Origin of the sequence: Marichromatium sp. PS1 (assembly GCF_041155115.1) — a bacterium.
GTDB classification, from domain to species: domain Bacteria; phylum Pseudomonadota; class Gammaproteobacteria; order Chromatiales; family Chromatiaceae; genus Marichromatium; species Marichromatium gracile.
The window spans coordinates 1189416-1247086 of sequence record NZ_BAAFHB010000002.1 but is presented as its reverse complement, the minus strand read 5'-3'; the positions used below and the strand labels follow the sequence as shown (position 1 = coordinate 1247086).

General features: G+C 69.4%; 44 protein-coding genes and 3 tRNA genes (2 of these 47 cut by a window edge). 13 read left to right on the top strand and 34 right to left on the bottom strand.

Features of this window, described 5'->3' with window-relative positions:
* The 7 genes from hemN to htpG all read right to left on the bottom strand — a co-directional run.
* A protein-coding gene (hemN, locus tag ACAM26_RS06960; RefSeq protein ID WP_123141091.1) for an oxygen-independent coproporphyrinogen III oxidase crosses the window boundary here: on the bottom strand, positions 1-1368 show its 5' portion. Its footprint begins 18 nt before the window's first position; the window shows 1368 of its 1386 coding nt (coding positions 1-1368); the start codon lies at positions 1366-1368; its stop codon lies beyond the left edge, outside the window.
* A 228-nt stretch (positions 1369-1596) separates the two neighbouring features.
* Positions 1597-2520 (bottom strand): 50S ribosomal protein L3 N(5)-glutamine methyltransferase, encoded by a 924-nt coding sequence (gene prmB, locus ACAM26_RS06955; RefSeq protein WP_123141090.1) that lies wholly within the window; start codon positions 2518-2520, stop codon positions 1597-1599.
* A gap of 171 nt (positions 2521-2691) precedes the next feature.
* Positions 2692-3135 carry an Rrf2 family transcriptional regulator gene (locus ACAM26_RS06950; RefSeq protein WP_123141089.1) on the bottom strand — a complete coding sequence of 148 codons (444 nt, stop codon included), beginning with the start codon at positions 3133-3135 and terminating at the stop codon, positions 2692-2694.
* A gap of 156 nt (positions 3136-3291) precedes the next feature.
* Positions 3292-3798, bottom strand: coding sequence for a DUF1249 domain-containing protein (locus ACAM26_RS06945; protein ID WP_123141133.1), 507 nt, complete (start codon positions 3796-3798; stop codon positions 3292-3294).
* 76 nt (positions 3799-3874) lie between these two features.
* Positions 3875-4249: a thioredoxin gene (gene trxA / locus ACAM26_RS06940; RefSeq protein WP_123141088.1), complete on the bottom strand. Its 375-nt coding sequence runs from the start codon at positions 4247-4249 to the stop codon at positions 3875-3877.
* A gap of 127 nt (positions 4250-4376) precedes the next feature.
* The gene (gene adk / locus ACAM26_RS06935) at positions 4377-5036 is read right to left on the bottom strand and encodes an adenylate kinase (protein ID WP_062275367.1); all 660 of its coding nucleotides are present in this window, start codon (positions 5034-5036) and stop codon (positions 4377-4379) included.
* Positions 5037-5241: 205 nt separating this feature from the next.
* Positions 5242-7158, bottom strand: coding sequence for a molecular chaperone HtpG (gene htpG, locus ACAM26_RS06930; RefSeq protein WP_123142464.1), 1917 nt, complete (start codon positions 7156-7158; stop codon positions 5242-5244).
* 323 nt (positions 7159-7481) lie between these two features.
* Here htpG and ACAM26_RS06925 point away from each other — a divergent pair, with 323 nt between their 5' ends.
* Together ACAM26_RS06925 and ACAM26_RS06920 are read left to right on the top strand one after the other, a co-directional pair.
* The gene (locus ACAM26_RS06925) at positions 7482-9116 is read left to right on the top strand and encodes an alpha-D-glucose phosphate-specific phosphoglucomutase (protein ID WP_369613343.1); all 1635 of its coding nucleotides are present in this window, start codon (positions 7482-7484) and stop codon (positions 9114-9116) included.
* A gap of 669 nt (positions 9117-9785) precedes the next feature.
* On the top strand, positions 9786-10268 hold the full coding sequence (locus ACAM26_RS06920; RefSeq protein WP_123141085.1) for a Crp/Fnr family transcriptional regulator: 483 nt from the start codon (positions 9786-9788) through the stop codon (positions 10266-10268).
* A gap of 174 nt (positions 10269-10442) precedes the next feature.
* On the opposite strand, the gene ACAM26_RS06915 is transcribed toward ACAM26_RS06920, so the two are convergent.
* From ACAM26_RS06915 to ACAM26_RS06895, 5 genes are all read right to left on the bottom strand, one after another.
* Positions 10443-11045, bottom strand: a complete 603-nt coding sequence (locus ACAM26_RS06915; RefSeq protein WP_369613342.1) for a DoxX family protein — start codon at positions 11043-11045, stop codon at positions 10443-10445.
* A 3-nt stretch (positions 11046-11048) separates the two neighbouring features.
* Positions 11049-12077: a GGDEF domain-containing protein gene (locus ACAM26_RS06910; RefSeq protein ID WP_123141083.1), complete on the bottom strand. Its 1029-nt coding sequence runs from the start codon at positions 12075-12077 to the stop codon at positions 11049-11051.
* 3 nt (positions 12078-12080) lie between these two features.
* Entirely contained in the window at positions 12081-12860 is a 780-nt protein-coding gene (locus ACAM26_RS06905) for a PstS family phosphate ABC transporter substrate-binding protein (protein WP_165913527.1), read from the bottom strand.
* A 98-nt stretch (positions 12861-12958) separates the two neighbouring features.
* Positions 12959-14962: a penicillin-binding protein 1C gene (gene pbpC, locus ACAM26_RS06900; RefSeq protein WP_369613341.1), complete on the bottom strand. Its 2004-nt coding sequence runs from the start codon at positions 14960-14962 to the stop codon at positions 12959-12961.
* An 8-nt stretch (positions 14963-14970) separates the two neighbouring features.
* Positions 14971-20349 (bottom strand): alpha-2-macroglobulin family protein, encoded by a 5379-nt coding sequence (locus tag ACAM26_RS06895; RefSeq protein ID WP_369613340.1) that lies wholly within the window; start codon positions 20347-20349, stop codon positions 14971-14973.
* 254 nt (positions 20350-20603) lie between these two features.
* Between ACAM26_RS06895 and ACAM26_RS06890 the strand changes: the two genes are divergently transcribed.
* Complete coding sequence (locus tag ACAM26_RS06890; protein ID WP_123140168.1) at positions 20604-21236, top strand: hypothetical protein; 633 nt, start codon at positions 20604-20606, stop codon at positions 21234-21236.
* A gap of 140 nt (positions 21237-21376) precedes the next feature.
* Here the strand turns inward: ACAM26_RS06890 and ACAM26_RS06885 are convergent.
* From ACAM26_RS06885 to rplU, 6 genes are all read right to left on the bottom strand, one after another.
* Positions 21377-21461: transfer RNA gene (locus ACAM26_RS06885), tRNA-Leu, on the bottom strand.
* A 57-nt stretch (positions 21462-21518) separates the two neighbouring features.
* A tRNA-Cys gene (locus ACAM26_RS06880) sits at positions 21519-21592 on the bottom strand.
* Between the two features lie 85 nt (positions 21593-21677).
* The gene (proB, locus tag ACAM26_RS06875) at positions 21678-22802 is read right to left on the bottom strand and encodes a glutamate 5-kinase (RefSeq protein ID WP_062275344.1); all 1125 of its coding nucleotides are present in this window, start codon (positions 22800-22802) and stop codon (positions 21678-21680) included.
* Between the two features lie 6 nt (positions 22803-22808).
* Positions 22809-23900 (bottom strand): Obg family GTPase CgtA, encoded by a 1092-nt coding sequence (gene cgtA, locus ACAM26_RS06870; protein ID WP_123140167.1) that lies wholly within the window; start codon positions 23898-23900, stop codon positions 22809-22811.
* Positions 23901-24046: 146 nt separating this feature from the next.
* Positions 24047-24304: a 50S ribosomal protein L27 gene (gene rpmA, locus ACAM26_RS06865; RefSeq protein WP_005224844.1), complete on the bottom strand. Its 258-nt coding sequence runs from the start codon at positions 24302-24304 to the stop codon at positions 24047-24049.
* A gap of 13 nt (positions 24305-24317) precedes the next feature.
* On the bottom strand, positions 24318-24629 hold the full coding sequence (gene rplU, locus ACAM26_RS06860; protein ID WP_062275340.1) for a 50S ribosomal protein L21: 312 nt from the start codon (positions 24627-24629) through the stop codon (positions 24318-24320).
* Between the two features lie 413 nt (positions 24630-25042).
* Here rplU and ACAM26_RS06855 point away from each other — a divergent pair, with 413 nt between their 5' ends.
* Together ACAM26_RS06855 and ACAM26_RS06850 are read left to right on the top strand one after the other, a co-directional pair.
* Positions 25043-26011 (top strand): polyprenyl synthetase family protein, encoded by a 969-nt coding sequence (locus ACAM26_RS06855; protein ID WP_123140166.1) that lies wholly within the window; start codon positions 25043-25045, stop codon positions 26009-26011.
* Positions 26012-26024: 13 nt separating this feature from the next.
* Positions 26025-26101 (top strand) — tRNA-Pro (locus ACAM26_RS06850).
* A gap of 138 nt (positions 26102-26239) precedes the next feature.
* Here the strand turns inward: ACAM26_RS06850 and ACAM26_RS06845 are convergent.
* Positions 26240-27547 (bottom strand): MFS transporter, encoded by a 1308-nt coding sequence (locus ACAM26_RS06845; RefSeq protein ID WP_132230290.1) that lies wholly within the window; start codon positions 27545-27547, stop codon positions 26240-26242.
* A 393-nt stretch (positions 27548-27940) separates the two neighbouring features.
* Positions 27941-28582: a pyridoxamine 5'-phosphate oxidase gene (pdxH, locus tag ACAM26_RS06840; protein WP_123140164.1), complete on the bottom strand. Its 642-nt coding sequence runs from the start codon at positions 28580-28582 to the stop codon at positions 27941-27943.
* 290 nt (positions 28583-28872) lie between these two features.
* Here pdxH and aceA point away from each other — a divergent pair, with 290 nt between their 5' ends.
* The 4 genes from aceA to ACAM26_RS06820 all read left to right on the top strand — a co-directional run bounded on the left by aceA (position 28873) and on the right by ACAM26_RS06820 (position 33588).
* Positions 28873-30177: an isocitrate lyase gene (gene aceA, locus ACAM26_RS06835; protein WP_123140180.1), complete on the top strand. Its 1305-nt coding sequence runs from the start codon at positions 28873-28875 to the stop codon at positions 30175-30177.
* An 80-nt stretch (positions 30178-30257) separates the two neighbouring features.
* Positions 30258-30743 (top strand): ribonuclease E activity regulator RraA, encoded by a 486-nt coding sequence (rraA, locus tag ACAM26_RS06830; RefSeq protein WP_123143183.1) that lies wholly within the window; start codon positions 30258-30260, stop codon positions 30741-30743.
* 9 nt (positions 30744-30752) lie between these two features.
* Positions 30753-32513 (top strand): bifunctional isocitrate dehydrogenase kinase/phosphatase, encoded by a 1761-nt coding sequence (aceK, locus tag ACAM26_RS06825; protein ID WP_369613339.1) that lies wholly within the window; start codon positions 30753-30755, stop codon positions 32511-32513.
* A gap of 61 nt (positions 32514-32574) precedes the next feature.
* Complete coding sequence (locus ACAM26_RS06820; RefSeq protein ID WP_369613338.1) at positions 32575-33588, top strand: thioredoxin family protein; 1014 nt, start codon at positions 32575-32577, stop codon at positions 33586-33588.
* Positions 33589-33618: 30 nt separating this feature from the next.
* Here ACAM26_RS06820 and serB read toward each other — a convergent pair whose 3' ends face one another.
* The 12 genes from serB to rlmH form a co-directional block, all read right to left on the bottom strand.
* Positions 33619-34848 carry a phosphoserine phosphatase SerB gene (gene serB, locus ACAM26_RS06815; RefSeq protein ID WP_123140160.1) on the bottom strand — a complete coding sequence of 410 codons (1230 nt, stop codon included), beginning with the start codon at positions 34846-34848 and terminating at the stop codon, positions 33619-33621.
* A gap of 180 nt (positions 34849-35028) precedes the next feature.
* Complete coding sequence (locus tag ACAM26_RS06810) at positions 35029-36258, bottom strand: cyclopropane-fatty-acyl-phospholipid synthase family protein (protein ID WP_123140159.1); 1230 nt, start codon at positions 36256-36258, stop codon at positions 35029-35031.
* A complete protein-coding gene (locus ACAM26_RS06805) occupies positions 36258-37025 on the bottom strand; it encodes a DUF1365 domain-containing protein (protein WP_123140158.1) in 768 nt (255 codons plus the stop codon). The genes ACAM26_RS06810 and ACAM26_RS06805 overlap by 1 nt, the downstream gene beginning before the upstream one ends.
* A complete protein-coding gene (locus ACAM26_RS06800) occupies positions 37022-38356 on the bottom strand; it encodes an NAD(P)/FAD-dependent oxidoreductase (RefSeq protein ID WP_132230297.1) in 1335 nt (444 codons plus the stop codon). Before ACAM26_RS06800 ends, ACAM26_RS06805 begins: the two co-directional genes overlap by 4 nt.
* Before the next feature lie 161 nt (positions 38357-38517).
* Complete coding sequence (locus ACAM26_RS06795; RefSeq protein WP_123142872.1) at positions 38518-38790, bottom strand: hypothetical protein; 273 nt, start codon at positions 38788-38790, stop codon at positions 38518-38520.
* Positions 38787-40136 carry a metalloprotease PmbA gene (pmbA, locus tag ACAM26_RS06790; RefSeq protein WP_369613337.1) on the bottom strand — a complete coding sequence of 450 codons (1350 nt, stop codon included), beginning with the start codon at positions 40134-40136 and terminating at the stop codon, positions 38787-38789. Before pmbA ends, ACAM26_RS06795 begins: the two co-directional genes overlap by 4 nt.
* A gap of 71 nt (positions 40137-40207) precedes the next feature.
* A complete protein-coding gene (gene tldD, locus ACAM26_RS06785; protein WP_132230301.1) occupies positions 40208-41650 on the bottom strand; it encodes a metalloprotease TldD in 1443 nt (480 codons plus the stop codon).
* 221 nt (positions 41651-41871) lie between these two features.
* A complete protein-coding gene (locus tag ACAM26_RS06780) occupies positions 41872-42702 on the bottom strand; it encodes a carbon-nitrogen hydrolase family protein (protein WP_062275306.1) in 831 nt (276 codons plus the stop codon).
* Between the two features lie 148 nt (positions 42703-42850).
* Positions 42851-46696, bottom strand: coding sequence for a YhdP family protein (locus tag ACAM26_RS06775; RefSeq protein WP_369613336.1), 3846 nt, complete (start codon positions 46694-46696; stop codon positions 42851-42853).
* A 93-nt stretch (positions 46697-46789) separates the two neighbouring features.
* On the bottom strand, positions 46790-48244 hold the full coding sequence (gene rng / locus ACAM26_RS06770; RefSeq protein ID WP_123140152.1) for a ribonuclease G: 1455 nt from the start codon (positions 48242-48244) through the stop codon (positions 46790-46792).
* A gap of 136 nt (positions 48245-48380) precedes the next feature.
* A complete protein-coding gene (locus tag ACAM26_RS06765) occupies positions 48381-48995 on the bottom strand; it encodes a nucleoside triphosphate pyrophosphatase (RefSeq protein WP_123140151.1) in 615 nt (204 codons plus the stop codon).
* Position 48996: 1 nt separating this feature from the next.
* Positions 48997-49470: a 23S rRNA (pseudouridine(1915)-N(3))-methyltransferase RlmH gene (rlmH, locus tag ACAM26_RS06760; protein WP_369613335.1), complete on the bottom strand. Its 474-nt coding sequence runs from the start codon at positions 49468-49470 to the stop codon at positions 48997-48999.
* A 425-nt stretch (positions 49471-49895) separates the two neighbouring features.
* On the opposite strand from rlmH, the gene ACAM26_RS06755 reads away from it, so the two are divergent.
* Complete coding sequence (locus ACAM26_RS06755; protein WP_123140149.1) at positions 49896-52157, top strand: NADP-dependent malic enzyme; 2262 nt, start codon at positions 49896-49898, stop codon at positions 52155-52157.
* 493 nt (positions 52158-52650) lie between these two features.
* Here the strand turns inward: ACAM26_RS06755 and ACAM26_RS06750 are convergent, their stop codons facing one another.
* Complete coding sequence (locus ACAM26_RS06750; RefSeq protein ID WP_123140148.1) at positions 52651-53199, bottom strand: hypothetical protein; 549 nt, start codon at positions 53197-53199, stop codon at positions 52651-52653.
* A gap of 172 nt (positions 53200-53371) precedes the next feature.
* On the opposite strand from ACAM26_RS06750, the gene ACAM26_RS06745 reads away from it, so the two are divergent.
* Positions 53372-54907, top strand: coding sequence for an MFS transporter (locus tag ACAM26_RS06745; RefSeq protein ID WP_369613334.1), 1536 nt, complete (start codon positions 53372-53374; stop codon positions 54905-54907).
* 21 nt (positions 54908-54928) lie between these two features.
* On the opposite strand, the gene ACAM26_RS06740 is transcribed toward ACAM26_RS06745, so the two are convergent.
* A complete protein-coding gene (locus tag ACAM26_RS06740; RefSeq protein WP_369613333.1) occupies positions 54929-55492 on the bottom strand; it encodes a hypothetical protein in 564 nt (187 codons plus the stop codon).
* 304 nt (positions 55493-55796) lie between these two features.
* On the opposite strand from ACAM26_RS06740, the gene ACAM26_RS06735 reads away from it, so the two are divergent.
* Positions 55797-56582, top strand: a complete 786-nt coding sequence (locus ACAM26_RS06735) for a hypothetical protein (protein WP_132230309.1) — start codon at positions 55797-55799, stop codon at positions 56580-56582.
* A 28-nt stretch (positions 56583-56610) separates the two neighbouring features.
* Positions 56611-57671 carry the 5' portion of a sodium-translocating pyrophosphatase gene (locus ACAM26_RS06730; protein ID WP_369613332.1) on the top strand. 1135 nt of this gene lie beyond the right edge of the window, so the window shows 1061 of its 2196 coding nt (coding positions 1-1061); it begins with the start codon at positions 56611-56613; its stop codon lies off the right edge, out of view.

Genomic DNA, 57671 nt, shown 5'->3' with positions numbered 1-57671 from the left:
GCCGACCGGGCCGCTCTTGGCCGCGAGATAGGCGTCGAAGGTCATGCAGATGTTGCGCACCAGCAGGCGACCGCGCGGCAGGATGCGGATCCGCTCGGCGTCGAGTTCGACCAGACCGTCCTCGACCATCACCTGCAGCTTGTCGAGCGCGTCGGCGAAGTAGGTCTTGAAGTCGATCCCCCAGGCGGCCTCGACGGCGGGGATGTCGAGCACGAAGTTGCAGATCAAGCGGGTGATGACGTCGCGACGGATGATGTCGTCACGAGTCAGCTCGATACCACGGAACACCGGCAGGCGGCCGGCATCGATGGCGGCATAGTACTCGTCGAGCTCGCGCTGGTTCTGGCCGTAGGTGTTGTCGACCTTGCCGATCGAGGTCACGCCGATACCGATCAGGTCGCAGTCGGCGTGGGTCGAGTAGCCCTGGAAGTTGCGATACAGGGTACCGGCCTGCTGGGCGATGGCCAACTCGTCGTCGGGACGGGCGAAGTGGTCCATGCCGATGTAGACATAGCCGGCGTCGGTCAGACGCTGGATGGTCGCCTGGAGGATGTCGAGCTTGACCTCGGCGGTCGGCAGGTCCTCGTCGCGGATGCGCCGCTGCGGCTTGAAGCGGGTGGGCAGGTGCGCGTAGTTGAAGATCGACAGACGCTGCGGGTTGACCGCGATCACCCGCTCGAGGGTGTTCATGAAGGTCTCGACCGACTGGAACGGCAGGCCGTAGATCAGGTCCAGGCTGATCGAGCGGAAGCCCTCGGCGCGCGCCGCCTCGAGCACCGCCATGGTCTCGGCCTCGCTCTGCACGCGGTTGACCGCCTTCTGCACCCGCTCGTCGAAGTCCTGCACGCCGAGACTCATGCGGTTGAAGCCGATGCGACGCAGCAACGCGATGGTGTTGGCGTCGGCCTCGCGCGGGTCGATCTCGATCGAGTACTCACCGACCTCGTCGTCGGCGAGCTTGAAGTGACGACGGGTGGTCTCCATCAACTCGACCATCTGCTGGTCGTTGAGGAAGGTCGGGGTGCCGCCGCCCCAGTGCAGCTGCTCGACCACGCGGGAGTCGTCGAACAGCGCCCCCTGCATCTCCAGTTCGCGATAGACACGGTCGAGATAGGGCGCGACCCGCGAGCGGTCCTTGGTCACGACCTTGTTGCAGGCACAGTAGAAGCAGACCGTGTCGCAGAACGGGATGTGGAAATAGATCGACAGCGGGCGGCCACTCTCGTTGCTGCGCGCGCAAGTGGCGCGGTAGGCCGCCTCATCGAAGGACGTATCGAACTCGACCGCGGTCGGATACGAGGTGTAGCGCGGACCGCTCTGGTCGTAGCGACGGATCAGCTCAATATCGAAGGAAACGCCTTGTTCCACCTAATCAACCCTCCAGCCGCACGGCGCCATGCATCCGGCCCGGTACGGCATTCTTCGTAACGCCCGTTCAGGCATCATCCCCGCCCACCGAGGCCCACCGGGGCGCGTCGATCTGCACGAGCAGGGTATGGAATGGAATCTCTTCCAGGAATCGGCCCGACGCCTCACTGCGCGACCACGAGCACCCGGCATCGCGCCGGCGCCGGGTTCGCGCGAGCGGCGTCGGTCTCATGCGGCGGCCGCCGCCGCGATCTCGGCGCGATGCGCCAGCAGTTGCTCGCGCGTCAACACTAGCACGCCCTCTCCACCGCGCTCGAACTCCAGCCAGGTGAAGGGCACCTCGGGGAGGCGCTGCTCGAGCGCGAAGGCCGAGTTGCCGACCTCGAGGACCAGCACACCCTCGGGCTCGAGGTGGTGCGGGGCGCGCTCGAGGATGCGCAGCGCCAGCGCCAACCCCTCGTCGGCGGCGACCAGCCCGAGCTCGGGTTCACGCAGGAACTCCTCGGGCAGGGTGTCGTACTCGTCGCGCGGCACATAGGGGGGGTTGGAGACGATGACGTCGTAGCGGATGTCGTCGAGCGCGGCGAAGAGATCGGATTCGATCGCCCGCACCCGTTCATCGAGTCCGTAGCGCTCGATGTTCGCGCGCGCCACGGTCAGCGCCGCCGGCGAGAGATCGACCAGATCGACCTCGGCATCGGGCAGATGCAGCGCGGCGGCGATACCGATACAGCCACTGCCGGTACAGAGATCGAGCACCCGCTCGACCCGCGCCGGGTCGACCCAGGGATCGAAACCGACCTCGAGCAGCTCGGCGATCGGCGAGCGCGGCACCAACACGTTGCTGTCGACGATGAACTCGAACCCGGAGAACCAGGCGCGACCGGTGAGATAGGCCACCGGCACCCGCTCGCGGACGCGGCGCTCGATCAGTGCGGCAACGCGCTCGCGCTCGGCGAGGGTGAGTCGGCAGGAATGGAAGGCGGCGGGCAGGGAGTGATCCAGGTCGAGCGCGCCGAGCACCAGTTCGGCGGCCTCGTCGAGAGCGTTATCGGTCCCGTGACCGAAGAACAGGCCGGCGGCCTTGAAGCGACTCGCGCCCCAGCGCACGAAGTCCTGGATGGTGATCAATCCGTCGGGTTGTGCTGACATCGCGGCTCAAGCATGGTCCGGTACATGGACTGGCGCCCGGACTCGTCCGCCACGCCAGGAAACAAGCCGCGAAGGATACCATCCTTGGCTCCCGCTGTTCAGTCGGTCGTCCACCGATACCGGGGCGCCCCCGCACCCGACCGGGGACGGGCGCCCGAACGGCCGAGGACATCAGGCCGCCCGGCGCTTGCCCTCGGCGGCCAGCACCTCGTCCTGACCACGCTCGACCAGATCCTGCAGCGAGATGTCGCTGAGGAACTGGAAGATCTGGTCACTGAGCTGGTCCCACAGATGATGGGTGAGACAGCGCTGGCCGTCGCGACAGTTCTCGCGTCCACCACAGCGGGTGAACTCGACCCACTCGTCGACGGCGCAGATGATGTTGGCGATCGAGATCTCCTCGGCCGGCTTGCCGAGATAATAGCCGCCACCCGGTCCGCGCACGCCACGCACCAGCTGCTTGGCGCGCAACGCCGCGAACAGCTGCTCGAGATAGGACAGCGAGATACCCTGGTTCGCCGAGATATCGGCCAGGGTGACCGGCCCCTTGCCCGCGTGGAGCGCCAGATCGAGCATGGCGGTCACCGCATATCTGCCCTTGGTAGAAAGTCTCATCGTCGAATGCCTGTATAAGGTATTGATTGACAAGGAGACCGAGTAGGACCCGATCACCCGACCCTCCTACTAAATTAGTCAAGCAAAGGTCTATTTCAATACATGCACTACGGTCGATGACGACGGGCGGGTAGAGCGGGGAGGTGCGCGGGGCGTTCAAAGACAGGTCGGCAGCCGACGTCCGGAGGCTGTCGCCCCGGAGATGGCCGGCTGGGCGGCGAGGAAGCAGTGGCCCTGTCCCAGACAGTAGTCCAGCCACTTGGCGAGGAAGAGGTTGGCGCGCCACTTGTGCGCGAGCGTCGGCGGTGCATAGCCGTTGCGCATCGACCACAGCGACTGCTCGAGCTCGAGCACCTCGAGCTGGCGGGCGTCGTGATAGGCGCGCAGGCGCGCATCCGGATCGCTGCGCACCCCGCCCTCCCCCGCCGGGAACAGGTGAGTCAGGCGCAGCAGGGTCATGTAACGGGTCTGCGACTCGACCTCGAGCACCAGGTCGACCCCGGAGGCGTGAGGCGACAGCCGCCGGCCCTCGAGCTGGCTCAGGTCCGGCGCCAGCCGCGCCAACCGGGCGAAGTTCTCCTCGCACAGCGCCAGCAGCGCACCCACGCTCGGGCGCGCGACCAGTGGCAGGGCGTCGGCCCAGGGATCGCTGGAGACTTGCATCATTGCGTCCGATAAAAACGCCGACGCCGGGCTCGAGGCCCGGCGCCGAGACGTCGACTGGTTACGCCGCGAGCGCTCAGCCGTTCTGCGCGGTCTGCTGCTCGGCGACCTGGCGCTTGACCTCTTCCATATCGAGCTCGGCGGCCTTGGAGAGCAGCTCGCGGAAGGAGCGCTCGGGCAGCGCACCGGGCTGGGAGAAGATGATGACCTGCTCGCGGAAGATCATCAGCGTGGGGATCGAGCGGATCTGGAAGTGTGCCGCCAGCTCCTGCTGCGCCTCGGTGTTGATCTTGGCGAAGACGATGTCCTCGTGATCCTCGGAGACCTTCTCGAAGGTCGGGGCGAAGGAGCGGCAGGGACCGCACCAGGGCGCCCAGAAATCGACGACGACGAAATCGTTGTCCTTGATGGTCTGTTCGAAGTTGTTGCTGTCGAGCTCCAAGACGGCCATGCGAATATCCTACTAGATAGCTAAAGATTGTCGGGCATATTAACAGAATCGCCATCCACTCGCAGATTCCGCAACCCGCCCGGGGCGCCGGTCCCTGTCACCGGGGACAGACGACCGGCGACGACTGTCAGAGTGCCCCGAGGCCCTCGAGGATACGGTCGCGGATCTCCTCGACCGACCCGATACCGTGCACCTTGAGGTACTTGGGCGCGCCCTCGCCACCGGCCTCGGCCCAGGTGGAGTAGTAGCCGATCAGCGGCTCGGTCTGCTCATGATAGACCGCCAGACGCGCCTTGACCGTCTCCTCGCGATCGTCGTCGCGCTGGATCAGCGCCTCGCCGGTGACGTCGTCCTTGCCTTCCTCGCGCGGCGGATTGAACACCACGTGATAGCTGCGCCCCGAGGCCGGGTGCACCCGCCGCCCGGACATCCGCTTGACGATCTCGGCGTCGGGGACGTCGATCTCGACCACCGCGTCGACGAAGATGCCGCTCTCCTTGAGCGCGTCGGCCTGGGCGATGGTGCGCGGGAAGCCGTCGAACAGGAAGCCGCCCTGACAGTCCTCGGCGTCGATGCGCGCCTTGACCATGCCGATGATGATGTCATCGGACACCAGCCCGCCCTCGTCCATGATCTTCTTCGCCGCCTTGCCGAGCTCGGTGCCCTGCTTGACGTGGGCCCGGAGCATGTCGCCGGTGGAGATCTGGGGGATCTTGAAGTGTTCCTTGATGAAGCCGGCCTGGGTCCCTTTTCCGGCACCCGGGCCGCCGAGCAGGATGATGCGCATGACGCTCCTCATTGTGGTTGCGATTGAAAAACATTGATCTTGAGTGTGCCACAGCCGGATCGGGCAGGACCACAGCCGGCTCGGCGCCGCCATCGCGAATGCGCGCGCGGCGCGGCACGGATCGATCAGGGGGTGCGCGCGGCGTGCGCGCGGCAAACTGAGCAGGACGACCACCGCACCGGCGGCACGGTGGTCGCGTGGGGGATCAGCCGCCGCTGACCATCATGTTGAGCATCAGCTTGTTGAGCCGACCGACGAAGGCGGCCGGGTCCTCGAGCTGACCGCCCTCGGCGAGCTGGGCCTGATCGAACAGCACCATCGCCAGCTCGGCGAAGCGCTCGTCGTCGGTCTCGGCCTCGAGACGCTTGAGCAGCGGATGCTCGAGGTTGACCTCGAGCGTGGGCTTGGTCTCGGGGGCCTCCTGGCCGACCGATTTCAGCACCCGCGCGAGGTTGGCGCTCATGTCGTGCTCGCCGACCACCAGACAGGCCGGGGAGTCGACCAGGCGGGTGCTCGCGCGCACCGTCTCGACCTGTTCGCCGAGCGTCTGCTTCATCTGCTCGAGCAGCGAGCCGTGCTCCTCCTCGGCCTTCTCCTTGGCGGCCTGATCCTCGGCGTCGGCAAGCTCGCCGAGATCGAGGTCACCCTTGGTCACCGACTGCAGCGTCTTGCCCTTGTACTCGGTGAGATGGCTCACCAGCCACTCGTCGACCCGATCGGAGAGCAGCAGCACCTCCACGCCCTTCTTGCGGAAGACCTCGAGATGCGGGCTGTGACGCGCCGCGGCGGGGCTGTCGGCGGTGATGAAGTAGATCTTCTCCTGCCCCTCCTGCATCCGCTCGATATAGCCATCGAGCGACTCACGCTGGGCATCGCCCTCGCTCGCGGTGGTGGCAAAGCGCAGCAGCCCGGCGATGCGCTCCTTGTTGGCGAAGTCCTCCGCCGGCCCCTCCTTGAGCACCCGGCCGAACTCGTCCCAGAAGGCGCCATAGTTCTCCGGCTCGTCGCGCGCCATCGCCTCGAGCACGCCGAGCACGCGCTTGGTGTTGGCCTGACGGATGGTGTCGATCTTGCGATTGTGCTGGAGGATCTCGCGCGAGACGTTCAGCGGCAGGTCATCGGCGTCGACCACGCCCTTGACGAAGCGCAGATAGTGCGGGGTGAGCTTGTCGACCTCGTCCATGATGAAGACACGGCGCACATAGAGCTTGACGCCGTGCTTCTGCTCGCGGTCCCACATGTCGAAGGGCGCGCGCTTGGGCACGAACAGCAGCGAGGTGTACTCGTTGGTCCCCTCGACGCGGTTGTGCGAATAGGCCAGCGGCGCCTCGAAGTCGTGGGCGACGTGCTTGTAGAAGTCGTGATACTCCTCCTCGGAGATCTCCGACTTGTTGCGCATCCACAGCGCGGTGCCGCGATTGACCTGCTCGTACTCGGGGGTCTCGGGCTGCTCCTCGCCCTCCTCGCCGTAGTGCTCCTTGCGCATCTCCACCGGCAGCGCGACGTGATCGGAGAACTTGGCGATGATCGCGCGCAGCCGCCAGCTGTCGAGGAACTCCTTCTCGTCCTCCTTGAGGTGGAGGATGACGTCGGTACCGCGGCCGGCCTTCTCCACCGTCTCCAGGGTATAGCTGCCGCGCCCGTCGGACTCCCAGCACACCCCGTGCTCGGGGCCGAGCCCGGCGCGGCGCGAGATCAGGGTGACGCGATCGGCGACGATATAGGCCGAGTAGAACCCGACGCCGAACTGACCGATCAGGTTGCTGTCCCTGGTCTGATCACCGGAGAGGTTCTCGAGAAAGCGGCGGGTGCCCGAGCTGGCGATGCTGCCGATGGTCTCGGTGACCTCCTGACGGCTCAGACCGATGCCGTTGTCGGAGACGGTCAGGGTACCGGCCTCGCGGTCGACCTCGATGCGGATGCGCAGCTGCGGGTCGCCCTCGTACAGACCGTCGTCACTCAGCGCCTCGAAGCGCAGCTTCTCGGCGGCGTCGGAGGCATTGGAGACCAACTCGCGCAGGAAGATCTCCTTGTTCGAGTAGAGTGAGCGGATCACCAGGTCGAGCACCTGACTGACCTCTGCCTTGAACTCCAGGGTTTCCTTGTGCGCTTCTACTGTCATGCTTGTCGTGTACCTTGAGGAATGAAGATCGTTTGCGAACCAGGGGTTCGAGTCACCCGGCAGGGCTCAGACCGAACCATACCGGTATTGTCGCACGGCGACGGGGGGATACAATGCCTCGACGGCGGAGCCCCGGCGATGGCCGCCCCGAACGGGAGGCGTCACCCGGTCGGCGCGCCCCACAGGGACCGTGCCCTCGCACCGCAGCGGGTCGCCCCGCCACCACATCCCCTCGCCATGGGAGACGTGCACGGATCGGCACGCGCAGCACGCGGCCCAGCCAATCGAGCACCGCCTCTCCCCCACCAGTCAAGGGTCTGAAGATGGAACCGCAAATCATCGCCACCACCCCCTTCGAAGGTCAACGCCCCGGCACCTCGGGGCTGCGCAAGAAGGTCCGGGTGTTCCAGCAACCGCACTATCTCGAGAACTTCGTCCAGGCGATCTTCGACACCCGCCCCGAGCTCGCCGGCGGGACCCTGGTGGTCGGTGGCGACGGGCGCTACTACAACCGCGAGGCGGTCCAGACCATCCTGCGCATGGCCGCGGCCAACGGCGTCGCCCGGGTGCTGGTCGGGCGCGGCGGGCTGCTGTCGACCCCGGCGGCCTCATGCATCGTGCGCAAGCACCACGCCGAGGGCGCGATCGTGCTCTCGGCCAGCCACAACCCCGGCGGGCCGGACGCCGACTTCGGCATCAAGTTCAATGCCGCCAACGGCGGCCCGGCGCCGGAATCGATGACCAGTGCCATCCACGCCCGCACCCAGGAGATCGAGCGCTATCTCACCCTCGACAGCGCCGCCGTCGACCTCGATCGGATCGCCACCCTGACCCTCGGCGCGACCCGCATCGAGGTCATCGACCCGGTCGCCGACTATGCCGAGCTGATGGCCTCGCTGTTCGACTTCGACGCCATCGCCGGACTGTTCGCCTCGGGCGGGTTCCGCATGCGTTTCGACGCGATGCACGCGATCACCGGTCCCTACGCCCTCGAGATCCTCGAGAACCGGCTCGGCGCCGAGGCCGGCACCGTCCTCAACGCCGAGGCCCTGCCCGACTTCGGCGGCGGCCACCCCGACCCCAACCTGACCCATGCCGCGGCCCTGGTGGCGATGACCCGCGGCGTCGACGGACTCGACTTCGCCGCCGCCTCCGATGGCGACGGCGACCGCAACATGATCCTCGGGCGCGACTGCTTCGTCACCCCCAGCGACAGCCTCGCGATCCTTGCCGCCAACGCCCATCTCACCCCCGGCTACCGCCAGGGCATCCGCGGCGTGGCCCGCTCGATGCCCACCAGCCAGGCCGCCGACCGGGTCGCCGAGGCGCTCGGTGTCGAGCACTTCGAGACCCCCACCGGCTGGAAGTTCTTCGGCAACCTGCTCGATGCCGGGCGCATCACCCTGTGCGGCGAGGAGAGCTTCGGCACCGGTTCGGATCACCTGCGCGAGAAGGACGGGCTGTGGGCGGTGCTGTTCTGGCTCAACCTGCTCGCCGCGCGCCGCCAGTCGGTCGCCGAGATCGTCACCGAGCACTGGCGGCGCTTCGGGCGCGACTACTACACCCGTCACGACTACGAAGGGGTCGCGTCGGAAGGCGCCGAGGGGCTGATGGCCGCGCTGCGCGAGCAGCTCCCCACCCTGCCCGGCCAGCAGCTCGGCGCGCGCCGTGTGGCACAGGCCGACGACTTCGCCTACACCGACCCGATCGACGGGGGGCGCGCCGAGCACCAGGGCATCCGTATCCGCTTCGAGGACGGCGCACGCATCGTCTACCGCCTCTCCGGCACCGGCACCGAAGGGGCGACGCTGCGCGTCTATATCGAGCGTTTCGAACCCGACCCGGCCGGCCACCAGCTCGACCCCCAGGAGGCGCTCGGCGAGTTGATCGCAACCGCCCGCGAACTCGCCGGGATCGAGCCGCGCACCGGCCGGACGGCACCAGACGTCATCACCTGAACGGCGTTCGGCCAGCGCTGCGCTACCGTCCCGGATCAGCCATCGGCTCGGCGTCGAGGTCGAGCCCGCGATCGACCGTCTCGGCACGGTCTGGGACGACTACCGCGCGGCGCTCTTCGCCGCGCCCGGCGGCGACCTCGCGGCCCGCCGGAGATCGCAGCGATCCCCACCGAGACAGCGGCCGACTGCGCGCCCCATCCTCGAGCCCTTGGTCGGCGGCAAGCCACAGGGCACCGGGCCGGGGCCGGGGCCGGGGCCGGGGCCGGGGCCGGGGCTGACGATCGTCGCGCGGCGGCTCAAGCAGCACGGCGCCCGACTCCCCGCCCCCCACGGCTCCCGCATGCGCCAGACCTTTCCTGCACTCGCACACTGCGCCACCGCCACCTCAACTCCAGCGCCGACAGCGACTTGCCGCAACCGTGCACAGCGGCCACAGTTGCAGCCGCACACCTCAAACCAGTAGGATTCAGCACAGATTTCCCCATCTTGGACAAGGGCCTGCGACGGCCCGGACTGCGCCGCCCACCGCGCATAGCACCCGTTTCCCGAGACGCCTGTACGCGCCCTGCGGATGACCGGAGCGCAGCGACGACCGTGGCGCCGGGGACCAAAAGACAGGGGGCGGTCGAGTGGCCTCCCCACGCATCCACAGCACGCGGAGCTATTGCAATGAGCCAATTCGACAAGATCCAGGCGCTCAACCAGTCGATCCTGGGCGCCGAACTCGACGACGCCGAGTGCGCCGTCCTCGCCGACCGCATGGGCGAGGTCGCGCTCACCGACGGCGAGACCCTGGTGACCGAGGGCGAGGCCCGCCAGACCCTGTTCCTGCTCGGCGCGGGCAAGATCGACGTCATCCGTAATCAGGGCGGCAGCGACGTCCACCTCCACCGTATGCGCGCCGGCGAGTGCGCCGGCACCCGCGCCTTCGTCGATGGCTCGGACCGCAAGGCTGCGCTGCGCGCCGTCGGCGACGCCCGGGTGCTGACCCTGGAGCCGATCGACTTCGAGTCGCTGCTCGACGACCACCCGCGCATCGTCTACAAGGTGATGCGCGCGATCTTCCGCATCACCCACGCCAACCTGATGCGGATGAACCAGGAGAGCGCCGAGCTCAAGAACTACCTGGTCCGCGCCCCGGGGCGCTACTGAGCGACGTCTCCCGCCCGGACAGACGCAGGCCGTACGTGAGGATCTTGCGATCGAGCGCCGGGCGCGAGATGCCGAGGATCTGGCAGCTGCGCGCCTTGTAGCCGCCGGTGTGATCGAGCGGCCACCCCGCACCTGCTCGACCGCAGCGAGGCTGCGCCGCGCCGCCCAACCGCGTCAGCCCGTCATACGCAGCCAGCGCCCGATCCAGTGATCGAGACTCACCCAGCGCCCGGCACCACAGAAGAAGAGCGCCAGCAGCATCACGAAATAGGTCGCGGCGAACTCGATCCCGTTGTTGAGCATCACCAGGCTGCCGTACTCGGTCAGCCAGCTGTAGTCGCCGTGCGCACGCAGGATCTCCTTGGCCTCGGCCAGACGCTCGACCGCGATCAGGGTGCGCTCGGTGGCAAACAGCGAGCCACCACCCTCGGCGATCGCCAGCCAGCCGTTGTGCCAGTGCACGGTGAGCGCGGCGACCGCCATGGTGACCATCAGCGGCAGCGCCACCCAGCGTACCCCGAGCCCCACCACCAGCAACACCGCCCCCAGGGTCTCGGTCCCGGCGGCGAGCACCACCATCAACTCCGGCGCCGGCAGACCCAGCCCCCACTCCGGGTTGCCGAACCAGGCCACGGTGTCGTCGAAATTCGCGAACTTCCTGCTCCCGGCCATCCACAATACCGGCGCCAGGTAGAGTCGCAGCGCCAGCGGCGCAAGGAAGTCCAGCCACCGGGTCATATCCAGCAGTCCTTGCAGACGTCTCGCCAGAGACCACATCGCTCACCCCTCCGTTATCGAGTGCTCGCCCCCCTCGAACCAACGGTTGCGCCCGGCGCGCTTGGCGCGATACATCGCCGCATCGGCGCAGCTCACGCAGTGCTGCAGCTCCTCCCCGGGTGAGCAGGCACACACCCCCAGACTGATGGTGATCGGCTGCGCCAGCCCGAAGTCATGCTCGGCGACCAGTCGGCGCAGCTTCTCGACCAGGGCGCGCGCCATCGCCAGATCGGTGTGGGTGGAGAGGATCAGGAACTCCTCCCCGCCCCAGCGCACCAGGTAATCGCTGGCGCGGACGTGCCGCGACACCAGCCCGGAGAGCTGGCGCAACACCCGGTCGCCGCAGTCGTGTCCGTGCTGGTCGTTGACCCGCTTGAAATGATCGATATCGAAGATGACGATCGACAGCCGCAGATGATGACGGCGCGCCCGTGCCGACTCGCGTTCGAACAGCGACTCGACCACGTGACGATTGAGCAGGCCGGTGAGCGGATCGTGCTCGGCCAGATAGCGGATGTCGCACTCGGCCCGACGCAACCGCGCCAGCGGATAGCGACACAACAGCGCCGCCCCCGTGCCGCCGATCACCACCAGTACCAGCGCCAGCAGCAGCGAGTCGCGCAGCAGGGGGCGCAGCGAGGCCGAAGTCTCCAGCGCCCCGACCGGCCGACCGGCATCGAGCAGCCACTGGCGCTGTCTCAACAGCGGCGCCGGCAACGGCGCACCGATCTCGACCACGGCCTCGCCACCCTCGGCGTACACCACCTGACGGACCGCGACCCCGCGCACCTCGTCGCGCAGCAGCCCACCGATACGCCCGTCCTCGTAGACCCAGAACTCGGGATCCCGTGCGATCACCTGACGCATCAGCTGCTCGGCGGTGAGCACCGAGAGGGTGGCCAGGTTACCGTCGAGATAGCGGCGCTGGACGTCGAAATGGATGACAGGCACGGCCAGCGCCGTCACCACCACCAGCGTCAACACCACCAGACGCAGCAGGTCGGCGAGACTGCGGTCATCCCCGGGAGGCACGGATCAGCCCCCTGGACGCGGTGGTACCAGCGCCCCATTGGCCTCGACCACCGCCCGACCTGCGACCGAGAAGACGAAGTCGACAAAGCGGCGCACCCGCTCGTCCGGGGCCGTGGCAAGCACCAGGGTGAACTCGGCGACCAGCGGATAACGACCGGCGGCGAGTGCCTCCAGGGTCGGCGCCCGCCCGCCGAGATGCAGTACCCGCAACGACAGCGACTCGGCGACCCACTGCATGCGGGTGAGATAGCCGAAGCTCCCGGGCACCCGGCGCAGCACCGCAGCGTTATCCTGCGCCGTCAGCGTCACCACCAGATCGGGACGGGCGAAGGCGCGGTCGAGCGCCGCGTCGAGTCGCGGATCGAGTCCGCGCAACAGCATGGTCTCGGTATCGTACTCGGCGCGCAGCACCGGACGACAAGGAGTGCCGTCCGGCCAGGTGACGCGCTCGCCGCGATAGATCGCGACCAGCTGCGCGACATCCAGCGAGTCGGCGCCGACCCCGGGATGGGCGGCGAGGATCAGCGGTGTGCGGGCGAAGACCAGGACCTCACCGACCCGCCGACGCTCGACGGCACTCAGCGCACGCCCGGCCAGGGCGATGTCGAGACGGCCGTCGGCGAGTGCCCGCACCCCGCCGCCGGTACCCAGGCTCGGCAGCACCCGGGGCGACTCGCCACAGCACGCGCCATAGCGCTCGGCCAACGCCTCGGCGACCCCGAGCGCACCGCCGGTGCCACCGATACGCAAGGGCTCGGCCTCGCCGGTCAGTGACCAGATCATCGCCAAGATACCGAGCCATCGCCACACGTCGACCTCCCCGAAAAGACCGCACTGCCCGTTGCGAGTATAGACAGCCACGACAGCGCCACCGCGCCCGGTCATTCCAGCCACACCCGCACCCGGTCGCTCTCGCCCCGGGCGTCGACCACCGCAAGATCGACATAACCCGGCTCGCGCGGCCACCAGTCCAGGGTTCGGGCGACGGGCGCACGCCCGATCGGCACCCCGTCGGCGAACCACTGGAAGGGCGCCCGCCCCTCGTGCACCCGCAGCCGCAACAGCGCCGCCGCGCCGTCTCCATCGAGCCCGAGCGCGACCCGCGACCCGGCCGGCGGATAGGCGATGCGCGGCCCCGCGCGCGGCACCCCGGCGAGCGTCAGCGCCGGTGCCGGCGCGCGCGCCGGGGGCGGCTCGGGCAACGGCGAGCCCGGCCCCAAGCGGGCGAAGACATCGCGCAGCAGCGGCGCCGCCGCGCCGGCGCCGGTCAACCCGGGGACCGGCGCGCCATCGGCGCGACCGACCCAGACCCCGACCAGATGACGCCCGTCGTAGCCGAGCGCCCAGGCGTCGCGATGGCCGTAGGAGGTCCCGGTCTTGTGGGCGATGCCCCGCCCCGGCGCGGTGCCCACCGGCGGCGCGGCGGCGAGGATGGCACCGACCCGGCGCGCCGCCCCCGCCGCAACCAGCGGAGTGCCCGGGGACGTGGCCGGCGCCGCCCCGCGCCGGTGGTGCAGCGCCAGCGGCCGACCGTCGTTGGCGAGCGCACCATAGAGCGCGAACAGCTCCTCGAGCGAGAGCCCCACCCCGCCAAGCGCGAGCGCCAGCCCGGGCTGCGCCCTCGGCGGCAGGCGCGGCGCGACCCCGACGCGACGCAGCCGCCCGAGCAGGCGCTGCGGCCCGAGTGCCTCGAGCAGGGTGACGGCCGGCACGTTGAGCGAGCGCTGCAGCGCCTGCGCCACCGCCACCCGGCCCTGATAGTCACGATCGAGGTTGCGCGGCGCATAGCCGTGGAAATCACGCGCGCGATCCTCGATCCAGCCGGCCGGGTCGGCGACCCCGGCCTCGAAGGCCAGGGCATAGATCAGCGGCTTGAGGGTCGAGCCCGGCGAGCGCACGGCCCGGGTCATGTCGACCCAGCCACGCCGCCCCTGGTCGAAGGGCGCGGCGGCGCCGACGTGGGCGAGCAGGGTACCGGCCCGATGATCGGCGACCAGCAGCGCCACCGAGACCCGGGGACCGAGCCCCCGGGCACGCGCCAGCGCCAACGGCTCGAGCCGTGCCTGCAGCGCACCGTCGAGGGTCAGCTGGTGGTGCACGCGCGCGGGCTCGGCGCGGTGCAGCCGCGCGGCCAGGTGCGCGGCCCGCGCCGGCAGCGCCCGCCGCGCCCGCGGCACCGGGGTCGCCGCGGCCCGTGCCCGCGCACGAGCGTCGATCAGCCCGGCGGCCTCGGCCAGCGCCAGCACCCGGTCGCGGGCGCGACGCGCGGCCTCGGGATGGCGGTCCGGGCGGCGCGCCTCCGGCGCCTGGGGCAGCGCCACCAGCAGCGCGGCCTCGGCGAGATCGAGCCGACGCGGCTCCTTGCCGAACCAGGCCAGGGCGCCGGCGCGCACGCCCTCGAGGTTGCCGCCGAAGGGGGCCAGGGTCAGATAGGCATCGAGGATGCGCGACTTCGGATAGGCGCGCTCGAGCGCCAGCGCGGTGCGGATCTGCGCGAGCTTGGCCGCCGGGGTGCGGGTCGGGTGACCGGCGCGCAGCCGCGCCAGCTGCATGGTCAGGGTCGAGCCGCCGGAGACGATCCGCCCGCGTGTCGCCCACTGCCAGGCCGCGCGCGCCAGGGCGCGCGGATCGACGCCGGGGTGACGCTCGAAGCGCCGGTCCTCGATCGTCAACAGCAGGGCGAGGTAGTCCGGGTCGAGCGCGGCGGCGGAGGTCGCCAACCGCCAGCGCCCGTCCTCGACAGGGAAGGCGCGCAGCAGTCGCTCGTCGCGATCGAGCACCTCGACCGCGACCGGGACCTCGAGCACCGGCGCCGTGCCGCCGAACAGCCAGCTCAGGCCACCGAGCAGCAGCGCCAGCCCCGCCGCGACACCCCAGCGCCGCACCGGCCGGCTCAGGGCGCCGGCGGCACCACCCGCAGCTCGCCGCTCGCGCCCCAGCCGCGCAGTCGCGGTCGGTACATGTCCTCGATCCGCGCCGGGGCCAGGGCGAACACCCCGGGCGCCACCGCGCGGGCGCGATAGGCGAGACGGAAGCGCCGTGGCGCCGCCTCGTCACGTTCGAGCGCGACCACCAGGGCATCGCGCCCGAAGGACTGGTGCAACGGCCACTCCACCGTCTCGCCCAGCCAGTCGAACCCGGCGGGTGCGTCACCGCCAAGCAGCCGCGGGCTGGCGATCGCCAGCCCGCCGGGCAGCGGGTCGACCACCAGCAAGCGTCCGCGCCGCGCCCGGCTCGACTCGACATCGAGCACCACCACCAGCTGCTGACCCTGCACCAGCGCGGCGGGATCGAGCGCTCGACCGTCGAGGTCGTGATAGCTGCGACTGATGCGATAGCCGACGCCACCGGCGACGACTGCGCCCTCGGGCACCCCGATCCGGGTCTCGACCAGGGTCAGCGGACCCTCGCCCGGATTCTCGATCCAGGGCGCGGCGGCGAGCGCGGCCGGGTCGAGGCGCAACGGCAACACGCCCTCGTCATCACCGCGCGAGAGCACCCCGGCGGCACGCGCCAGCCAGGCGAGTTCCTGGGTACTGAGCGCGCCCTCGAGATCGAGCCCGGCGAGCAGTTGCGCCGGCGCCTCCAGCGCCACCCCGGACTCGGCGGCGAGCACGATCACCCCGGCGCGATCGCGCAGCCAGGAGCCGTAGTCCTCGCGCCAGCCGTCCTCGTCACCGGGCGGCGTCATCGCCACCGCGCTGGCGAAGGCGCGCGCGGCGCGCTCCTGCTCGCCATAGCGGGCGAGTGCGGCGCCGAGCTGGGCGCGCGATAGCGGCGTGGCGAAGTGCTCGAGCCGTGCGTCGAGGTAATAGCGCAGATCGCCGAGATCGGCGCGACCGGCCCGCGCCAGCACCGCCAGCGCATAGGCCAGGGACTCGCCGCCGTGGCTGAACTCCGGGGCATAGGCGACCTGGTTGGCGAGGTTGTCGAGCGCCAGCGCCAATGCCTGCGCCGGCACCGCCAGCCCGTGCGCGTCGGCGCGAACCAGGAAGTCGCTGACATAGGCGTCGAGCCAGGCCGAGCCACCGTCCTGCCCCCAACGCCCGAAGCCGCCGTCGGCGCGCTGGCTGGCGAGCACCTCGGCGAGGGTCTCGGTCAGTCGCGCCGCGACCTCGCGCGGCGCCTCCAGCGCGCGCGCCCGATCGGCGAGCGCGAGCAGCGGCAGGGCGCGGCTGACCCGCTGCTCGGTACAGCGATAGGGATAGCGATCGAGTGCAAGCAGCGGCCCGGCGACATCGATGCCGGTCATCGCGGCATCGGCGAGCACCAGGCTCGCGCCCGCCGGCGCCAGCCCGGCGAGTGCGTCGGCGGCGGGCCGCCAGCGCTCGCCCGGGGCGAGACGGTGCCAGCGACGGCTGAGCGTCGCGGCGCGCTGATCGCGCACCTCGAGGGCGAAGCGACGCTCGATCGGCGCGCCCACGGGCGGCACCAGCCGCACCCGCAGCGCCCCCTCGCCCGCCGCCGTGGCACTCAACGGCAGGTCGAGCGCCACCGGCGCACCGGGCGCGAGCATCACGTCATGGCCCCGTGCCTCGACCGGGATCTGCAACGGTCCGGCCGCGGTGACCTCGACCCGGGCCGGACCGCTCACCCCCTCGAAGGCGGTCAGTTCCAGCCCGAGGCGGCTGCGATCGCCCGGGGCGAGCAGCGCCGGCAGGCTGGCGCGCACGCTCACCGGATCGCGCACCAGCAGCTCGCGCGCGGCGTGCCCGACCCCATCGGCCGACCAGGCCATCGCCGCCAGGCGCACCCGCCCCTCGAACTGCGGCAGCGCAAGCCGCACCCGCGCGCGCCCCTCGGCGTCGACCTCGAGGATCGCCGATTGCAGCGCCAGCAGCGGCTCGGTCGGCGGCGGCGCACGGCGCTCGAGGATGCCGCCGTCGCCGCCGCTGCGCACCACGCCCGGGGTGGCGCCGAACGGGTCGATCAGCCGACCGTAGAGATCGCGGATCTCGGTGCCGAGACGGCGCTGCCCGAAGTACCAGTCGTCGGGGGCCGGGGTCGGGTGGTCGGTGAGCGCGAGGATGCCGGTGTCGACCGCCGCCAGGGTGACGTGGACCGGCTCCTCCGGGGTCGCGCCCGCGACCTGCAGCGTCACCTCCAGCGGCGCGCGCGGACGCGCCAGCGCCGGGGCCTCGATGGCGACGCCGAGGCGGCGCGCACCGGGATCGACCGCCGCCCAGCGCAACCCGATGGCGCGCCCCGGCATGCGCCCGGCGGCGGCATCGAGCGGGCGGTGCAACAGCACGCAGACATAGGCCCCGGCGCCCCAGTCGGTCTCGACCGGCAACTCCAGGGTCAGCCCCTCGGCGGGCACCTCGACCTGCCGGCGCGCGAGCAACCGCTCGCCGACCACCAGCACCGTCGCGGTGCCGGCGAAGCGCGGCTCGAGCCGCACCCGTGCCCGCTCACCGACGGCATAGCCGGGACGATCGAGGGTGACGCCGAGCAGGTCCGGGGTGTCCTCGCGCCCGGGGGCGGTGGTCCAGCCGGCATCGAAGTCGAGCGCGACCGGCAGCGCCCGACCGGCACCATCCTCGACGGTCAGTCGATAGCTCCCCCAGTCGACCGCGGTCTCGAGCCGCGCCGGCGTCTCGGCGTCGAGCGCCAGCTCACCGCTGGCCACCCGCCGGCTGGTGACGATCGGTTCGTAGCGCCAGCGATCGTCGAGGCGATACCACTGGAAGCGGGTCTCGAGCCGCGCCAGGGTCCAGCGCGCGTGCTCGACGGCGATGCGCTCGCCGCTCGGATCGAGCGCGATCAGCTCGAAGGCGGCACTGGCGCCGCTCTCGACCCGATCGTCGAAGAGCGCGCGCGCGCCGAGCCTGGGCGCCGGATCGCGCAGCGCGCGGGTCAACCGGCGCTCGACCGGGCGCGCGCCGTCCTCGCTCGCGCGCACCTGCAGCGTCAGCGCCAGCGGTCTGGTGGAGGGGTCGAGTTCGGGGAGCACCAACGGCATCCGCGCCCGGCCGGCGGCATCGGCGCGACGCGTCGGCAGCGCCGCGCCGAGCGGGGTGAAGTCCTCGTCGGTGAGACCGAAGCGGAACCCGGGCGCGGCCTCGAGCTGATCGCGGGCGACCACCCGCAGCTCACCGTCGAGCTGCAGGCCCGCGCCCGGGGCACCGTAGCGATAGCGCGCCTCCAGCCCGAGATCGGGCAGCGCGGCGGGGTCGAGCGGACCGGGCGGCAGCTCGGCGACGAGATCGACGCGCTCGGGGACGAAGTCCTCGACCAGGAAGGCCACCTCGGCCAGCGCCGGGCCCTCGGGGTCGGCGTGGAGACGGGCGCGCCAGGTGCCGTGCATGGCGGTGTCGGCGAGCGCGACCTGAGCGCGGTAGGCGCCGCCGCCCTGGTCGTCGAGCCGCTGACGCCGGGCGACATGACCGTCGGGACGCTCCACCACCAGGGTGGTGGTCAGCCCGGTGACGGCGGCGGCGAGCCGGTCGCGCACCAGCGCGGTGAGCACCACCGACTCACCCGGACGATAGGCGCCGCGTTCGCTGCTCAGGAAGACATCGAGCGCGGCGGCGGGCGGGCGCCCGGCGACACCGCGATCGCGCAGGTCGAAGGGGGCGCGGGCGAGATCGAGGAAGGCGTAATCGCCGGCCGCCACCTCGGCCTCGGCCACCAGCAGCGCCGGGGCATCGCCGCCGCGACCGCGCAACAGCCCGGGGGCGAAGCGGGCATAGCCCGCAGCGTCGCTGCGAGTCTCGCCGAGCACCCGGTCGTTGACCGCGAGCAACCGCAGCCGCACCCCGGCGCGCGGCTCGGCGGTGCCCAGATCACGCACCAGGACGTGCAGCCCATCGGCGCCGGTGAGCGCGCTCAGCCCCAGGTCGGAGACCACGAACCACTGGCTCGCCAGCGACCCGTCACGCTCGGCGGACTGCTCCTGCGGGCGTGCGGTGAGCAGATAGACCCCCGGCTCGAAGCGCTCGACCAACTCGTCGAGCGGGATGCCGGTGCTCACCTCCTGGTTGCGACGGGTATCGACCGCGACGCTGCCCGACCACAGCGCCGAGCCCAGACGCTCGGCGATGCGCTCACGCGACCAGCGATCGAGCTGGCGCTCGAACAGGCCCTCCTCACGCACCTGGGTAAGCGTACGATCGTCGATACGATAGAGTTCGAGCGCCAGACGCGCACTGTTGACCGAGACCACCGGCAGACGCGCGCCGCTGCCGCGCGGCAGGACATAGGCGCGCGACTGGAAGCGGGCGAGCGGGGCACGATCGCGGACATAGAGGTCGAGCTCGACGTCCCTGGCCAGTACCTCACCGGCGGCACTCGGCAACCCGGCGCGCAGCCGCACCCGATAGCCCTGGCCATGACGTACGCCATCGAGGCAGAGCTGGTCGCGCTCGGGTTGGAGGGCGAGGTCGGGGTCGCCCTCGACGCGCACGAAGTCGTCGATCTCGGCACGGTCGCGGGCGAGCGGTTCGCTGAAGCGGACACAGACCCTGGGGGCGGCGGCATCGGCGTCGATGGCGTGATCGAGCACCCGGAAGCCGTGTTCGGCGAGCAGGCGGGCGTATTCGGCGCGCAGCGTCGCATCCTCGTCCAGGGCGAGCGCGGCGCGGGTGGCGCGGATCGCCTCGGGCCACGACTCGCGCGCGGCGAAGGCGCGCCCGAGCAGGGCGAGCGTGGCACCGTCCTCCGGGGCCAGGCGCGCGGCGGCGAGCGCGGCGGCAAGCGCCTCGTCGCGCGCGCGCCAGTCGTTCGCGGCCGCGACCAGCGCGGTCTCGGCCAGGGCGCGCCACGCCGCCGCATCCGCCGGGGCCAGCCGCAACAGCGCGCGCAGTCGCGCCCGACGCTGCGCCGAGGTCTCGCCCGGTGCCGCCCGCGCCAACGTCGCCAGTCCCTGGCCGGGGGGCGCTTCGAGCGCCAGGGCGCGCGCCTGCTCGCGAGCGAGGGCACGGGCATCGGGGGGGATGAAGGCGAGCGTCTCGGGCAGGGCCCCGGGGTCGTCCCAGAGCAGCTCCGGACGATAGCCCGAGCGCGCCCCCGGCGCAGCGCGCGCCTCGCCGGGAGCGGATTTGAGGAAGCACCAGCCGGAGCGCTGGTCGTAGGTGAAGGCGAGACAGTCGGGATCGTCGGCGCAGGCGCGCTCGCAACCATCGAGCGGGACCGACTCCAGGGTGCGCAGGTCGGCACCGAAATAATCCACGCCGGGACTGTGCACCAGCCCCTGAGCGACGACACCACTGCTCACCAACAACCAGGGGAGCAGCAGCGCGATCGCGTGCGGCAATCGGATCGAGCCCAGCATCAGCGCCTCCCGCCTTGCAGATCGGTCGATCCTGGGGACTGTAGCCGTTGCGGGGAAACCGGTAAAGACGACGCGGACGATGACGAGGGTCGCGGATGCCCGAATGCGCGCGCGGATGTCACAACCCCTTAAACTTAGTTTCGGTAAGGGTTAAGATCCAGGACGCTTGACGCAATCGATGGCTTGAGGGGCGTTATCGATCCGGCCATCGGCCACTCACCACACAGTACCCGTACTCGCAAGGAGGGTCAGTCGTGTCAAAGTCAGCAGCCTCGTCCGAGGTCAAGTCCAAGCAGTCCCAGTCCCCACTGATGGTCGCCATCCTGCCATCGGTCTTCCTCTACATCGCCGCGGTGGTCCTGGTGTTCTTCGCCCGCGAGGACTTCGCCGCCACCACCCAGTACTGGGAGTTCTTCATCCCGGTGGTCGCCTTCATCTCGATCCTCTCGGGATGGAGTCAGGCCTACGCCTTCGACCGCTCGCGCTTCTTCTACCTGATCAAACAGCTGCTGCACTGGGGCGCGCTCGGCGGCCTGCTGTGGCTGTTCTACGACCACGGCATCCGCGACGCGCTCAGCGCCGAGCAGTACAACCTGGTGCAGCTCTATCTGCTCGGCCTCGCCGCGCTGATCGCCGGACTCTATCTCGACACCAAGATGCTGTTCTTCGGCGCCTTCATCGCCTGCTGCGCTTACCTGCTGGCCGACCCGGCCAACAGCGCCGTCCTCACCTCGGTGGGTGATGCCTTCGGCATCGAGAACGCTCAGGACAAGCCGATGACCATGATCATCGCCGCCGCCCTGGCCGCCTTCGTCGCCAACCTCTTCGTGCTGATCGCCATGCGTGGGGCCGTCATGGCCAAGCGCGGACGCACCGCACGCGGCTGAAACGCCATGCCAACCGTCTCGTCCCGATTCATGGACGAGACGGTCCGAAGCGGGTCGCGGTCGCAACGACAGGGGCAACGGCTGGATCCGCCACGCACGGACGTACCAGGGGGTTGGGTCGACAGAGAGATAGAGGCGGATGGTGCCCGGGGCGGGACTCGAACCCGCATGACCGAGGTCGAGGGATTTTAAGTCCCCTGCGTCTACCAGTTTCGCCACCCGGGCGGGTGCGGGACAGTGGACTGTCCTAGCTTGATCTCGACGGGGACTACGGGAAAGGAATGGAGGCTGAGCCCGGAATCGAACCGAGGTACACGGCTTTGCAGGCCGCTGCATAACCACTCTGCCACTCAGCCAGAGAACGCGCAGTATAAAGACTTGCCGGGGTCTTGTCACCCCCCATTTTGATGTCCGGCCTGCGCACCGCCGAACAACCGGCCTTCAGAGCAATACCAAGTTGTCGCGGTGGATCAGCTCGTCGTCGTCGACATAGCCGAGGATCTCGGCGAAGCGATGCGATGAGCGCCCCTGGATGCGGCGCGTCGCCTCGGCGTCGTAGTTGACCAGGCCGCGCGCGACCTCCCTGCCCTGCTCATCGACACAGGCGACCACCTCACCGCGCTCGAAGGCGCCGTGGACCGCCCGCACCCCGACGGCCAGCAGGCTGGTACCCTGCTCGCGCAGCGCCCGCACCGCACCGGCGTCGAGCACCAGCCGACCACGCACCTGCAGTTGACCGGCGATCCACTGCTTGCGCGCCGCCTGCGGCCCCTGGAAGGGGATCAGCAGGGTGCCGATCGACTCACCCGCACCGATCCGCTCCAACACCCGCTCGCCGCGACCGGGGGCGATCACCGTCGGGGTGCCGGAACGGGCGGCGAGCCGCGCCGCGCGGACCTTGGTGACCATGCCACCGGTGCCCAGGCCCGAGCCACTGCCGCCGGCGACCTGATCGAGCATGGGGTCGTCGACCCAGGTCTCGGTGATCAGGCGCGCCTCGGGATTGTTGCGCGGATCCTGGTCGAAGATGCCGTCCTGGTCGGTGAGCAGCACCAACAGATCGGCCTCGATCAGGTTGGCGACCAGCGCGGCGAGGGTATCGTTGTCACCGAAACGCAGCTCGTCGTTGGCGACGGTGTCGTTCTCGTTGATCACCGGCACCACACCGTGACGGATCAGGGTGCGCAGGGTACTGCGGGCGTTGAGATAGCGCACCCGGTTGGAGAGGTCGTCACGGGTGAGCAGCACCTGGGCGGTGTGCCGGCCATGATCGCGAAAGCAGTCCTCGTAGGCGCGCACCAGCCCCATCTGGCCGATCGCGGCGGCCGCCTGCAACTCGTGCAGCGCACCGGGGCGCTCGCGCCACCCCATCCGCGCCATTCCCTCGGCGACCGCTCCCGAGGAGACCAACACGACCTCGGCACCGGCACCATGACGGGCGGCCATCTGCGCCACCCAGGGTTCGAGCAGGTCGCGTCCGACGCCGCGACCGTCACGGGTCAGCAGGGTACTGCCGATCTTGACCACCCAGCGGCGGGTCCCGGGGAGTTCCTCGCGCGAGATCATGGTCGATCAGCCCAGCGGATGCCAATCGTCTTCGGCGGCATCGTCCTCGCTGGTCCCGTCCTCGGGCTCGACGACGGTCTCGGCCGCACGCAACCGCTCCAGGTGGTTCATGAGATCCTGCATCAGCGGCTCCGTGCCCTTGCCGCTGAGCGCGCAGATGGCATAGACCGGCCCCTGCCAGTCGAGCCGCTCGAGCAGGGCCTCGCGACGGGCGGCGAAGGTCTCCTCGTCGAGTAGATCGACCTTGTTGAACACCAGCCAACGCTCCTTGTCGATCAGCTCGCGCCCGAAGGCGCGCATCTCGGCCTCGACCTTGCGGATCTCGTCGTAGGGGTCGGTGTGATCGCCGAGCGGCGCGACATCGACCAGGTGCAGCAGCAACCGGGTGCGCGACAGATGCTTGAGGAAGCGGGTGCCGAGTCCGGCGCCCTCGGCCGCGCCCTCGATCAGCCCGGGGATGTCGGCGATGACGAAGCTGCGCTCGCGCCCGAGACGCACCACCCCGAGGTTCGGATGCAGGGTGGTGAAGGGGTAGTCGGCGACGCGCGGACGCGCGCTCGAGACCTGGCGCACCAGCGACGACTTGCCGGCGTTGGGGAAGCCGACCAGGCCGACGTCGGCGAGCAGCAGCAGCTCGAGATGGAGATCGCGACGCTCGCCCGGGGTACCCGGGGTGGACTGACGCGGGGTGCGATTGGTGCTGGACTTGAAGCGGGCGTTGCCGATGCCGTGGAAGCCGCCCTGGGCGACCAGCAGGCGCTCGCCCGAGGCCATCAGCTCGCCGATCAGCTCACCGGTGTCGCGTTCGATCACCCGGGTGCCGACCGGGACCCGGATCACCAGGTCCTGACCGCTGCGTCCGGTCATGTCGCGGCCCATGCCGTTCTGGCCGCGCTCGGCGCGCTGGATGCGCTGATCGCGCAGATCGACCAGGGTATTGAGATTGTTGTCGGCGAGCAGATAGACACTGCCGCCGTCCCCGCCGTCGCCGCCATTGGGGCCACCTTTGGGGATGTATTTCTCACGGCGGAAGCTGACGCAGCCGCTGCCGCCGTCACCGGCTTCGACCCGGATGTATGCCTCGTCGACGAATTTCATGCGATCGATCCGTTGTGCGATTGCCGATGCAGGGGTCGCGGGCGCACACCCTGACGGTGCGGCAGAAACGAAAAAGCCTCGTCACCCGGACGAGGCTGCGCGGTCTCCACGGAAGGCGCGGGGCCAGGGCTGGACCCGCTCGCGGATCAGGCGCCTTCCACGGTGACGAACTTACGCTTCTGCGGACCCTTGGTGACGAACTTCACGACACCGTCGGTCAGGGCGTAGAGGGTGTGGTCGCGACCACAGCCAACGTTCACACCGTCGTGGAACTGGGTACCGCGCTGACGCACGATGATGGCGCCGGCGCTGACACGCTGACCACCGAAGACCTTGACGCCAAGGCGCTTGGACTCTGAATCGCGGCCGTTACGCGAACTACCGCCTGCTTTCTTGTGTGCCATCGGTAATCTCTCCTCAGCCGGCGTTGATGCCAGTGATCTTGAGCGACGTGAACCACTGGCGGTGGCCCTGACGCTTCATGTGGTGCTTGCGACGACGGAACTTGATGATCGAGACCTTGTCGCCACGACCGTGCGACTCGACCACGGCGCTCACCTTGCTGCCCTCGACGAAGGGCTTGCCGACCTTGATGGTCTCGCCGTCGGCGACCATCAGCACCTCGAAGTCGACGTTGGAACCTTCCTCGGCGGCGAGCTTCTCGACCTTGAGTGTGTCGCCTTCCGAAACCCGGTATTGTTTTCCACCGGTTTGAATGACCGCGTACATGATCAGCAGATCCCCAGAATAATTCGGAAACAGCCGACGCAGCTCGCAGCTCCGCGCCGGAACAAAGAAGCGGAATCCTACCGCGAAGCCATGACGTGCGTCAACGTCGATGCCTCTCCGAATGTGACGGCGCACCATCGCCGCCCGGTCGAGACTTGACGCGCCAGGGCGCAGTTGGCAGATTGGACGGAGAAACGGCTGACTCCTGGTCCTTGAACGGGAGGCGGTCGCCCAGGGCCCGGCAACACCAGGCGGCGTCCTCAGGGCCGCAGGATCCGAGACACCCCGGACCTGCCAGTACACCCGTTTCCGTTGCCGTGGGAGGACGCACGTATCGCGTTCCGCGACCTCCTTGACAGCTCGGTGCCTCGCACCTAGCATCCGCCGTCACTATCGATAGACCCCGCATACGAATGGACCTCTCCACGATTCGACACCCCGTCGCCGACGACTCGAAGGCGGTGGACGCCCTGATCCTGCGTCGGCTCGAGTCCGATGTCGTACTGATCAACCAGATCGGTCACTACATCGTCAACAGCGGCGGCAAGCGACTGCGTCCGCTCTCCGTGCTGCTCGCGGCCCGCGCCTGCGGCTACAGCGGCGAGCGTCACATCGATCTGGCCGCGATCGTGGAGTTCATCCATACCTCGACCCTGCTCCACGACGATGTCATCGACAACTCCGAGATGCGTCGCAACCGCGAGACGGCCAACGCCGTCTGGGGCAACGAGGCGAGCGTGCTGGTCGGCGACTTCCTCTACTCGCGCGCCTTCGAGATGATGGTCGACGTCGGCAGCATGCGGGTGATGGAGGTGCTCGCGCACGCCACCAACCGCATCGCCGCGGGCGAGGTGCTGCAGCTGCTCAACGCGCGCGACGCCGATACCGACGAGGCGCGCTACATGGAGGTCATCGAGCGCAAAACCGCGACCCTGTTCGCCGCCGGCACCCGCCTCGGCGCGATCCTTGCCGAGACCACCCCGGAGGTCGAGGCCGCGCTCGCCAGCTATGGGCTCAATCTCGGCATCGCCTTCCAGCTGATCGACGACGCGCTCGACTACAGCACCAACAACGAGAGCCTCGACAAGAACGTCGGCGACGACCTCGACGAGGGCAAGCCCACCCTGCCGCTGATCCGCGCCATGGCCGTCGGCACCGCCGAGCAGCGCGCGATGCTGCGCGACTGCATCGAGCACGGTGGTCGCGAGCGGATCGACGCCGTGATCGAGGCTATTGCATCCACCGACGCAATCGCCTATACTGGCGATCTTGCTAAACGGCACGCCCAAAAGGCCCGTGAGGCACTCGAGATCCTCGATCCGAGTCCCGCACGTGATGCCATGGCAACGCTGGCAGACTTCGCCGTCAGCCGGTCGTATTAAGAATTCCCGATATCGGGGTGTAGCTCAGCTTGGTAGAGCGCTGTCTTCGGGAGGCAGAAGTCGCTGGTTCGAATCCAGTCACCCCGACCAATCTCCGCTAGATCAAGAAAACCGGCCTCGCGCCGGTTTTTTTGTGCCTGCAATCTCTCCATCCCTGCCCTACCTGCATCAGCACCGGGCCGGGCACGGCTGATCGACCGAGGCGCGCGCCCCGGCCGACCCCGGCCATCAGCGCCCGACCGCACCCACCTGAGGATGACGCCAGCGCACATAGAGGCTGGCGAACAGCAGCAGCAGGTTGATCGTGCCGACCACCGCGAAGGGCGCGCGCGGATCGACATGGTCGAAGAGATAACCGCCGACCAGGGTGATCAGCAGGATGCCGATCGCGCCGGTGACGTTGAAGGCGCCGAGCACCGAGCCGCGTTGCGCCGTCGGCGCCTCCTGACCGATCAGCGACTGTCCGGCGAGAAAGACGCTGATCTGACCGATCCCGAGCAGGATGAAGAAGACGATGCCGATCCGCGCCAGCGGGTCTTCGAGCAGCAAGGGCGCCAGGTTGCCGAGCGCGGCCAGCCCCATGCATACGGCCATCGCCGAGACCCGGTCGATGCGATCGAGCAGCGGGCCGAGCAACGGCGCCCAGACCAGCGCCGAGAGCTGGGTGATGACGAAGATCACCGTCCCGGCGAGTACCGCCTCCGGCGTCTCCATCCCCGCCGCCTTGCCGGCCAGCGTGCCCCACAGGATGATGAAGGTCGCGTTGACCGACTGATCGCCACGCGCGATGAAGGCCGAGGCATAGGCGAGCAGGATGCGCGGATTGCGCGCCTGGGCAAAACCGCTGGCGAACAGGGTACGCACGTTCGGACGTTCGTCATGACGCGCCGGCACCCCGGGTTTCAACCCCCAGAAGACCAACACGGCGACCGCCACCGACAGCCCGGCGATGATGAAATGGGTCAGGCGACCGGCCTCGACGCCGTCGAAACCGGCATTGGTGAAGACCTTGGGCAGCGCCCCCAGTCCCTGACCGACGATCACCACGCCGAGTCCGCTGAGCACCCCGACCAACGCCACCAGCTTGCCGCGCGAGCGCTCGGCAGGATAGTCGGCGAGCACCGTCGACAGCGCCCCGGCGACCGCCACCACGCCGAGGGCGTAGATCACCCGAAAGCCGTAGAGCATCTCCACCGAGGTGGCAAGCGGATAGAGCACGTAGGTCAGCGCCAGCAGCAGGAAGCCGACACCATAGACGGTACGCCGCCCGAGGCGGTCCATCAGCACCCCGGCGGGCAGGAACAGCAACAGGGTGACGATCTCGGTGAGGAACACCAGGTTGCCGCTGATGCGGCCCTGGCTCGACTCGGGGATGCCGAGATGCTCGTTGAGGATATAGGTCTGGCCAATGGAGACGAAGACCATGAGCCCGATCGAGAAGAAGGCCACGACCATGAAGGTCCAGCCGTGGCGCAGGCTGATCTCGGGGGCAAGATGAATCGGGCCGATACGATGAGTCTTGGCGTGTTCGGACATGGATACTGGGTCTCGGGCCGGCGCCGGCCGCTCGGTCGGGTTGCAAGAACGAACCGGCATTATTCAGCTTTCAGCCGCCAGCCGCCAGCCGCCAGCCGCCAGCCGCCAGCCGCCAGCCGCCAGCCGCCAGGGGATTGAACCGCAAAGACGCAAAGGCGGCGAAGCAAGGGGGGAGAGCCGCCAGCGTCCAGCCTCCAGTCATGAGTCTGCTCTTTCCCCACTGGCGGCTGAAAGCTGATCGCTGGCGGCTGACGATAACCAAAAGCCGTTCCTACCTTTGCGCACTTCGCGTCTTCGTGGTTCAAATCGCCCTCGAAGAGCATCAACCGCCTCAGAAGGCGGCGCCCCCCCACTGGCGGCTGAAAGCTGATGGCTGGCGGCTGAGCCCCCCCCCTAGGGCGCCAGCCGCTCGATGTCCCAGCCCGAGGCCGCACGGCGGTAGAGGAAGCGGTCGTGGAGGCGGCAGTCACGGCCCTGCCAGAACTCGATGCTGTCGGGGACGACGCGGTAGCCGCCCCAGAACTCGGGCAGCGGGATCTTGCCGTCGCGAAAACGCTGGCGCATCTCCTCGACCTTGGCCTCGAGCATCGCCCGCGAGCGGATCACCTGGCTCTGCGGCGAGGCCCAGGCGCCGATCTGGCTACCGCGCGCCCGCGAGGTGAAATAGCGGAAGGACTCGGCCGCCGAGATCCGCTCGGCACGCCCCGAGATCCCCACCTGACGCGCCAGCGCCACCCAGGGGAACAGCAGATAGACCCGCGGATTGGTCTCGATCTGGTGCGACTTGCGACTGGCGTAGTTGGTGAAGAAGACGAATCCACGCTCGTCGTAGAGCTTCATCAACACGGTGCGCGAGGAGGGTTGTCCCTCGGCATCGACGGTGGAGACGGTCATCGCGTTGGGCTCGGGGATGCCGCTGCCGACCGCCACCTGGTACCACTGCTCGAACTGGGAGAAGGGATCGGCGGCGAGCGACTCGCGCGCCAGCCCCTCCGCCATGCCCTGCGCGCGGATCTCTTCGGGGCTCGCCGTCATGCCGCCACCCCGGCAAGCTGGAGACCGAGCAGGGCACGCCCGGTCGGACGCGAGGGGAAAATCAGAGGATGTCTTCTCATTGATAATTATCAAAACTAATGGACAGAATTAGGATAATTGACTCGCCAAATGATTGGAACCCGGGGTAGTTTCATCCCTCCAAGACCTACCAAGACGGTCAATCATCCGCCGATTCGCTTCCACGGGCTACCGTGAACGGATGCCACGGGGCCTGGAAGACGACACAGATCGCGCGAACCGACACGATCAAGAAGGAGTACCCCATGCCGATGACCCGCCAAGACCAGATCAAGGCCCTGGAACAGGATTGGGCAGAGAACCCCCGCTGGACCGATGTCACCCGCGCCTACTCGGCGGCCGACGTCGTGAGACTGCGCGGTTCGGTGCAACCCGAGCACACCTATGCCCGACGCGGCGCCGAACGACTCTGGGGGCTGATCCACGGCGACGCCAAGAAGGGTTACGTCAACTGCATGGGCGCGATCACCGCCGGTCAGGCGATGCAGCAGGCCAAGGCCGGGATCGAGGCGATCTATCTCTCCGGCTGGCAGGTCGCCGCCGACGGCAACACCTCCGAAACCATGTACCCCGACCAGTCGCTCTATGCCTATGACTCGGTCCCCACCATGGTGCGTCGCATCAACAACGCCTTCAAGCGTGCCGACGAGATCCAGTGGGCCAAGGAGATCGAACCCGGCGATCCGGCCCACGTCGACTACTTCCTGCCGATCGTGGCCGATGCCGAGGCCGGCTTCGGCGGCGTGCTCAACGCCTTCGAGCTGATGAAGAACATGATCGCCGCCGGCGCCTCCGGGGTGCACTTCGAGGACCAGCTCGCCGCGGTGAAGAAGTGCGGCCACATGGGCGGCAAGGTGCTGGTGCCGACCAGCGAGGCGGTGCAGAAGCTCGTCGCCGCGCGACTCGCCGCCGACGTCATGGGCGTGCCCACGCTGCTGCTGGCGCGTACCGATGCCGAGGCGGCCAACCTGCTCACCAGCGACGTCGACGACAACGATCGTCCCTTCGTCACCGGCGAGCGCACCAACGAGGGCTTCTACCGGGTCAAGAACGGACTCGAGCAGGCGATCAGCCGCGGCCTGGCCTACGCCCCCTATGCCGATCTGGTGTGGTGCGAGACCGGCACCCCGGACCTCGGCTTCGCCCGCGAGTTCGCCCAGGCGGTGCTCGAGAAGAACCCCAACAAGCTGCTCGCCTACAACTGCTCGCCCTCGTTCAACTGGAAGAAGAACCTCGACGATGCCACCATCGCCAAGTTCCAGGACGAGCTGGCGGCGATGGGCTACAAGTACCAGTTCATCACCCTGGCGGGCATCCACAACATGTGGTTCAACATGTTCGACCTCGCCTACGACTACGCCCGTGGCGAGGGCATGCGCCACTATGTCGAGAAGGTGCAGGAGCCGGAGTTCGCCGCGCGCGACAAGGGCTACACCTTCGTCTCGCACCAGCAGGAGGTCGGCGCCGGCTACTTCGACGACGTCACCACCACCATCCAGGGCGGCGTCTCCTCGGTCACCGCACTGACCGGCTCGACCGAGGAGGAGCAGTTCTAACAACGCCCTCCCCCGCGCCGGGGCCATCACGCCCCGGCGCCCGCCCCGCACCGCCCCAGCCGTACCAGGAGACCCCGCGCATGGACTTCAAGACCGCCGATCTCTACGACCAGGAGGGCGACGCCCTGCAGGTCTGCGACCCGGTGTTCCAGGACTTCGGCGGCCGCTCGCGCTTCAGTGGCGAGGCGGTCACCGTCAAGTGCTTCGAGGACAACTCGCTGGTCAAGTCGACCCTGGCCGAACCCGGCGAGGGCCGGGTGCTGGTGGTCGATGCCGGCGGTTCGCTGCGCTGCGCCATGCTCGGCGACCTGATCGCCGCGCGTGCCGTCGAGCAGGGCTGGGCCGGGGTGGTGATCCACGGCTGCGTGCGCGACCGGGTCGAGCTGGCAGCCATGGCGATCGGCATCAAGGCGCTGGCCAGCACCCCGCGCAAGAGCCATCGTCGCGGCGAGGGCCAGCGCGACATCCCGATCAACATCGCCGGGGCGCGCGTCAACCCGGGCGATCAGGTCTATTGCGACGAGGACGGCGTGGTGATCGCCGAGCGGTCGCTCACCGACGGCTGAGGACGCATCATGGCCTGGACCGAGGCGAAGCTGATCGCCGAGGCCATCCTCGATGGTTTCGAGCGTCATTACCGACTGTTCCGCGCCTGTACCGGCGAGGCCCGGACGCGCTTCGAGCGCGCCGACTGGCCGGCCGTCCAGGCCGCCGCCCGCGCGCGCATCAGCTACTACGACACCCGGGTCGGCGAGACCGTGGCGCTGCTGCGCCGCGAGTTCCATCTGCGTGACCCGAGCGACGCGTTGTGGCAGCGGGTCAAGGTCGAGTATCTACGGCTGCTGCCGCTGCACCGCCAACCCGAGCTGGCCGAGACCTTCTACAACTCGGTGTTCTGTCGCCTGTTCGATCGGCGCTACTACGACAACCGCTATATCTTCGTCTGGCCGATGATCTCGACCGAGCACCTCGAGGCCGAGGTGCCGATCTACCGCCCCTACTACCCCACCCGCGACGGCTTCGCCCGGGTGCTCGCCCGCATCCTCACCGACGCCGGCTTCGAGCGACCCTTCCGCGCCCCGCGCCACGACCTGCGCTGTCTGCTGCGCGCGCTGCGCGAGCGCCTGCCCGCAGCACAGACCCGGCAGCAGAACTTCCAGCTCGCGGTGCTGCGCAGCCCCTTCTTCCGCAACAAGGCCGCCTATCTCATCGGCAAGGCGATCAACGGCGCCGACCAGATCCCCTTTGCCATCCCCGTCCTCAACGACGAGCAGCGCGGGCTCTATGTCGACACCCTGCTGGTCGGCGAGGACGAGCTGTCGGACATCTTCAGCTTCTCGCGCGCCTATTTCATGATCGACACCGAGGTGCCGGCGGCGGTCGTCGAGTTCCTCCGCCCGCTGCTGCCGCGCAAGGGCAAGGCCGAGCTCTATACCGCGATCGGGCTGCAGAAGTTCGGCAAGGCCGAGTTCTATCGCGACTTCCTCAAACACCTGCGTCACTCCGCCGACGAGTTCGTCATCGCCCCGGGGATCCGCGGCATGGTGATGTGCGTCTTCACCCTGCCCTCCTTCCCCTTCGTGTTCAAGGTGATCAAGGACCGCTTCCCGCCGCAGAAGGAGATGAGCCGCGAGGCGGTGAAGGAGAAGTACCAGCTGGTCAAGCTCCACGACCGCGTCGGGCGCATGGCCGACTCCTGGGAGTACTCGCACGTCGCCTTCCCCGCCGCGCGCTTCTCCCCGGCGCTGCGCGCGCTGCTCGAGGAGGAGTGCGCAGGCAGCCTCGAGCACGACGGCGAGCACCTGATCATCAAGCACCTCTATATCGAGCGGCGCATGGCTCCGCTCAACCTCTATCTGCAGGAGGCCGACGCCGAGGACGCGCGGCATGCGGTGGCCGAGTACGGCGACGCCATCCGCCAGCTCGCCGCCGCCGACATCTTCCCCGGCGACTTCCTGTTCAAGAACTTCGGCGTCACCCGGCGTGGGCGGGTGGTGTTCTACGACTACGACGAGCTCTGCTATCTCACCGAGTGCAACTTCCGCAAGATCCCCGAGGCGCCCTACCCCGAACTGGAGCTGGCCGACGAGCCCTGGTACAGCATCGCCCCGGCCGACGTCTTCCCCGAGGAGTTCGAGACCTTCCTGCTCACCGACCCGCGCACCCGGGCGCTGTTTCGTGAACTCCACGCCGAGCTGCTCGACCCGGACTGGTGGCGCGAGCGCCAGACCCATATCCGCCGCGGCCGGCTCGAGGACGTCTTCCCCTACCCCGAGGCACGGCGCTTCCCCGGCCCGCCAGCCCCACGCAGCGTCGGGGCACAGACCATCGGCTAGACTGCGGACAGGCCGCGCCACCCCCGGCGCGCCCCAGACCGGTCCGCCCGGGGAGGCCATCATGCCCATCCGCCCGCGCCTCGTCCTGCTCGCGCTCGCGCTGCTGCTGACAGCCGCCGGCGATGTCCTCAGCGCCCCACCAGAGCACCCATCCTGGTTCAAGCAGTCCTTCCTCGATCTCGCCGAGGATGTCGCCGAGGCCACCGCCGCAGACCGCCGGCTGATGCTCTACTTCTACCAGGACGGCTGCCCTTACTGCGCCCTGCTGCTGCGGGTGAACCTCGCCGATCCCGAGATCGCACGACTGGCACAGGAGCGCTTCGAGGTCATCGCGCTCAACATCTGGGGCGATCGCGAGGTGGTCGGGCTCGACGGCCAGACCACCACCGAGAAGGGGCTGGCCGCCGCCCTCGGCGTCCAGTTCACCCCGACACTGCTGTTGCTCGACGAGGCCGGCGCCGTGGTGCTGCGGATCAACGGCTACCAGCCACCGGCGCGTCTCGCCGCCGCGCTGGCCTATGTCGCCGAGCGGCGCGAGCAGTTCGGCGAGCGCTTCGTCGACTTCCACGCCAGGCGCGGCGGTCCGCCGGCAAGCGGCGAGCTGCACCACGAGACCGGCTTTCTCGAACCGCCGCTGCGCCTGGCCGACAATCGCGACCGCTCGCCACGCCCGTTGGTGGTGCTGTTCGAACAACGCACCTGTCGCGGCTGCGACCGTCTCCACGACGATCTGCTGCGCCGCCCGGCGCTGGGCGCCGCGCTCAGCGCCTTCGACGTGGCGCTCGTCGATATCGACGCCGAGACCCCGCTGCAGACCCCGGACGGTGCCGCCCGCGCCGCGCGCGACTGGGCCGAGGCGCTCGGTATCCTCTACACCCCGACCCTGGTGTTCTTCGACGCGGCCGGGCGCGAGGTCTTCCGCGCCGAGGGCGAGCTGCGCGCCTTTCACCTGCACGGCGCGCTCGACTATGTCGCCACCGGCGCCTATCGCTGGCAGCCGAGCTTCCAGCGCTATCTGGCGGCGCGGCGCGAGCGCATCGAGGCGCTGGGGGTCGAGGTCGAGCTGATGGAATGAGCGCCGGGGTCGATCCCGGCGCGGCGCGGATCAGATGCGATCGAGCGCGGCGAGGTCGCGATCGCGCATCCCCAGCAGATAGAGGATGCCGTCGAGCCCGACGGTGGCGATCGAGTGACGCGCCTGCCGGGTGACGATCGGCTTGGCGTGGAAGGCGATGCCGAGCCCGGCGATCGAGAGCATCGGCAGGTCGTTGGCACCGTCGCCGACGGCGATCACCTGTTCGAGACGGATGCCCTCGCGCGCGGCCAGCTCGCGCAGCAGCTCGGCCTTGCGCGCGCCATCGACGATCTCGCCGGCGACCTCCCCGGTGAGCCTGCCGTCGCGGAACTCGAGCTGGTTGGCATAGACGTAGTCGATGCCGAAGCGTCGCTGCAGATGCTCGGCGAAATAGGTGAAGCCGCCGGAGAGGATGGCGATCTTGTAACCGAGCCGCTTGAGCATGGCGATCAGCCGGTCGGCGCCTTCGGTGATCGGCAGCCGCTCGGCGATCCCCACCAGCACCGACTCGTCGAGCCCCTCGAGCAGCGCCATGCGGCGGCGGAAGCTCTCCTGGAAGTCGAGCTCGCCGCGCATCGCCGCCTCGGTGATCGCCGCCACCTCGGCACCGACCCCGGCGGCCGCGGCCAGCTCGTCGATCACCTCGGTCTGGATCAGGGTCGAGTCCATGTCGAAGCAGACCAGCCGCCGGGTGCGGCGGAAGACGGTGTCCTCCTGGACCGCGACGTCGACATCCATCACCTGGCTGAGCCCGAGCAGCGCGCCGTGCAGTGCGGTGAGATCATCGACCGCGCCGCGCACCGAGAACTCCACCGAGGCGAGCGCGTGCGGCGCCGGCGCGGTGCGCCGCGAGATGCGACCGCTGAGCCGGTTGATGCGATCGACGTTGAGTCCGCGCTCGGCGATCAGCGCCGAGACCCGGGCGATGTGCTCGGCGCCGATCTCGCGCCCGAGCAGGGTGAGGATATGACGCGGCTGGCCCTGCTCGCGCACCCAGCGCTCGTAGTTGTCGCCGTCGATCGGGGTGAAGCGGATGTCGAGCCCCATGCCGTGGGCGGTGAACAGCAGGTCGCGAAAGACGCCGCTGTCGCGATCGGCCGCCGGCAGCTCGACGAGCATGCCCAGCGCCAGGGCGTCGTGGATGGTCGACTGGCCGATGTCGAGTACCGGGATGTGATAGCGGGCCAGGGTCTCGGTGAGTGCGGCGATGATGCCGGGACGGTCCTCACCGGCCACGTTGATCAGTACGATTTGGCTCATGAAGGTCTGTATTGGGTCACGAGGATTCGGATTCGGGTCGATGCGGTCTCGTCCGTCCTGGACGGTCGGTCAGGGTCAGACCGCATCCGCCGGGCGTCCCTGAACCGGCGGCGCGGGCCCGGATGCGTGGCCCGCGGCTGATCGATGGGGGGTACTTTAACGCAGATCGTCGCGTCCGACTCAGGTCCGCCGCGGCACCTCGAGCAGGGTCTGCACCAGATCGACGCAACCGGCGCGAAACCCCGCCTCGCAATAGGCCAGATAGTAGTCCCACATGCGCCGGAAGGCGGCATCGTAGCCGAGCGCCGCGACCTCGGCGTCGACGGCATGGAAACGCGCGCGCCAGCGCCGCAGGGTCTCGGCATAGTCGTCGCCGCACCAGCGGGTGTCGCGGATACGCAGCCCGGCGCGCGCGGCCTCCTCGGTCATGCGCCGCGGCGAGGGCAACATGCCACCGGGGAAGATGTAGAGCTGCACGAAGTCGGGGGTACGGCGATAGAGCGGGAAATCGTCCTCGTGGATGGTGATCACCTGCAGCGCGATCCGCCCGCCCGGGCGCACCAGCCGTCGCAGGGTATCGTAATAGGTCGACCAGTAGGCCTCGCCGACGGCCTCCATCATCTCGATCGAGATGGCGTGATCGAAACTGCCGCGCACCTCGCGATAGTCGGCGAGACGGAACTCCACCAGGTCGGCGAGCCCGGCCGCGGCCAGTCGGGTTCGGGCATAGTCGAGCTGGGCGCGCGACAGGGTGATACTGGTCACCCGCAGCCCGCGCTGCGCCGCGGCCTCGGCCAGACCGCCCCAGCCGCTGCCGATCTCGAGCAGGTGCTCGCCGGGACGGGCGTCGATGGCGTCGAGCAGGCGCTCGTACTTGCGCGCCTGGGCCTGCTCCAACGACTCATCGCCCGCCTCCGGCGCGAACAGCGCCGAGGAATAGGTCATGCCGTGGTCGAGCCAGAGACGATAGAAGTCGTTGCCGAGATCGTAGTGACGGGCGATGTTGCGCCGACTGTTGCGGCGATGGTTGCGCCGGCGCAGATGGGTGAGACGATTGAGCCAGCGCCCCCAGCGCATCCCCTGTGGACCGCCGCCGAGGTGCTCGAGATTGTCGTAGAGCACCCCGAGCAGCGCCGGGAGATCGGGCGAGGACCAGTGCCCGGCGATATAGGACTCGGCGAAGCCGATCTCGCCGCGCACGACCACCCGGGTGGCGAAACGCCAGGGATGGTGGATCGCCAGCTCACCGGCCCCGCCACAGAAGCGCCCGCGATAGAGTCGGGCGCCGTCGGCGCCCATGCGCACCAGCACCTGACCGAACAGCAGATCGCGGAAGAAACGCTCGAACAGGCGCCAGGCGCCCCTGGTATCGACCGGTTGCGGCCCGGACAACGGCTCTTCGACGGACATCAGGACACCTCTTCGCGGGGCGGCTCGGGCTTGGCGTGATAACGCCCGCCACGGAGCCAGATCTTCAGCGCCTGCCAGTGGATCATCAGCATCACCTTCAAGGTCATCAGCGGATAGCTCAACGCGGCGCGCAACAGGTTGGCATCGTCGCAGGGCAGCAGCCGGGCGCTGTGAACGGCCGCCAACATCAACCGTTCCTCCTGGAACTCGCGGATGACGACGCTGTGCTGCTGCCCGTCGCGCGCGAACCTGAACTGATAGTCGGCGGCCATGCCGATGAAGGGCGAGACATGGAAGTCCTTGGCATGGCGGGCGCGGATCGGCCAGCGCAGCGGCATCCCGCCCTCGTGGAGCAGATAGCTGTGGCTCTCGCCGAAGGTATTGTGGACCTCGCAGAGCACCGCCAGCGGGCGTTCCTCCTGATCGAAACAGGTCCAGATGGTCAACGGGTTGAAGCCATAGCCGAGCAGACGGGGAAAGCACTGCAACTCGACCCGCGCCACCGCGACCTCGAGTCCCTGCCCGCGCAGCCGCGCCAGCAGCCAGGGCTTGAGCGGCGAGCCATCGCGCGGGCCGTGATCGCGGTCGTGGAAGGCGAGCAGGTTGAAGCGATTGTGCGAGAACCAGCGTGACCCGGCGGCCAACTCATCGAGACGATCGAGATCGAGCAGCAGGCTGAACACCCGGTAAGTGAAGCGGTAGCGCACCGGGAACAGCCGCCGGTGCATCACCTCGCCGAACAGCAGTCTCGCCGCCGGCGCGGTCATGATACGACCGGCGGCAGTTCGCCGCCGCGCGCACCGCGACCGACCGGGGCGGTGCGCGCGGGCGCCCAGGACGGGGGCGCGCCGAGCGCCTCGGCCACCTCCAGCGCCGCGCGCAGTCCGTCCTCATGGAAACCGTAGCCGAGATAGGCGCCGCTGAACCACAACCGGTCGCGGCCCTGGATCTCGCCGATGCGCTGCTGCGCCTCCATCGCCCGGGCATCGAACAGCGGGTGATCGTAGTCGAGTTCGGCGAGCACATGTTGCCGGGCCGGCGCCCGATGCGGGTTGAGGCTGACGAAGACATCGCGCTCGGGCGGCAGTGCCTGCAGGCTGTTCATCCAATAGGTGATGGTCACCGGCAGGCTGGCCGGATCGCCGCGATGACGCAGATAGTTCCACGACGACCACACCCGGCGGCGGCGTGGCATCAGCGTCCGATCGGTATGCAGATAGACCTTGTTGGCCTGATAGCGGAAGCTGCCGAGCAGTTCGCGCTCGCGCGCGCTCGGCGACTCGATCAGCGACAGCGCCTGATCGGCGTGACAGCCGAACACCACCGCATCGAAGCCGAGCCGCTCCCCGCCGGCGGTCTCGACCTCGACCCCGCCCTCGACCCGCCGCACTCGGCGCACCGGGGTCGAGGTGCGCACCTCGCCGCGCATCCGTTCGAGGATACGGGCGACATAGGCGCGACTGCCGTCGCGCACCGTCTCCCACTCGGGCCGGTCGATCAGATCGAGCAATCCATGGTTGGAGAAGAAGCGGGCGAAGGCGAGGAAGGGGAAGTCGAGCATGTCGGCGGTCGGACAGGACCAGATCGCGGCGGCCATCGGCAGCAGATAGTCCTCGGCGAAACGCCGCGAGTAACGCCCGCGCTCGAGAAACCCACCCAGGGTCAGGGTGGTGCCGGGATTGGAGTTGATGAAGGCCTTGGCGGCGGTGTTGAAACGCAGGATCTCGCCGAGCATCCGCCAGAATCCCGGACGCACCAGATTGGCGCGCTGGCCGAACAGGGAGTTGAGGCCGGAGCCTGCATACTCGATCGCGCCATCATCGAGACTGGCGGCGAAGGACATGCTGGTGGGATAGCTCTCGACCCCGAGCTGCTCGAACATCGCACACAGCAGCGGATAGTTGCGGCGGTTGAACACCATGAACCCGGTATCGACCGGGAAGCGCCCGGCGACCCCCTCGACCTCCAGGGTATGGGTATGGCCGCCGACATAGTCGTTGCGCTCGAGCAGGATCACCCGATAGCGCGCATCCAGCATCCAGGCGGCACCGAGTCCACCGATCCCGCCGCCGATCACTCCGATGGTTTCCACTGGCATCGTCTGATCCCGAATCGCTTCGGCCCCCTCCGTCCGTGATACGTGCGCCAACGCGCCCCTCCCGGGAACATCGAGCCCCATCGCGAGGGATCAAGTCATCGACACACGCAGATTTCCCGCCATCATGCCGTGGTTGCAACGCCGAGACGACGAGCGGCACATCAACCGCGTACCACGGCCTCGATCTGCGCACGCAGCTGGCGCCACTCCGAGGTGGCGACGCCGCCCGTCGCCAGCGTCTCCATCAAACCATAGGCGATCGACCGATGCGCCGGCTCCAGGTCGGCGAGCTTGTCGAGCCGGAACAGAGAGCCCGAGCGCGGCTGCTCGAGGGTGCACACCAGGGCATAGAGGGTGAGCGCCGAGGCCGAGCCCGGCGCCGCCGCGATCGCCGCCAAGGCCTGCTCCAGCGGTTGCGCCGCGGCGGCGGTCATTCGCCGGCGACCGTCATCCGCTCGATCAGCCAGGAGCCGGTGCGGGTGCTGCCGGGGAAGTCGCAGTCATCACCGACGGCCACCAGGTTGGCGAACATCTCGCGCAGGTTGCCGGCGATGGTCACCTCCTCGACCGGATACTGGATCTCGCCGTTCTCCACCCAGAACCCGGCGGCACCGCGCGAATAGTCGCCAGTGACCATGTTGAGCCCGTGCCCCATCAGCTCGGTGACCATCAGCCCGGTGCCCATCTCGCGCAACAGCGCAGCGCGATCGAGCGGTCCCGAGTCGATGGTGAGGTTACGCACCCCGCCGGCATTCGCGGTGCTCGGCATCCCCAACCGACAGCCGGAATAGGTATCGAGCACATAGGTCTGCAGCACCCCGTCGCGCACCAGGTCCTTGGCCCGGGTCGCCACCCCGTCGCCGTCGAAGGGTGCGCTGGCCAGCCCCCGCGACAGCAGCGGCTGCTCGTGGATGCGCACGAACTCGGGGAAGATCTGCTCATCGAGGCTGTCGAGCAGGAAGCTCGCGCGCCGATAGAGGCTGCCGCCGCTGATCGCCCCGATCAGCCCGCGCAACAGCCCGGTGGCGACCTCGGCTCGGAACAGCACCGGCACCTTGCGCGTGCCCAGGCGACGCCCGTTGAGCCGGGCCACGGTGCGTGCGGCGGCGCGCGCGCCGATGCGCGCGGCGGCATCGAGATCCTCGGGGGCACGCGCCGAACTCCACCAGTAGTCGCGCTGCATCGACTCGCCCTCCTGGGCGATCACCGCGCAGTTGAGCCCGTGTCGGGTGCTCGGATAGCCCCCGATGAAGCCGTGACTGTTGCCATAGACACGCAGTCCGAAATGGGTCGAGAGGCTCGCCCCCTCGGAGTTGACGATGCGTGGGTCATGACCGCGCGCGGCCTCCTCGCACTCGACGGCGAGGGCCACGGCGGCGTCGACCCCGATCGGCCAGGGGTGACAGAGATCGAGGTCGGGCACCTCGCGCGCCATCAGCTCGGGCGCGGCAAGATGGGCGCAGCTGTCCTCCTGGGTGTACTCGGCGATGGCGCAGGCGGCGCGCACCGCGTCGCGCACCGCCGCCGGCGACAGGTCGGTGGTGCTGGCCGAGCCGCGGCGGTGACCGAAATAGACGGTGACGCCGAGCCCGTTGTCGCGGATGTGCTCGACCGTCTCGACCTCGCCCAGCCGCACCGCGACCTCGAGTCCGGTGCTGCTGCCGACCGAGGCCTCGGCCGCACTCGCGCCCTGGCGCTCGGCCTCGCGCAGCAGCTCCTCGACGCTCTCCTGCAGCCGCGCCAGACGCTCGGCGGTATCCTCTGTGGCACTGATGGACATGCGGTTTCCTTCAGACTGGATTGAATTCGACACGCGTCGCGACCCAGGATCAAGACCGGGGCGCGACGGACTCAGGCGCTGGTGCCGCCGACGGTGAGCGCATCGATGCGCAGGGTCGGCTGCCCGACCCCGACCGGCACGCTCTGTCCGTCCTTGCCACAGGTCCCGACACCCTCGTCGAGCTTGAGGTCGTTGCCGATCATGCTCACCCGGGTCATCACCTCGGGGCCGTTGCCGATCAGGGTCGCGCCCTTGACCGGCCGACCGATCCGACCGTTCTCGATCAGATAGGCCTCGCTGGCGCTGAACACGAACTTGCCCGAGGTGATGTCGACCTGGCCGCCGCCGAAGTTGGCGGCATAGAGCCCCTTGTCGACCGAGGCGATGATCTCGGCCGGATCACGATCCCCGGCAAGCATATAGGTGTTGGTCATGCGCGGCATCGGCAGATGGGCGTAGGACTCGCGCCGCCCGTTACCGGTGGGCGCCACGCCCATCAACCGGGCATTGAGCTTGTCCTGCATGTAGCCGCGCAGGATGCCGTCCTCGATCAGCACCGTCTCCTGGGTCGGGGTGCCCTCGTCGTCGATCGCCAACGAGCCGCGCCGTCCCGGCAGGGTGCCGTTGTCGACCACCGTCACCCCGGGCGCGGCCACCCGCTCGCCGAGCCGCCCGGCGAAGGCCGAGGTGCCCTTGCGGTTGAAGTCGCCCTCGAGCCCGTGACCGACGGCCTCGTGCAACAACACCCCGGGCCAGCCGGGACCGAGCACCACCGGCATGGTGCCGGCCGGGGCCTCCTCGGCCTCGAGGCTGGTGAGGGCGAGACGCACCGCCTCGCGGGCGAAGCCGAGCGCCCGCTCCTCGGCGAGGAAGAAGCCGAGATCGGTGCGCGCACCGCCGCCGCTCGAGCCCTGCTCGCGACGCCCGTCGGCCTCGACGATCACGCTCACGTTCATCCGCACCAGCGGGCGCACGTCGGCAGCCAGCGAGCCGTCATCGGCAAGCACCAGCACCACATCGTGCGCCGCCACCAGGCTGGCGGTCACCTCGCGCACCCGTGGGTCGGCGGCGCGCGCCTCGGCGTCGACGCGACGCAGCAGCGCGATCTTGTCGGCGTTCTCGAGACTGTCGATGGGGTTGATCGGCGGGTACAGGGCAGCGGCCGGCGCCTTGGCTCCGACCGCGACGCTGTGCCCCCGACCGCCGCGGGCGATCGTCCGCGCCGCCTCGGCGGCCTGCGCCAGGGCCGGGAACTGCAACTCGTCGGAGTAGGCGAACCCGGTCTTCTCGCCGCAGATCACCCGCAGCCCGGCGCCCTGCTCGATGTTGAAGTTGCCGTCCTTGATGAGACCGTCCTCGATCACCCAGGACTGCAGGCGGCTGGACTGGAAATAGATGTCGGCGGCGTCGACCGAGGCACCGGCGAGCAGCCCGAGCAGACGGTCGAGATCACCGTCGGAGAGACCGACCGGCGCGAGGATGCTGTCGCGCGCGAGCGCTAGTGAATCGTTCATCGGATCTAGAGGACTCCTGGGGAGCATCTCCCCGACCGTGACCGGCCGAGGGGTGAACTGGCGGGCCCGAAATGGACGTGGGACGAGGCAGCTTCAGCGCAGTGCCGTGCAACCGGTCCCCGCCCCCCTCGGCACGAGCAGGGACTGCTGGGACCCGGGGGGGATGCCCCCCCCGGAGCGGGTCCGCCGGCGGCGGGACCCTTTGCGATCTAGCTGAGGCTTCAGCCGTGACATTTCAAACGGCGGTGCTCGATGGTCGGGAAATTGCGACGCACCGACTCGAGGAACTCCTCGTCGACCGGGCAGCAGATGCTGCCGGCCCCGCGCGGCACCTGCGCCAGCACCGAGCCCCAGGGGTCGACGATCATGGTATGACCATGGGTCTCGCGCCCATTGATGTGGAAACCACCCTGGGCGGCGGCGACCACATAGACCAGGTTCTCGATGGCGCGCGCGCGCACCAGGGTCTCCCAGTGCGCCTTGCCGGTGATCGCGGTGAAGGCCGAGGGCACCACCAGGATCTCCACCCCGCGATCGAGCATCTTGCGGAACATCTCCGGGAAGCGCAGATCGTAGCACACCGCCACGCCGAGCCGTCCCAGCGGGCTGTCGATCACCACCACCTCGTCACCGGCCTCGATCGCGGCCGACTCGTGATAGCGCTCGTCGACCTCGGGCAGACTGACATCGAACAGATGGATCTTGTCGTAACGCGCCACCCGCTGGCCCTGGTCGTCATAGACCATGCACGCAGCGCGAACCTTGGACGAGTCCTCGGCCACCATCGGGATGGTGCCACCGACCAGCCACACGCCGTACTGCTTGGCCACCCGAGCGAGGAAGGCCTGCAGCGGCCCCTCGCCGTCCTCCTCGCGGAGGGTGAGTTGGTCCTGGTCGCGCTTGCCCATGAAGGCGAAGTTCTCGGGCAACACCACCAGCTGCGCGCCGCCCTCAGCCGCCTCCTTGATCAACCGCTCGGCCTCGAACAGGTTCGCGCTCACGTTGGGGCCGGTCGCCATCTGCACCGCCCCGACCTTGGGTTTCGCATTCATCGTCTGCACCGCCTCGCCGGTCCGGTCGGCCCGCGACCTCGCCGATCTCCGCCTTTGCGTCCGAGCAGCCACCCGCCGATGGCGGCGACTGCGTACCTATCGGAAAGATACCATCCCCCCGGTCGAGCCGAAACCGCCGACCGCGCGCTCACTCGAGAAACAGGTTCACCGGCTCGTCGCGACTCGGCGTCTCGTCCTCGGCGACGGACTGCACCAGCTGCGGATCCCAGCCCAGCGGCGTCACCCGCGGCTCGCCCCAGGGACCGCTGACCCGGTACTGATAGCGCCCCAATCGGTCGATGGCGTTCCCCGCCACCCGGTCGACCAGATAGACCGCGGCGCCGACCACGGGACCGCCGGCCACGGCGCTGGCCAGGGCGACGCTGGAGCCGAGCTTGGGCTCGAGCACCACGGTCTGATCGAAGCGCCGCTCGACCAGATCGGTCAGCCCGCCGATGATCAGCCGGCTCGAGGGACCGACCACCTCGAAGCGATCGCTGCCGGCCTGACCATCGGCGAGCAGCAGTCGTCCCTGCATCCGCTCGAAGGCGAAGCCCTGGGCATAGAGATCGCTGAAGTCGAGCGCCAGACGGCGGCTGATCGCGCCCAGGTTGAGGAAGCCGAGCACGCGTCCCACCCCGGGCTCGAGTTCGAGCAGGCGCCCGGCGCCGATGTCGACGTCGATCCAGCCGTGGGTACGCGCCAGCGCGTAGTCACCGGGCGCGCCCGGCCAGTCGAGTTCGGCATGGGCGTCGACCGGTGCGCCCTCGAGCACGCTGCGATAGCCGAGCCGGCGCAACAACTCGCCGAGATCGCCCGACTCCAGCGCCAGGGTGACCCGGCTGTGACCGCCGCCGGGGCCGTCGCGCCAGTTCGCCGAGCCGCTCAGCGCGAGCCGCTCGCCATCGCTCAGACGCAGCCGGGGGATGCCGATGCCGGCGGCGCTCGGCCGCAGCTCCAGGGCCAGCCGACCGAGCCCCTCACCGCCCCAGCGCAGATCGCTGACGGCGAGATCGAGCGCCGGCCAGTCGCCCGGCGCGCGCGCCGCGCTCCCGGCGCCACCACCGCTGGCGAGCAGGGCGTCGAGTTCGAGCCGATCGAGATCGAGCCGCAGCGGCGCGTCGGGCGCGCCCGGCGCAGTGGGCAGCACCACCTGCCCGGCCAGCTCGCGGCTGTCGAATCCCAGGCGCCAGCCGCGCGCCTCGGGCGCCAGCGCAAGCGTGGCACGATGCAGCCGCAACGCGCCGAGACGCGCCTCCTCGGCGGCGACCTCGACCCCGACGAGCGGCGTGGCACCCGCGCCGCCACCCGGGCGCCGACGCGCCCAGGTCGACCAGGCATCGAGATCGAGCCGCTTCACCCGACCGTCGATGAACAGCCCGTCGCGCCCCGGCCGGGGCGCGGCGCCGTCGAGACGCAGATGGGCGCGCTCGAGCCGCGCCGGCGCCAGCCCCAGGGCGAGATTGACGCCGAGCGAGCCGACCCGACCGGCGACGGCGAGGCGCTGGTCGGGCACCAGGGTGCCGGCGAGGTCGAGCCGCCGCCGACCCTCGGCGCGCTTGCCGAGCGGCGCCGGCAGCGCCAGCGCCAGCCCCTCGAGGCCGCTCTCCAACCGCCAGTCGAGCCGGGGGGCGGAGGCGCCCAGCTCGGCGTGGGCCAGCCCCAGCGTCAGGCGCCAGTCGAGTTCGCCGTCGAGGCTCGACCACAGCGGCGCGGGCAACTGCGCGGCCAGGGTCTCGACCGGGGTGCGCGAGGCGGCCTCGAGCACCACCCGCTCGGGCTCGGTGCGCAGCGCCAGTTGCAGCGGCCGCCCCCAGAGTCGGGCGGTCATCGACTCGGTCGCGACCCCCTGGGTGTCGAAGGAGAGTGCGCCATCGAGATCGGCCAGTCGCAGCGGGGTCTCGATCAGGCGCAGCGCGGCATCGTCCTCGGGCCAGGTCAGGCGCCCGCTGAGCGCCAGCGGCTGCTCGCGCTTGAGCGGCAACCCGATATCGAGCGCCAGGTGCGAGTCACCGCTCGCCTCGAGCCGCGCGGCCAGGGCGCCGAGGCGCGTGCGCAACGGGCTCTCGCGCAACACCCGCACGCCGTCGGCGAAGGGGCCATCGGCCTCGGCATGGATCTCCAGCACCCGGCTGTCGCGCAGATCGGGGAGCCGCGCCCAGCCGGCGCTGACGTCGCTGTCGAGGACGCGCGCCCGGTCGAGACGCACGCTCATGCCCTGGTTGAGAAAGCGCAGCTCGCCGCTGGCCCCCTCCAACGGGGGATAGCCGGGGAGATAGTCGAGCCGGGTGTCGGCATAGTCGAGACGCAACTCGAAGCGCCCCTCCTGAGCACGGAAGGGGTAGGCGGCCAGCGGGCCGCGAAACAGCACCTCGGCCTCGGGCACCCGACCGGCGACGATGGCGCGCTCCAACCAGGCGACCAGACGCGGGTGCATCTGTCCGACCGGGAGATAGCTGCGGGTCTGGGCGGCGTCGCCGTCGTGGAAACGCGCGCGCAGATCGAGCAGCGGGCTGGCGCCGTCGCCGGGCAGGTGGAGGCTGAAGCGCGCGTCACCGGCGAGATCGGCGGTGGCCAGTTCGAGCGACTCGGCCGCCAGGTGCCAGCCGTCATCGGCATGACGCCAGCGCAGCGTGCCGTCGAGTCGGGAGAACGCCAGCGGCCGATCGAACAGCGGCGCCAGATCGAGCGCGAAACGACGCGGCGCAAGCGCCAGCCGCCCGCCGTCCTGGTCGACGCTGAGCGTCCCGTCGAGCCCGCTGAGACCGGGCCAGTGTCCGTGACGATCGAGACCGATCCCGACGAGCCGGGCGTCGAGACGCCAGCGCGGCGGCGCATCGACCGGCAGCGCCACCTCCAGGGCGCAGGCATCGAGCCGGCCACGCGGGGCGCTGGCCAGGAGCCCGGCGAGCGCGTCCGGCAAGGGGCGCGGACTGGCACGCAGCAGGGTGCCGAGCGCGGCGAGATCGAGGGTACGGGATTCGGCGACGAGCGCGCGCGCGCGCCCTCTGGGGTCGAGATCGAGCGCAAGGTCGCCGATCGCCACCGCGCCGCCCGCGGCCCCGACAAGATCGAGGTCGGCCAACCGTAGCCGCCAGCCGTGGCGATCCGGACGCAGCTGCGCCAGCGTCCGCACCCGACGCAACACCGGCTCGCCCGCGGCGCTGGCCAGCCCGTCGAGGGCCAGCGCCAGACTGGCGCCGGCCAGCCGGCCGGGCACCAGCTCGGCCCACAGCTCGACCTCGCCGCCGGCGACCCGGGGCAGCGCCTGCCCCGCCCATTGCGTCGGCAGCGCCTCCAGCCGCGAGGCCGCCACCCGCGCCGCGACGTGCCCCCACCAGCGCGCCGGTTCGCGCAGTGGTCCGTGCAACCGGGCGCGTGCCTCGATGCGCCCGGCGAGCGCCGGCACGGCGGCGGCGAGCGCCACCCGGCGACCATGCCAGCCGTTGTCCAGGGTCAGCGTCAGCCCGTCGAGACGCAGCGGAGCGGACAGCTGCGGATCGTGATAGTCGAGATCGATGTCGGTGAGCGTCACCCGTCCTCGCTCGAGCAATCGCACCAGCCCCTCGGGGTCGCCGCCGCCGAGTCCGGCGAGCGCGGGCAGGGACAGCCGCCCGGCGCCATCGCGCACCAAGCTCAACTGGCCACCGGCGAGCCCCAGTCCGGCGAGCCGGGGGGCGCCGGCGCGCAGCGAATCGAGCGGCGCAAGCTCGATCGCCAGGGTCTCGAGTCGCAGCGGCGCCGCAGCACCCGGGGCGCGCAGCATCAGGCCATCGAGCGCCAGATAGGGACGCAGCCCGACCAGCCCGGCACGCAGCCGCTCGGCCTCCAGCTCGACGCCGAGCGCGGCAGCGACCGAGCGCAGCAACGGCTGGCGATAGTGATCGATCAGCGAGAGCCCGACGCGAACGCCGGTGAGCGCGAGTGCGCACACCACCAGCACGACGAGCATGGACCTGGACAGGGGCGCGTAGAGACGACGGATCGAGGACATGGGCAGTGCTTCGCGGCTGGCGTGAACGGGTGGCGGAGCGCCGCGACCGGGGACCGGTCCGCGAGACCCGGTCGAACGCCCCGGGGCGTTCGGTCAGATCAGCACCACGTCATATTGTTCCTGAGTATAGAGCGCCTCGGCCTGGAGCCGGATCGGTCGACCGATGAACTCCTCGAGTTCGGCCAGGTGCGCCGACTCCTCGTCGAGCAGCCGGTCGACCACCTCCTGGGAGGCGAGCACCAGCAGGCTCTCGACGTCGAACTGACGCGACTCGCGCATGATCTCGCGGAAGATCTCGTAGCAGGTGGTCTCGGCGGTCTTGATCGAGCCGCGACCGCCACAGCAGGGACAGGGCTCGCAGAGCACGTGCTCGAGCGACTCGCGGGTACGCTTGCGGGTCATCTCCACCAGACCGAGCGAGGAGACCTCGGTGATATGGGTCTTGGCGTGATCGCGTGCCAGACACTTCTCGAGGGCACGCAGCACTTGGCGCTTGTGCTCATCCTCGGTCATGTCGATGAAGTCGATGATGATGATGCCGCCGAGGTTGCGCAGGCGCAACTGCCGACAGATCGCCTGCGCCGCCTCGAGATTGGTCTTGAAGATGGTCTCCTCGAGGTTGCGATGACCGACGAAGGCGCCGGTGTTGACGTCGATGGTGGTCATCGCCTCGGTCTGATCGATCACCAGGTGACCGCCGGACTTGAGGCTGACCTTGCGATGCAGCGCCTTGCGGATCTCGTCCTCGACCCCGTAGAGATCGAACAGCGGACGCTCGCCCTGGTAGAGGTCGATACGATCCTTGATCTCGGGGATGTACTTGGCGGCGAAGGGGATCGCCTTGTCGACCATGGCGCGCGAATCGATACGCACGCGCTCGACGTCCGGGGTGACCAGATCGCGCAGCGCGCGCAGCGCCAACGGCAGGTCCTCGTGGATCAGGCCGTCGCCGGAGGCGTTGGCGCAGCGCTCCTTGACCCCGCGCCAGAGCCGATCGAGGAAGCCCATGTCGCGCACCAGCAGGTGCTCGTCGACGCCTTCGGCGGCGGTGCGGGCGATGAACCCGCCCTGCCCGTCGTGATCGTCGACGAAGGCCTGGAGGATATCGCGCAGGCGCCGCCGCTCGTCCTCGTCGTCGATCTTCTGCGACACGCCGATGCCGCCGAGGGCGGGCATGCACACCAGATAGCGCGAGGCGACCGAGATGTTGGTGGTCAGCCGCGCACCCTTGGTGCCGAGCGGGTCCTTGACCACCTGGACGACGATCGGGTCGCCCTCGACCACCAGGTCCTGGATGTGCTCGCTGAGCGGCTCACCATGGGGACCGATGATGTCGGATGCGTGCAGGAAGGCGGCGCGCTCCAGACCGATCTCGACGAAGGCCGCCTGCATCCCCGGCAGCACCCGACAGACCCGGCCCTTGTAGACATTGCCCACCAGACCGCAACGTTCGGCGCGTTCGATGATGATCTCCTGCACCACGCCGTTCTCGACCACGGCGACACGAGTCTCGGGTGGCGTGACATTGATCAGGATCTCTTCGCTCACGGGAGGTTCTCACTTATGGATTTGGATATGGAGATGGGGGCGCGCGCGCCTGGCGGCACGCGCGCGAAAACCATGAGCCGGCGGTCGCGCCGCGACCGGCGGCGCGATCGGTTCACTGCGTGAACCCGTGGACGAATCAGTCCTGACCGGGGGGCGAGGCGCCGAGCACCGGGATCCCGGCCTCGGCCAGCAGCGTCGCGGTCTCGAACAGCGGCAGCCCCATCACCCCCGAGTAACTGCCCGCGATCGCGGCGACGAACACCGCGCCGAGCCCCTGGATGGCATAGCCGCCGGCCTTGTCGCGAGGCTCGCCGGTCGCCCAGTAGCGCGCGGCCTCTGCGGGCGCGACCTGGCGGAAGCGGACCCGGGTCTCGCTGAGACGCAGCGACTCGCCGGCGGCGCCGACCAGGGCCACCGCGGTGAGCACCCGATGCTCGCGCCCGGAGAGCAGCTCCATCATCTCCAGCGCGTCGGCGCGATCGCGCGGCTTGCCGAGGATGCAGGCGTCGACCACCACCGCGGTGTCGGCGGCGAGCACCAGGGCATCGGCGCGCGCGGCGACCTGCGTCCAGCCGGCCCGACCCTTGTCGCCGGTGACCCGGCGCACATAGTCGCCGGGGGCCTCGCCGGGACGGACGGTCTCGTCGACCTCGGCATCAAGGCGCGTGAAACGCACGCCGATCTGCTCGAGCAGCTCGGCGCGTCGTGGCGAGCGCGAGGCGAGATGGAGGCGCGGCGCGGCGGCGTCCATCTCAGTCGCCACGATGGTAGGGGTGGCCGTGCGTCAGCGACCAGGCGCGATAGAGCTGCTCGGCCAGGATCACCCGGACCAGTGGATGGGGAAAGGTGAGGCGCGAGAGCGACCAGGACTGCTCGGCGCGGGCCAGACAGCGCTGATCGAGCCCATCCGGACCACCGACCAGCAGGGCGCGATCGCGACCGTCGGCGAGCCAACCCTCGAGCGCCTGGGCGAGACGCTCGGTGCTCCAGGACTGGCCACCGCCGTCGAGCGCGATCACCGCCGCGCCCTTGGGCACTGCCTTGAGGATACGCTCGGCCTCCTCGGCCTTGTAGCGCGCCACGCTGCCGTTCTTGACCCGGCGTGCCGGCTCGATCTCCTGGAGCTGCAGGGCACACTCCGGGGGCAGGCGCTTGGCGTACTCGGCATAGCCCTGCTCGACCCAGCCGGGCATGCGACGTCCCACGCTGATCAGCTGAATCCGCATCCGCTCCCTACCCGTCTCGCGCCCATCGTCTCTCCTCGGATCCCGTCCATTCGCCAGGGTCGCCATCGGCCCCGCCCCGGGGCCGCGCCCCACATCGCAACCGACGATGATAGCCGTGAGCCACCCCCGACCGCCAACCGCGCTGATGCCGACTCGCTGCCCACCCACTCTAACGGGTATACTGGTGTGTCGCAGCAAGCGTGATCGGGCGTACGCACGGGCAAGACGCCCGCTGCGCCGCGATCGATGCGCGCCACCCCAATCCATGCGTCCGGCGCCGCGTCCCCCGCCCTCGAGCCCACCACGATACCGGCCTGCGGCGCGCCGAGCGCGCGCATTCGCTGTGTCACGCCATGAGCAGCGGGGATCGACCCCGCCACGAGAGAGACTGCGGCGCGACCGCAAACCATCATTCGGAGACCCCGATGTCGGAAGAATTCGACCAGAGCGCACTCGAGTACCATCGTTACCCCAAGCCCGGCAAGCTGGAGATCAAGGCCACCAAGCCGCTGGCCAACCAGCGTGACCTGGCGCTGGCCTACTCGCCCGGCGTGGCCGCGGCCTGTCGCGAGATCACCAAGGACGCGCTGGCCGCCTCCGAGGTCACCGCACGCGGCAACCTGGTAGCGGTGATCAGCAACGGCACCGCGGTGCTCGGGCTCGGTGCCATCGGCGGTCTGGCCTCCAAGCCGGTGATGGAAGGCAAGGCGGTGCTGTTCAAGCAGTTCGCCGACATCGACGTGTTCGACATCGAGGTCGACGAGCGTGATCCCGAGGCCTTCATCGAGACCGTCGCCCGCCTCGAGCCGACCTTCGGCGGCATCAACCTCGAAGACATCAAGGCCCCGGACTGCTTCATCATCGAGAAGGCGCTCAAGGAGCGCATGGGCATCCCGGTCTTCCACGACGATCAGCACGGCACCGCGATCGTGGTCTGCGCGGCCATCCTCAACGGCCTGCGGGTGGTCGGCAAGGACATCAGCAAGGTGCGTCTGGTCACCGCCGGCGCCGGCGCCGCGGCACTGGCCTGTGTCGACCTGCTGGTGACCCTCGGCCTGCCCAAGGAGAACATCACCCTCACCGACATCGCCGGGGTGGTCCACGAGGGCCGCACCGAGGAGATGGACCCCTACAAGGGTCGTTACGCCCAGGCCACCGAGCAGCGTACCCTGGCCGAGGCGATCGAGGGCGCCGACATCTTCCTCGGGCTCTCGGCCGCCGGCGTGCTCAAGCCCGAGTGGCTGGGCAAGATGGCCGGGTCGCCGATCATCATGGCGCTGGCCAACCCGGTCCCCGAGATCATGCCCGATCTGGCTCGCGAGGCGCGTCCGGATGCGATCATCGCCACCGGTCGCTCGGACTACCCCAACCAGGTCAACAACGTCCTCTGCTTCCCCTTCATCTTCCGCGGCGCACTCGACTGCGGCGCCAGCGAGATCAACGAGGCGATGAAGGCCGCCTGCGTGCGCGCCATCGCCGACCTGGCCATGGCCGAACCCTCCGACATCGTGCGCGCGGCCTACGGCGGCCATCAGCTGAGCTTCGGCCCCGAGTACCTGATCCCCAAGCCGTTCGACCCGCGGCTGATGGAGCACCTCGCACCGGCGGTGGCGCGCGCGGCGATGGAGAGCGGCGTGGCCACCCGGCCGATCGCCGATCTCGAGGCCTATCGTCGCGACCTGCACGCGCGCTCGCACCGCACCGGCATCGCCATGAAGCCGGTGTTCGACCAGGCGCGCATCGCCCCCAAGCGGGTGGTCTTCGCCGAGGGCGAGGAGGATCGGGTGCTGCAGGCCGCGCAGCAGGCGGTGGCCGAGGGCATCGCCCGACCGCTGCTGATCGGTCGCCCCGAGGTGATCGGCGCGCGCATCGAGGCCCTCGGCCTGAGCATGCGTCCCGAGCAGGACTTCGAGGTGGTGGTGCCCTGCGAGAACCCGAACTTCGAGAACCACTGGCAGGCGGTCTACGAGCGGGTGCAGCGACGCGGCTATGCCCCCGACGAGACCCGCGAGTACATCCGCAACGACCCCACGGTGCTGGCCGCGGCCATGGTCCGCTGCGGTGACGCCGACGCCATGATCTGCGGCGTGGTCGGGCGCTATGCCCGTCACCTGCGTCATGTCGAGGAGGTCATCGGCACCGCCGCGGGCGTCACCCACCTCACCGCGATGAACGCCGTGGTGCTGGAGAAGGGGCCGCTGTTCATCGCCGACACCTATGTCCAGGCCGACCCCGACGCCGAGCAGCTCGCCGAGATCACCCGGCTGTGCGCGGCCGAGGTCGAGCGCTTCGGCCTCACCCCCAAGGTCGCGCTGCTGTCGCACTCGAACTTCGGCAGCCACAACTCGCCCTCGGCGCAGAAGATGCACAACGCGCTGCAGCTGCTGCGCGAGCAGGCCCCCGAACTCGAGGTCGAGGGCGAGATGCACGCCAACCTCGCCCTCGATCCCGAGGGCCGGCTGGCGCGCTTCCCCAACTCGCGTCTGACCGGTGCGGCCAACCTGCTGATCATGCCCAACCAGGACGCCGCCAACATCGCCTTCAACCTGCTGCGGATGCGTGACGAGGGCGCCTCGCTCGGTCCGATCCTGCTCGGTTCGGCGCACGTCGCCCACATCGCCACCCCCAGCACCACGGTGCGCGGGCTGCTCAACATGACCGCGCTGGCCGCCGTGCAGGCCGGCTGACCCGCCACGCTGCCGACAGAAGCTGTCAGCTGACAGCTTCTGTCAGTCCCGCCCGCTCGCCGCGACAGCGTCGCGGCATCTCCTCGCGGCCCCCGCGAAACAAAAAATCAAAACAAAACAAATAGATAAAAACAGATCACGCGTCTACGAGAAGCGTGGCATGCCTCATGCATTTACTAAGCGCAGGCAAGGCCCCGAAGGACGCACAGATCGGCGCCAGACGCCTGAAACAAAGAGAAGCCGGCCCCATCGGCTCGTGAGGTCGCACAGACCACCAGACACGGGACGGGGCGCGGCGCCGGGCAGTCCACGGCGTCGCGCCCACAGGGTCAGCCGGGCAGGATCAAACGTCGGCGCGCTCACTCCCCCCGGGCCCCGACGCCCCTGACCGTGCAGCGAAAGGAACTGAGCATCCCCGGGGAACGCGGCACTCCTCCTCGCGTCTCCCCAAGGTTGGCCATCGTGATCCGTGGCGGCGGATCCGATGGCCCTTTTATTTCCTCTCCGTCTCGTCCATGCCGACCTCGAGCTGACGACGCTGCCAGAGCAGGGTCAGCACGATGGCCACCACCACGGCGACCACGGCGACCGCCACCGCGGCATCGTCGAGGAAGGCGATCGCCACCGCGCTCAACATCAACACCACCCCCACCCCGGCCATGCGCAGATGCCCGTAGATACCGGCGAGCAGCGCCGAGAAGCCGAGCAACAGCACCATCATCAGCCCCATCACCGCGTTGTCGAACACCGACTGGAGCTGCGGCAGATAGAGCAGTCGCACCAGTACGAACAGCGCCGCCCAGTGCGCCAGGGTACGCACCACGAAGGCGGTACGCGCACCCGAATCGGACTCGAAACCGTCCCAGCCGACCCAGAGCGCAAGCGCACCGAACAGCGGGATCAGCACCTGCCAGTAGAGCAGCGCGGTCCCCGGGACCAGATTGGTCAGCCCAACCCCGATGATGACCGCGACATAGAGCACGACATAGGGCCACTCGGCCAGTAACAGACGACGCAGACTGCCTGCAGCGGGACTCGACACGATGCCACCTCCTGTCAGCATGAATGGTGTCCGGCCCCGGGGCCGGACGCGACTGCTGCCCCAAGGGTAGTACCTCTGAGCACGACCTGCAGAGGCGGCGCGGGCTTGCGCCAGACCCTTTGATACCGCTAGCGTAGCCGCACGCCACCGCCCCAACCCGACCGGATCCCGGATGCCCCAAGCCGACGGCCAGACCGCCACCGACTGGCGACAGACCCTGCTCGCCCTGTTCGAGCGCCGCGTGATCGCGATGCTCTTCCTCGGCTTCTCGGCCGGGTTGCCGCTGCTGCTGATCTTCTCCTCGCTGTCGCTGTGGCTGCGCGAGGCCGGGATCGAGCGCAACGCGGTGACCTTCTTCAGCTGGGCCGCGCTCGGCTATTCGTTCAAGTTCGTCTGGGCGCCGCTGGTCGACCGACTGCCGTTGCCGCTGCTCACCCGCGTGCTCGGTCGCCGCCGCGGCTGGCTGCTGCTCGCCCAGCTCGGGGTCTCCGGGGCGATCGCGCTGATGGCCTTCACCGACCCCGCCGGCGGCGAGTCGGCGCTCGCGCGCATGGCACTGGCCGCCACCCTGCTCGGGTTGACCGCCGCGACCCAGGACATCGTCATCGACGCCCTGCGCATCGAGTCGGCCCCGCCCCGACTGCAGGCGCTGATGTCCTCGACCTATATCGCCGGCTACCGCATCGGCATGGTGGTCTCGGGGGCCGGCGCACTCTATCTCGCCGCCTGGTTCGGCTCGACGGCTGAGACCTACAGCTATAGCGCCTGGCGCAACACCTATCTGGTGATGGCCGCCACCCTCGGCGTCGGGCTCGTCACCACCCTGCTGATGCGCGAGCCCGAGACCAGAGAACGGCTCGCACACCCTTATCCGGGGCGCGACTATCTGCGTCTGGTGGTGGTGTTCGTACTGGTGGCGGCGAGCTTCGTCAGCGCCTTCTTCCTCGGCGCGCCACTGTTCGCCGCGCCCGCCGGCGACGCACTGCTGCGCTTCGTGCTGGAGGTGGCCCATCTCGCCGCGGCCATCGCCGTGGCGGCGACGGTCGGCTGGGGGCTGGTGCGCCTCGGCCTGCTCGAGCGGCGGCTGGCGCACGAGACCTGGATCGAGCCGGTGGCCGACTTCTTCTCGCGCTACGGGCTGCGCACCGCGCTGCTGCTGCTCGCGCTGATCGGGCTCTACCGGATCTCGGACATCGTCCTCGGGGTGATCGCCAACGTTTTCTATCAGGACATCGGCTTCACCAAGCCGCAGATCGCCTCGGCGGTCAAGACCTTCGGGGTCTTGGTGAGCATCCTCGGCGGACTGCTCGGCGGCGTCCTCGCCACCCGTTTCGGGGTGATGCGCATCCTGCTGCTCGGCGCCCTGCTCTCGGCCCTCACCAATCTGGTGTTCGTGCTGCTGGCCTACGCCGGCAACGAGCCGCTGCTGCTCTATCTCGCGGTCAGCGCCGACAACCTCGCCGCCGGGCTGGCCAGTGCGGCCTTCGTCGCCTTCCTCTCGAGCCTCACCAGCATCTCCTTCACCGCGGTGCAGTACGCCATCTTCAGCTCCTTGATGACCTTGCTGCCCAAGGTCCTCGGCGGCTACTCCGGCTCGCTGGTCGACGGCCTCGGTTATCCCGGCTTCTTCGTCTTCACCACCCTCATCGGTATCCCGGTGGTGGCGCTGGTGTGGCGGGCCGGACGGCTGTTGCGCGACGCGCCCTGAGCCACCCGTCCCGCCCGGGGATCAGACCGCGCCCCAGGTGGTGCGCTTGGCCTCGGTCTTGGTCGCGAGCATGGTCTCCAGGTCGCGACTCGGCAGGCCCGGCCGGTAGTCGGCCAGGGCCTCGAACACCCGGATCACCTTGTCCTCGCCGGAGAGCCCCTTGAGGTCCTGCTTGTCGAGATAGCAGCACTCGGTGAGCGCGTTCCACACCACCCCGTCGCTGTGCTGGATCAGCACATAGGGATGCCCCTGGATCTCGACCTCGGCGCTCTCGGCGACATTGTCGATGAAGAGCACCGGACGACACTCCGGGGCGAGTACGTCGTGGAAGCGCGCGACGAACTCGGGCAACTCGTCGATGCTCGCGAAGTTGCCCACCACCATCTGCAGCCGGGTCTCGTCGCCGACCATCACCGCCTGCTTGAGCACCGCCTTGGACGGGGTACGTTTGCCGGTCGAGGCCTTGAGCTCGCCCTCGAGCACCACGAACTCGCCGCGAAAGACCTGCAGTCCCTCGCGACTCGGCGTACCGAACAGGGTCTTGAGCCAGAACCGTTCCTGTTGTTGATAGGTATCGAGCAGCATTGATCAGGATCTCCACAAAGGACGGGGAATCGGGGCGCGTCCGTCGGGGTGGGAATCTCACAGTGATGTCGGTTTTGCCACCAAGGGGTTCTGAGCCAATCTGCGTTCTGGTGCCGCAACCGCTTGCCAATCAAGGAAATACCCACCCGACGGAACACGGGTTCGACTCCGCAACGGGGTCGCAGTCGGGAGATAGCAAGAACGAGGCCCACTCTCGACCACCGAGACCGTCATCGCGCTGATCTATAGTGATCGGGATGCGCCGGCATCACCGGTCGGCGCCACCGCCAAGGCGAGGCCCCGCATGACCGATCCGCAGCACCTCTATCTGTCCCTGATCCCGCAGGCACTGATCGCCTCGATGCTCGCCCCCGAGGCGTTCGGCAGCTATTACTCGATCGGCGCCAAGGTCCACGTCCAGGGCGAGTCGATCTTCTTCGAGGTCGACCCCGGATTCCGCGACGCCGACCTGCCCTTCGAGCTGATCGAGAAGCGCTGCGTGCGCACCCCTGAGGGCGCGCTCAAGCGCTCGGTCTATCTCGCCATCTACCGGGTGCTCGAGCGCATCCCGGTCGCCGCCCTCGGCAACCTCCATCTGGTCACCAACGACGGCAAGACCCTGACCCTGGAGCGCGCACCCTACCAGCCCCACCCCGAGCCGCGCTCGCACCTCTACCAGGAGTTCAGCCCGGTCACCCCGCTGGTCGCCAGCCGGCTCGAACCGCACGACTTCTGCGACTTCATCACCGACCCGGACAACCCGGTGCACGTCCCCCGAGTGGTGTTCTCCGAGCTGCGTCTCGGGGCGCTGGCCACCGATCCCGAACACGGCGCGGCCGACGACCTGCCCTATCCCAACCTCGCCCATCTGCGCGACGTGCTGGTCGAACTCAACAGCGACACCACCACCAAGTCGAGCAAGCTGGTGCTGCGCCAGGTCAAGGCCGGGGTGCTCTATCGCATGGTGCACAACGGTTTCTATGTCGGCGATCAGCAGGACTTCGCCTACTACCCCTTCCCCGATCACGGGCTGCTCGAGGACCAGTACCGCGACTGGTGGCGCTCGGCCCAGCTCGGTCCGCTCGCATGACCCGAAACCCCCGTCAGGGAGACCACCGATGAACGAGATCGCCTTCTGGATCGCCCCCGTCGCCGCGCTCACCGCGCTGGTGGTCGCGGCGCGCTTCTTCCGCGAGATGCTTGCCGAGGAGCAGGGCAACGCGCGCATGCGCGAGATCGGCGACCATGTCCGCCACGGCGCCATGGCCTATCTGCGCCAGCAGTATCGGCTGATGCTGCTGGTGTTCGCGTTGCTCACCGCGCTGTTCGCGCTGCTCTCCTACGGGTTCGGGCTGCAGAGCACCTGGCTGCCGGCGACCTTCGTCTGCGGCGGGCTGTTCTCGGCGCTGGCCGGTTACATCGGCATGCAGACGGCCACCCGCGCGGCCACCCGCACCGCGGCGGCGGCACGCACCTCGCTGCCCCGGGCGCTGCGCATCGCCTTTCGCAGCGGTGCGGTGATGGGGCTGGTGGTGGTCGGACTCGGACTCGGCAACATCGTCGTCTGGTTCGCCCTCGCCGACTGGTTGTTGCCGGCCGGAGAGGATGCCGGGGTGCGCATGGTGCTGGTCACCACCACGGTGTTGACCTTCGGCATGGGCGCCTCGATGCAGGCGCTGTTCGCCCGGGTCGGCGGCGGCATCTTCACCAAGGCCGCCGATGTCGGCGCCGATCTGGTCGGCAAGGTCGAGAGCGGCATCCCCGAGGACGACCCGCGCAACCCGGCGGTGATCGCCGACAACGTCGGCGACAACGTCGGTGACGTCGCCGGCATGGGCGCCGACCTGTTCGAGTCCTACTGCGGCTCGATCCTCGCCGCCTGCGCCCTCGGCGCCGCGGCCTATGTCGGCGACCCGACGCTGCAGATCAAGGCGGTGGTGGCGCCGATCGCCATCGCCGGGCTCGGCGTGCTGCTGTCGATCCTCGGGGTCTTCCTGGTGCGCACCCGCGAGGGCGCCGACCAGCGCGCCCTGCTCGGCGCGCTCTCGCGCGGGGTCAATGCCGCCGCGGCGCTGATCGTCGTCGCCAGCGCGCTGCTGCTGTGGGCGCTCGGTGTCGCCAACCCCTGGGGGATCTGGGGCGCGGTGGTCAGCGGACTGCTCACCGGCATCGTCGTCGG

Coding starts and splice junctions, on each gene's coding strand:
- prmB (WP_123141090.1), bottom strand. CDS start 2,520: ATGTCAGCACAACCCGACGGATTGATCACCATCCAGGACTTCGTGCGC.
- ACAM26_RS06950 (WP_123141089.1), bottom strand. CDS start 3,135: ATGAGACTTTCTACCAAGGGCAGATATGCGGTGACCGCCATGCTCGAT.
- ACAM26_RS06945 (WP_123141133.1), bottom strand. CDS start 3,798: ATGCAAGTCTCCAGCGATCCCTGGGCCGACGCCCTGCCACTGGTCGCG.
- trxA (WP_123141088.1), bottom strand. CDS start 4,249: ATGGCCGTCTTGGAGCTCGACAGCAACAACTTCGAACAGACCATCAAG.
- adk (WP_062275367.1), bottom strand. CDS start 5,036: ATGCGCATCATCCTGCTCGGCGGCCCGGGTGCCGGAAAAGGGACCCAG.
- htpG (WP_123142464.1), bottom strand. CDS start 7,158: ATGACAGTAGAAGCGCACAAGGAAACCCTGGAGTTCAAGGCAGAGGTC.
- ACAM26_RS06925 (WP_369613343.1), top strand. CDS start 7,482: ATGGAACCGCAAATCATCGCCACCACCCCCTTCGAAGGTCAACGCCCC.
- ACAM26_RS06920 (WP_123141085.1), top strand. CDS start 9,786: ATGAGCCAATTCGACAAGATCCAGGCGCTCAACCAGTCGATCCTGGGC.
- ACAM26_RS06915 (WP_369613342.1), bottom strand. CDS start 11,045: ATGTGGTCTCTGGCGAGACGTCTGCAAGGACTGCTGGATATGACCCGG.
- ACAM26_RS06905 (WP_165913527.1), bottom strand. CDS start 12,860: ATGATCTGGTCACTGACCGGCGAGGCCGAGCCCTTGCGTATCGGTGGC.
- ACAM26_RS06895 (WP_369613340.1), bottom strand. CDS start 20,349: ATGCTGGGCTCGATCCGATTGCCGCACGCGATCGCGCTGCTGCTCCCC.
- proB (WP_062275344.1), bottom strand. CDS start 22,802: ATGATCTCGCGCGAGGAACTCCCCGGGACCCGCCGCTGGGTGGTCAAG.
- cgtA (WP_123140167.1), bottom strand. CDS start 23,900: ATGAAATTCGTCGACGAGGCATACATCCGGGTCGAAGCCGGTGACGGC.
- rpmA (WP_005224844.1), bottom strand. CDS start 24,304: ATGGCACACAAGAAAGCAGGCGGTAGTTCGCGTAACGGCCGCGATTCA.
- rplU (WP_062275340.1), bottom strand. CDS start 24,629: ATGTACGCGGTCATTCAAACCGGTGGAAAACAATACCGGGTTTCGGAA.
- ACAM26_RS06855 (WP_123140166.1), top strand. CDS start 25,043: ATGGACCTCTCCACGATTCGACACCCCGTCGCCGACGACTCGAAGGCG.
- ACAM26_RS06845 (WP_132230290.1), bottom strand. CDS start 27,547: ATGTCCGAACACGCCAAGACTCATCGTATCGGCCCGATTCATCTTGCC.
- pdxH (WP_123140164.1), bottom strand. CDS start 28,582: ATGACGGCGAGCCCCGAAGAGATCCGCGCGCAGGGCATGGCGGAGGGG.
- aceA (WP_123140180.1), top strand. CDS start 28,873: ATGACCCGCCAAGACCAGATCAAGGCCCTGGAACAGGATTGGGCAGAG.
- rraA (WP_123143183.1), top strand. CDS start 30,258: ATGGACTTCAAGACCGCCGATCTCTACGACCAGGAGGGCGACGCCCTG.
- aceK (WP_369613339.1), top strand. CDS start 30,753: ATGGCCTGGACCGAGGCGAAGCTGATCGCCGAGGCCATCCTCGATGGT.
- ACAM26_RS06820 (WP_369613338.1), top strand. CDS start 32,575: ATGCCCATCCGCCCGCGCCTCGTCCTGCTCGCGCTCGCGCTGCTGCTG.
- serB (WP_123140160.1), bottom strand. CDS start 34,848: ATGAGCCAAATCGTACTGATCAACGTGGCCGGTGAGGACCGTCCCGGC.
- ACAM26_RS06810 (WP_123140159.1), bottom strand. CDS start 36,258: ATGTCCGTCGAAGAGCCGTTGTCCGGGCCGCAACCGGTCGATACCAGG.
- ACAM26_RS06805 (WP_123140158.1), bottom strand. CDS start 37,025: ATGACCGCGCCGGCGGCGAGACTGCTGTTCGGCGAGGTGATGCACCGG.
- ACAM26_RS06800 (WP_132230297.1), bottom strand. CDS start 38,356: ATGCCAGTGGAAACCATCGGAGTGATCGGCGGCGGGATCGGTGGACTC.
- ACAM26_RS06795 (WP_123142872.1), bottom strand. CDS start 38,790: ATGACCGCCGCCGCGGCGCAACCGCTGGAGCAGGCCTTGGCGGCGATC.
- pmbA (WP_369613337.1), bottom strand. CDS start 40,136: ATGTCCATCAGTGCCACAGAGGATACCGCCGAGCGTCTGGCGCGGCTG.
- tldD (WP_132230301.1), bottom strand. CDS start 41,650: ATGAACGATTCACTAGCGCTCGCGCGCGACAGCATCCTCGCGCCGGTC.
- ACAM26_RS06780 (WP_062275306.1), bottom strand. CDS start 42,702: ATGAATGCGAAACCCAAGGTCGGGGCGGTGCAGATGGCGACCGGCCCC.
- ACAM26_RS06775 (WP_369613336.1), bottom strand. CDS start 46,696: ATGTCCTCGATCCGTCGTCTCTACGCGCCCCTGTCCAGGTCCATGCTC.
- ACAM26_RS06765 (WP_123140151.1), bottom strand. CDS start 48,995: ATGGACGCCGCCGCGCCGCGCCTCCATCTCGCCTCGCGCTCGCCACGA.
- rlmH (WP_369613335.1), bottom strand. CDS start 49,470: ATGCGGATTCAGCTGATCAGCGTGGGACGTCGCATGCCCGGCTGGGTC.
- ACAM26_RS06755 (WP_123140149.1), top strand. CDS start 49,896: ATGTCGGAAGAATTCGACCAGAGCGCACTCGAGTACCATCGTTACCCC.
- ACAM26_RS06745 (WP_369613334.1), top strand. CDS start 53,372: ATGCCCCAAGCCGACGGCCAGACCGCCACCGACTGGCGACAGACCCTG.
- ACAM26_RS06740 (WP_369613333.1), bottom strand. CDS start 55,492: ATGCTGCTCGATACCTATCAACAACAGGAACGGTTCTGGCTCAAGACC.
- ACAM26_RS06735 (WP_132230309.1), top strand. CDS start 55,797: ATGACCGATCCGCAGCACCTCTATCTGTCCCTGATCCCGCAGGCACTG.